The sequence below is a fragment of the uncultured Zoogloea sp. genome (assembly GCF_937894855.1).
GTDB lineage: Bacteria > Pseudomonadota > Gammaproteobacteria > Burkholderiales > Rhodocyclaceae > Zoogloea > Zoogloea oryzae.
On sequence record NZ_CALAYQ010000148.1, the window covers coordinates 1 to 43682 of the forward strand.

At 71.0% G+C, this 43682-nt stretch carries 40 protein-coding genes; 27 read left to right on the forward strand and 13 right to left on the reverse strand.

All coding sequences use genetic code 11. The annotated features are described in order from the left end of the window. Positions 1-65: 65 nt before the first annotated feature. The 3 genes from ispE to Q0672_RS16645 are packed head-to-tail and all read right to left on the reverse strand — an operon-like array spanning position 66 to position 3233. A complete protein-coding gene (ispE, locus tag Q0672_RS16635) occupies positions 66-935 on the reverse strand; it encodes a 4-(cytidine 5'-diphospho)-2-C-methyl-D-erythritol kinase (RefSeq protein ID WP_298624033.1) in 870 nt (289 codons plus the stop codon). A gap of 1 nt (position 936) precedes the next feature. Continuing rightward, positions 937-1497: a lipoprotein insertase outer membrane protein LolB gene (gene lolB / locus Q0672_RS16640; RefSeq protein WP_298624035.1), complete on the reverse strand. Its 561-nt coding sequence runs from the start codon at positions 1495-1497 to the stop codon at positions 937-939. Beyond that, positions 1494-3233, reverse strand: coding sequence for a tetratricopeptide repeat protein (locus tag Q0672_RS16645; protein ID WP_298624037.1), 1740 nt, complete (start codon positions 3231-3233; stop codon positions 1494-1496). Before Q0672_RS16645 ends, lolB begins: the two co-directional genes overlap by 4 nt. Positions 3234-3405: 172 nt before the next feature. Here Q0672_RS16645 and mutM point away from each other — a divergent pair, with 172 nt between their 5' ends. Beyond that, positions 3406-4215 (forward strand): bifunctional DNA-formamidopyrimidine glycosylase/DNA-(apurinic or apyrimidinic site) lyase, encoded by an 810-nt coding sequence (gene mutM / locus Q0672_RS16650; RefSeq protein ID WP_298624039.1) that lies wholly within the window; start codon positions 3406-3408, stop codon positions 4213-4215. A 102-nt stretch (positions 4216-4317) separates the two neighbouring features. Then, positions 4318-6270 (forward strand): dynamin family protein, encoded by a 1953-nt coding sequence (locus Q0672_RS16655; protein WP_298624108.1) that lies wholly within the window; start codon positions 4318-4320, stop codon positions 6268-6270. A 79-nt stretch (positions 6271-6349) separates the two neighbouring features. Here the strand turns inward: Q0672_RS16655 and Q0672_RS16660 are convergent, their stop codons facing one another. The 5 genes from Q0672_RS16660 to Q0672_RS16680 are packed head-to-tail and all read right to left on the reverse strand — an operon-like array spanning position 6350 to position 10436. Next, positions 6350-6601, reverse strand: coding sequence for a YfhL family 4Fe-4S dicluster ferredoxin (locus tag Q0672_RS16660; RefSeq protein WP_298624041.1), 252 nt, complete (start codon positions 6599-6601; stop codon positions 6350-6352). 21 nt (positions 6602-6622) lie between these two features. Continuing rightward, a complete protein-coding gene (coaD, locus tag Q0672_RS16665; protein ID WP_298624043.1) occupies positions 6623-7111 on the reverse strand; it encodes a pantetheine-phosphate adenylyltransferase in 489 nt (162 codons plus the stop codon). A gap of 35 nt (positions 7112-7146) precedes the next feature. Beyond that, a complete protein-coding gene (rsmD, locus tag Q0672_RS16670; protein WP_298624045.1) occupies positions 7147-7683 on the reverse strand; it encodes a 16S rRNA (guanine(966)-N(2))-methyltransferase RsmD in 537 nt (178 codons plus the stop codon). Then, positions 7680-9029: a pitrilysin family protein gene (locus tag Q0672_RS16675; protein ID WP_298624048.1), complete on the reverse strand. Its 1350-nt coding sequence runs from the start codon at positions 9027-9029 to the stop codon at positions 7680-7682. Before Q0672_RS16675 ends, rsmD begins: the two co-directional genes overlap by 4 nt. A 27-nt stretch (positions 9030-9056) precedes the next feature. Next, complete coding sequence (locus Q0672_RS16680; protein WP_298624050.1) at positions 9057-10436, reverse strand: pitrilysin family protein; 1380 nt, start codon at positions 10434-10436, stop codon at positions 9057-9059. A 191-nt stretch (positions 10437-10627) separates the two neighbouring features. Here Q0672_RS16680 and ftsY point away from each other — a divergent pair, with 191 nt between their 5' ends. The 25 genes from ftsY to Q0672_RS16805 all read left to right on the forward strand — a co-directional run bounded on the left by ftsY (position 10628) and on the right by Q0672_RS16805 (position 39586). Then, positions 10628-11716 carry a signal recognition particle-docking protein FtsY gene (gene ftsY, locus Q0672_RS16685; protein ID WP_153162102.1) on the forward strand — a complete coding sequence of 363 codons (1089 nt, stop codon included), beginning with the start codon at positions 10628-10630 and terminating at the stop codon, positions 11714-11716. 162 nt (positions 11717-11878) lie between these two features. Continuing rightward, positions 11879-14149 carry an MFS transporter gene (locus Q0672_RS16690; RefSeq protein ID WP_298624053.1) on the forward strand — a complete coding sequence of 757 codons (2271 nt, stop codon included), beginning with the start codon at positions 11879-11881 and terminating at the stop codon, positions 14147-14149. Next, entirely contained in the window at positions 14146-15168 is a 1023-nt protein-coding gene (locus tag Q0672_RS16695) for an ABC transporter substrate-binding protein (protein WP_298624055.1), read from the forward strand. The genes Q0672_RS16690 and Q0672_RS16695 overlap by 4 nt, the downstream gene beginning before the upstream one ends. After that, entirely contained in the window at positions 15168-16016 is an 849-nt protein-coding gene (locus tag Q0672_RS16700) for a formyltransferase family protein (RefSeq protein ID WP_153162099.1), read from the forward strand. Before Q0672_RS16695 ends, Q0672_RS16700 begins: the two co-directional genes overlap by 1 nt. After that, a complete protein-coding gene (locus tag Q0672_RS16705) occupies positions 16013-17500 on the forward strand; it encodes a TIR domain-containing protein (RefSeq protein ID WP_298624057.1) in 1488 nt (495 codons plus the stop codon). Before Q0672_RS16700 ends, Q0672_RS16705 begins: the two co-directional genes overlap by 4 nt. Further along, the gene (locus tag Q0672_RS16710) at positions 17497-21168 is read left to right on the forward strand and encodes a hypothetical protein (RefSeq protein WP_298624059.1); all 3672 of its coding nucleotides are present in this window, start codon (positions 17497-17499) and stop codon (positions 21166-21168) included. The genes Q0672_RS16705 and Q0672_RS16710 overlap by 4 nt, the downstream gene beginning before the upstream one ends. 132 nt (positions 21169-21300) lie before the next feature. Beyond that, positions 21301-22731, forward strand: coding sequence for a phage tail sheath subtilisin-like domain-containing protein (locus Q0672_RS16715; protein WP_298624061.1), 1431 nt, complete (start codon positions 21301-21303; stop codon positions 22729-22731). Positions 22732-22780: 49 nt separating this feature from the next. Continuing rightward, entirely contained in the window at positions 22781-23173 is a 393-nt protein-coding gene (locus Q0672_RS16720; protein WP_153162095.1) for a hypothetical protein, read from the forward strand. Positions 23174-23177: 4 nt separating this feature from the next. After that, positions 23178-23996 (forward strand): hypothetical protein, encoded by an 819-nt coding sequence (locus tag Q0672_RS16725; protein ID WP_298624063.1) that lies wholly within the window; start codon positions 23178-23180, stop codon positions 23994-23996. Beyond that, entirely contained in the window at positions 23993-25144 is a 1152-nt protein-coding gene (locus Q0672_RS16730; RefSeq protein WP_298624065.1) for a hypothetical protein, read from the forward strand. Before Q0672_RS16725 ends, Q0672_RS16730 begins: the two co-directional genes overlap by 4 nt. Next, a complete protein-coding gene (locus Q0672_RS16735) occupies positions 25141-26178 on the forward strand; it encodes a hypothetical protein (protein ID WP_298624067.1) in 1038 nt (345 codons plus the stop codon). The genes Q0672_RS16730 and Q0672_RS16735 overlap by 4 nt, the downstream gene beginning before the upstream one ends. A 96-nt stretch (positions 26179-26274) precedes the next feature. Next, positions 26275-27156, forward strand: a complete 882-nt coding sequence (locus Q0672_RS16740) for a DNA circularization N-terminal domain-containing protein (protein WP_298624069.1) — start codon at positions 26275-26277, stop codon at positions 27154-27156. Continuing rightward, positions 27153-27710, forward strand: coding sequence for a hypothetical protein (locus Q0672_RS16745; protein ID WP_298624071.1), 558 nt, complete (start codon positions 27153-27155; stop codon positions 27708-27710). Before Q0672_RS16740 ends, Q0672_RS16745 begins: the two co-directional genes overlap by 4 nt. 5 nt (positions 27711-27715) lie before the next feature. After that, positions 27716-28768 carry a peptidoglycan-binding domain-containing protein gene (locus Q0672_RS16750; protein ID WP_298624074.1) on the forward strand — a complete coding sequence of 351 codons (1053 nt, stop codon included), beginning with the start codon at positions 27716-27718 and terminating at the stop codon, positions 28766-28768. A 29-nt stretch (positions 28769-28797) separates the two neighbouring features. Continuing rightward, positions 28798-29436 (forward strand): phage baseplate assembly protein V, encoded by a 639-nt coding sequence (locus tag Q0672_RS16755; RefSeq protein ID WP_298624076.1) that lies wholly within the window; start codon positions 28798-28800, stop codon positions 29434-29436. Between the two features lie 7 nt (positions 29437-29443). After that, on the forward strand, positions 29444-30091 hold the full coding sequence (locus Q0672_RS16760) for a hypothetical protein (protein ID WP_153162087.1): 648 nt from the start codon (positions 29444-29446) through the stop codon (positions 30089-30091). 10 nt (positions 30092-30101) lie between these two features. After that, positions 30102-30515, forward strand: coding sequence for a hypothetical protein (locus Q0672_RS16765; RefSeq protein ID WP_298624079.1), 414 nt, complete (start codon positions 30102-30104; stop codon positions 30513-30515). Continuing rightward, entirely contained in the window at positions 30505-32022 is a 1518-nt protein-coding gene (locus Q0672_RS16770) for a baseplate J/gp47 family protein (RefSeq protein WP_298624081.1), read from the forward strand. The genes Q0672_RS16765 and Q0672_RS16770 overlap by 11 nt, the downstream gene beginning before the upstream one ends. Next, the gene (locus tag Q0672_RS16775; protein ID WP_298624083.1) at positions 32015-33898 is read left to right on the forward strand and encodes a hypothetical protein; all 1884 of its coding nucleotides are present in this window, start codon (positions 32015-32017) and stop codon (positions 33896-33898) included. Before Q0672_RS16770 ends, Q0672_RS16775 begins: the two co-directional genes overlap by 8 nt. Positions 33899-33945: 47 nt before the next feature. Further along, positions 33946-34422, forward strand: coding sequence for a hypothetical protein (locus Q0672_RS16780; RefSeq protein WP_298624085.1), 477 nt, complete (start codon positions 33946-33948; stop codon positions 34420-34422). Further along, positions 34422-35798 carry a tail fiber domain-containing protein gene (locus Q0672_RS16785; RefSeq protein WP_298624087.1) on the forward strand — a complete coding sequence of 459 codons (1377 nt, stop codon included), beginning with the start codon at positions 34422-34424 and terminating at the stop codon, positions 35796-35798. The genes Q0672_RS16780 and Q0672_RS16785 overlap by 1 nt, the downstream gene beginning before the upstream one ends. Positions 35799-35810: 12 nt before the next feature. After that, positions 35811-37277 carry a hypothetical protein gene (locus tag Q0672_RS16790; RefSeq protein WP_298624090.1) on the forward strand — a complete coding sequence of 489 codons (1467 nt, stop codon included), beginning with the start codon at positions 35811-35813 and terminating at the stop codon, positions 37275-37277. Positions 37278-37296: 19 nt separating this feature from the next. Beyond that, positions 37297-37512, forward strand: a complete 216-nt coding sequence (locus Q0672_RS16795; protein ID WP_298624092.1) for a hypothetical protein — start codon at positions 37297-37299, stop codon at positions 37510-37512. Between the two features lie 13 nt (positions 37513-37525). Further along, positions 37526-38827: a hypothetical protein gene (locus Q0672_RS16800; RefSeq protein ID WP_298624094.1), complete on the forward strand. Its 1302-nt coding sequence runs from the start codon at positions 37526-37528 to the stop codon at positions 38825-38827. 3 nt (positions 38828-38830) lie between these two features. Then, positions 38831-39586 (forward strand): hypothetical protein, encoded by a 756-nt coding sequence (locus Q0672_RS16805; protein WP_298624096.1) that lies wholly within the window; start codon positions 38831-38833, stop codon positions 39584-39586. Positions 39587-39776: 190 nt separating this feature from the next. On the opposite strand, the gene wecB is transcribed toward Q0672_RS16805, so the two are convergent. The 5 genes from wecB to rfbD all read right to left on the reverse strand — a co-directional run. Beyond that, a complete protein-coding gene (gene wecB / locus Q0672_RS16810; RefSeq protein ID WP_298624098.1) occupies positions 39777-40883 on the reverse strand; it encodes a non-hydrolyzing UDP-N-acetylglucosamine 2-epimerase in 1107 nt (368 codons plus the stop codon). Positions 40884-40994: 111 nt separating this feature from the next. Then, positions 40995-41549, reverse strand: coding sequence for a dTDP-4-dehydrorhamnose 3,5-epimerase (rfbC, locus tag Q0672_RS16815; RefSeq protein WP_298624100.1), 555 nt, complete (start codon positions 41547-41549; stop codon positions 40995-40997). 13 nt (positions 41550-41562) lie between these two features. Beyond that, complete coding sequence (gene rfbA, locus Q0672_RS16820) at positions 41563-42477, reverse strand: glucose-1-phosphate thymidylyltransferase RfbA (RefSeq protein ID WP_298624102.1); 915 nt, start codon at positions 42475-42477, stop codon at positions 41563-41565. Continuing rightward, positions 42474-42860, reverse strand: coding sequence for a four helix bundle protein (locus Q0672_RS16825; protein WP_298624104.1), 387 nt, complete (start codon positions 42858-42860; stop codon positions 42474-42476). The genes rfbA and Q0672_RS16825 overlap by 4 nt, the downstream gene beginning before the upstream one ends. Before the next feature lie 4 nt (positions 42861-42864). Beyond that, positions 42865-43682 (reverse strand): dTDP-4-dehydrorhamnose reductase (gene rfbD / locus Q0672_RS16830; RefSeq protein WP_298624106.1); only part of this gene is annotated, 818 nt, incomplete at its 5' end.

Sequence of the window (43682 nt, forward strand, 5' to 3'; positions counted from 1 at the left end):
CCTTCGAATGCCGGAATCAAAATCCGGTGCCTTGACCAACTTGGCGACTCCCCAAGAAATCGTTTTCACACTTGCGCGACCCAACCCTTCAGCGGGTGACTGTCAAGCCCTTTGGCAATCCAGACATCCCAACCTTCCGGGGCCTTGGCACTGACCTGCTCTGCCACATCCTTCGAATCGAAGGGAGCGAAGATGCAGGCCCCCGAACCGCTCATGATTGCTGCCCCATACTGCGACAACCACCCTAGCGCTTCAGCCACTTCGGGAAACAGCTTGCAGACCGTTGCCTGCATGTCGTTTCGCGTTTCGTGTGTTGCGAAGCCCCGCATTATTAGGGGTTTGCTATCCCGTGTCAACCCTGGCGCAGAAAAAATTTGAGCAGTGGGCACTGACACCTTCGGCGCGACCATCACATACCACGCCGGCGGCACGTCGAGCGCCTGCAGCGCCTCGCCCACGCCCTCGGCAAAGGCCGTCTCGCCGAACACGAAGAAGGGCACGTCGGCGCCAAGGGTGAGGCCGATCTCCTGCAGCCGCTGGCGCGACAGCCCGCAGCCCCAGATCCGGTTGAGGGCGATCAGCACGCTGGCCGCATCGGAGCTTCCGCCGCCGAGCCCGCCGCCCATGGGAATGCGTTTCTCCACGCCGATGTCGGCACCCCAGGGCGAACCGCTGGCGGCCTTAAGGGCCAGCGCGGCACGCACCACGAGATCGGATTCGGCCGGCACGCCGGGCACGTCGGTGGTGCGGCGAATCTGCCCGTCGTCGCGCCGCTGCAGGGTGATCTCGTCGCCCCAGTCGATCATCCGGAAAGCTGTCTGGAGCAAATGGTAGCCATCAGGGCGACGCCCGATGATGTGCAGGAACAGGTTGATCTTGGCCGGCGCGGGCACGGTCACGGGTGCGGCGGGGTCGAAGATTTCAGCGGTCGTCATCTCAGGGATTCCAGGCATCGACGATCAGGCGCAGGCGGGTGTCGCCGCGGTGGACGTCGAGCTTGCGCGGCAGGGCGTCGGGCGCCTCGCCGGTGTAGTCGGTGTAATCGATGGTCCAGCCCTGGTCCACGACGCTGCGCGGGCGGCCCTGGGTGTCGACGGTGCGCACCTGGGCGCCGGCGCCGGGCCGGGCGGTGACCCAACGCGGCAGGTTGGCGAAGGGCGCTTCCACGCCCAGGAGCGAACCGGCCAGCTCGGCGGCCGAGGCGGCCTCGAAGCGGCGCCCGTCGGAGAGCGTCATGCGGGCGCCGCTGGCGTCGGATTCGATCCGCGCCAGGCCCTGCCCCAGCGGGCCGGTGAACAGCCATTCATCCCGCGGGCCGTCGTGCTGCCAGTCGAAACCCACGGCGGCGCTGCGTTCGGCGTCGCGCACCTGAAGGCGACCTTCGACAGCGAAGCGCGTGATCTCGGCGGCAGGCGCCATTTCGGCCGGCGGTGTGCGCAGGGCCGGTGCCGCGCAGCCAACGAGGCCGAGCGCAAGCATCAGGACAGCGGGCTTCAAAGCTTGAACTTCTTGATGACGTCGGCCAGCACGGTGTTGTCCGGATGGGCCTTGGCGGCGTCGCGCCAGGTCTTCGCGGCCTCTTCCTTGCGACCGAGCATCCACAGCACCTCGCCCAGGTGGGCGGCGATCTCGGGATCGGCCCGCAGGGCGAAGGCCTTCTGCAGGGTTTCGAGGGCGTCGGTCAGCTTGCCGCGGCGGTACTGGGCCCAGCCCAGGCTGTCGATGATGAAGGGGTCGTTGGGCGCGAGGGCCAGCCCCTTGCGGATCAGCGTCTCGGCTTCGTCGAGGCGCAGGTTGCGATCCACCAGCGAGTAGCCGAGGGCGTTGTAGGCGTGGGCGTGGTCGGGCTTGAGGGCGATGAGCTTGCGCAGCCGACCTTCCATCACCTCGACCCGCCCGATCCGCTCGGCCATCAGGGCGGATTCGTAGAGGAGATCGGGATTGTCGGGAGATTGCCGGAGCGCATCGTCGAGCACCGTGAAGGCGTCGTCGTTGCGGTTGGCGTCGCGGAGCAGCTGGGATTCGAGCAGCACGTACTGCACCTGATCGGCCGGCGCGGCCTCGCGGGCAAGCGCCTGCAGGTGGGCGCGGGCATCGCCGAGCTTGCCCCGGTTGGCCAGCACCTGGGCGATGCGCCCCTGGGCCGCCACGTACTGGGCGCCCGGTTCGACGGCCTTGTACCAGGCGATCGCGTCGTCGGGACGCTTGGCTTCCTCGGCGAGCTGGCCTAGATAGACGCGCACGGTGTCGGGCTCGGGGAAGCCCAGCTCCAGCAGCCGCTTGAAATACCGCTCGGCCGCCGGCCGGTCGCCCTGTTGCATGGCGAGCAGCGCCGAGGCGTGCACCACGTCGCGGTCGTCGGGCGAGCGCTTGAGGAGTTCGTCGAACTGTTCCCGCGCCGGGCCGAACTGCTTGGCGGCCACCAGCAGGCGGGCCAGGGTGATGCGCGGCTCGCGGGCGTCGGGATGGGCGGCGACGTAAGTCCGGAGCGACTCGATGCCCTTGCCGGGTGAAGTCTCCTGGAGAAGCTGGGCCTCCAGCACCACCGCCTGCTCCCAGTCGGGACGCAGGCGCAGGGCACCTTCGAGGGCCTGGGCGGCGCCTGCGGCATCGCCGGCGGTGTAGGCCGCGTTGGCGCGGGCGAAGTGCGCCTCGGGCTGGTCGAGGTAGGGCTGGGTGAGGTCATTCACCAGCCGGCGGATCAGCGCCTTGTCGGGAATGCGGGCTAGGCCGCGGTTAAGCCCCATCAGCGCCGGGCCAACCTTGTCGCCCAGCCGGGCCAGCGCCGACGCGAGATGGGTTTCGAGCTCTTCGATGCGGGCGCTGCTGGCGGCGGCGCCGGAGGCCAGTTGCTGGGCCTGCAGCGACGTGGGATCGAGCTCCAGCCACAGGCGGGAGGCGTCGCTGGCGAGGTCGGTCTGACGGGCAAACACGGCCATCTCGGCGGCACGCCGGGCGATGCGGGCGTCGCGGGTCCGGCGGGCGAGATCGAGATACGACTGGGCAGCCATCACGCCCTGGCCGCGGGCGCCCGCGACCTCGGCGAGCATCAGCTGGTAGAGGATCTGCGGCGTGAGCTCCTGCCCCGGATAGACCGCCTTGCCCTCGGTCGCCTCGACGCCCCCGGCATCGCGCGGCTGCTGGGCGTGGGCCGCGCCGGCCAGCAGGCCACCCGCAAGAAACAGGGCGGCAAGCAGACGGGCCGGGCGCGCAAGGCGGAAAGATGGCTTCATGGAAAATGACTCGGACTGGACTGTCGGTTCAAGGCCCGACGCATCGGGCAACGGCTGCGTGAGCTTGGATCGCGCCGCTACAATAGGGTTCGCCCGATGTTAGGCGCTTTCCCGAAGGCCAGCAAGCAAGCGGCCTTCGCTCCTTTCGCCCTGCCCCGCAAAGCCCGTTGCCATGCCCGAACTCCCCGAAGTCGAGACAACCCGCCGCGGCATCGCCCCGGAACTCACCGGCCTCGTCGCCACCGGCGCGGTGATCCGCAACGGCCGACTGCGCCACCCGGTGCCCGCCGATCTGGCCGACCTCCTCGCCGGCCAGCCCCTGGTCGCCGTCGAGCGGCGCGCCAAGTATCTGCTGCTGCGTTTTTCCACCGGGAGCCTGGTGGTGCACCTGGGGATGTCCGGCAGCCTGCGCATCGTGCCGGCCGATCTGCCGCCCGAGAAGCACGACCACCTGGACATCGTCTTCGGCCCCTGCGCCCTGCGCCTGCGCGACCCGCGGCGCTTCGGCCTAGTGGTGTGGCAGCCGGGCGAGGCGCCCCACCCGCTCCTCGCCGGCCTCGGCATCGAGCCGCTCGACGACGCCTTCGACGGCCCGTGGCTAGACAAGGCCAGCCGCGCCCGGCGCACGCCGGTGAAGCTCTTCATCATGGACGGCAGCGTGGTGGTGGGGATCGGCAACATCTACGCGTCGGAGAGCCTGTTCCGCGCCGGCATCGACCCGACCACGCCGGTGGGCGAACTGGGCCCGAAGCGCTGCGCCCGGCTCGTCGCGTGCATCCGCGAGACCCTCGCCGACGCCCTGGCGGCGGGCGGCAGCACGCTGCGGGATTTCGTCGGCAGCAACGGCGCGCCGGGCTACTTCCAGCAACAGTATTTCGTCTATGGCCGCGACGGCGAGGCCTGCCGACACTGCGCCACGCCGATCCGCAAGCGGATCATGGGCCAGCGCGCCACCTTCTATTGCCCCCGCTGCCAGCGCTGAAACCATTCCGGCGCGGGGCGATCCCGTTTATGCTGTCAACTCGCAAAAATTTGCCGGTAATGCGGCGCGTGGCCAGGAATCAAGCTCGTGAAAGACGCCCAAATGCTTGCTGAACATTTCTCCGCCTACACCCAGTGGCGCGGAGACGTCGCCTCGGGGATCGGGGAGCTCCGCAAGTGGCTGCAGGAGAACGAGATCGGCGATGCCCAGTCCGATCTGCGCCTGCAGTATCTGCTCGACCGCCTGCGCGAGGACAAGCTGATCGTCGCCTTCGTGGCCGAGTTCTCCCGCGGCAAGTCCGAGCTCATCAACGCCGTGTTCTTCGCCGGCTATGGCAACCGCATCCTGCCCTCCAGCGCCGGCCGCACCACCATGTGCCCCACCGAGCTGCAATGGAAGGAAGGCGACCAGCCCGAGATCCGCCTGCTGCCCATCGAGAGCCGCAAGACCAACGCCAGCATCACCGAACTCAAGCGCTACCCTGAGGAATGGCAGATCCGCCCCCTCGACACCAGCTCGGCCGAGAGCCTCCAGCAGGCGCTGGCCCAGGTGGGCGAGACGCGCATGGCGACCGTGGCCGAAGCCGAGGCGCTGGGTTTCCCCATCGACGGCAGCGGCGACAAGGGCATCCGCCCCGACGCCCAGGGCAAGGTCGAGATTCCCCTGTGGCGCCACGCCATCATCCAGTTTCCGCACCCGCTGCTCGAACAGGGCCTGGTGATCCTCGACACGCCGGGCCTCAACGCCATCGGTGCCGAACCCGAGCTCACCCTCAACCTGCTGCCCAACGCCCACGCGGTGCTGTTCATCCTGGCCGCCGACACCGGCGTCACCCAGAGCGATCTCGCCGTGTGGCGCGAGCACGTCAATGCCGGGCGCCGCCAGCGCGGCCGCATCGTCGCCCTCAACAAGATCGACGGCCTGTGGGACGGCCCGCGCACCGACGCAGAGATCGAGCGCGAGATCGCCGGCCAGGTGGCCAGCGTCGCCAGCACCCTCGAGATCGACCCGTCGCAGGTCTTCCCGGTGTCGGCCCAGAAGGGCCTGGTCGCCAAGGTGAGCGACGACGTCGAGCTGCTCGAACGCAGCCGGCTGGTGGATCTCGAGCGGGCCCTGTCCACCGAGCTGCTGCCCACCAAGCGCGACATCGTCCGCGACAACACCCACGGCGACGTGGCCGACATCGTCAGCCGCAGCCGCGAGCTCCTCAACGCGCGCCTGACCGGCCTGCGCGAGCAGCTCCAGGAACTCACCGACCTGCGCGGCAAGAACCAGAACGTCATCGAATACATGATGCGCAAGGTGCGCTCCGAGAAGGACGAGTTCGAGGAAGGGCTGCAGAAGTACTACGCCGTGCGCAGCGTGTTCTCCAACCTCTCCAACAACCTCTTCGGCCACCTGGGCCTCGACGCCCTGCGCGACGAGACCCGCCGCACCCGCGAGGCGATGCTCGACGCCGCCTTCTCCCGCGGCCTGCGCGAGGCGATGAAGGGCTTCTTCCAGCACCTGCGCGGCAACCTCAAGAAATCCACCGACGAGATCGGCGAGATATCCAAGATGCTCGACGCCATGTACAAGCGCTTCACCGTCGAGCACGGCCTGAAGCTCGCTGCGCCCACCGCCTTCTCCACCCTGCGCTACGAGAAGGAGATCGAGCGCCTCGAAGAAGCCTTCAACAGCCAGTTCAACACGGTGCTGACCATCGTCACCACCGAGAAGCACACCCTCACCCAGAAGTTCTTCGAGACCGTCGCGGTGCAGGCCCGGCGCACCTTCGAGGTTGCCAACCGCGATGCCGAGCAGTGGCTGCGGGCGGTGATGGCACCCCTCGAAACCCAGGTGCGCGAATACCAGCTGCAGCTCAAGCGCCGCCTCGAGAGCGTCAAGCGCATCCACCAGGCCACCGACACCCTCGAAGACCGGGTGCGCGAACTCCAGCAGGCCGAGGAAACCCTGGTCACCCAGCTCGGCGAGCTCGGAAAGCTGGCCGACCGGATCGAGCAGGCCCTCGGCATGCCTGTGGCGCCCGGAGCGCCTTCCGCCCTGGCGGCCTGACCCTCCCCGGCCGTAAAAACACAAAAGCCGGCGCACCCGAAGGTGCCGCCGGCTTTTTTCCGTTCTGGCGCGCGACTGCTTACTTGTCGGCGGTCAGGCGGAGGAACTTCTCCATCAGGTCTTCCTTGCTTTCCGGGTGCTCCGGATTGAAGGGGATGCAATCCACCGGGCAGACCTGCTGGCACTGGGGCTCGTCGAAGTGGCCGACGCACTCGGTGCACTTGTTCGGGTCGATCACGTAGATTTCATCACCCTGGGAGATGGCGCCATTGGGGCACTCCGGCTCGCAGACGTCGCAGTTGATGCACTCGTCGGTAATCATCAAGGCCATTTTGCTTGTTTCCTTCGTTACTTACTGTTTGTTGATCTTGGTGAGCAGCCGCGCGTTGACGCTCGGCTGCACGAATTTGCTGACATCACCACCGAGCCGCGCGATCTCGCGCACCATGGTGGCGGAGATGAACATGTACTCGTCGGCCGGCGTCAGGAATACCGTCTCGACGTCCGGGTAAAGCTTGCGGTTCATGCCGGCCATCTGGAATTCGTACTCGAAATCCGACACCGCCCTGAGCCCGCGCAGGATGACCCGCGCGTTGTTCCGGTGCAGGAAATCCATCAGCAGGCAAGAAAACCCCTGCACCTCGACGTTCGGATAAGGCGCCAGGACTTCCCTGGCGATCTCCACGCGCTCATCGAGGGAGAAGATCGGCCCTTTGCCGCCGCTCGCCGCCACCCCGATGATGAGCTTCTCGAACAGACGGGAGGCCCGGCGAACCAGATCCTCGTGTCCGCGGGTGAATGGATCGAAGGTGCCCGGATAAACCGCGATACCGTCCCTCATGCAATGCCCCTCCCGGCCGGCGAGATCGACGTCGATCAGTCGGCGCGGGCGAAGAGGTGGTAATACACCTGTCCGGCCGAGCCGTGCTTGATTCGCGTCAATCGGTCGATGTTGTCGATTTTGTATTCCGCTTCCACATAGACCAGCCCCTCATCGCTGAGGAGTTTCGGCAGGAGCGGCGCAATGCGATCGATCCAGCCGGCCCGGTAGGGCGGGTCGACGAACACGACGTCAAAGGGCTGGGCCGTGGAACGGGCGAAGTTTAGCGCATCGCCCCGCACAACCTGTACACGCGTCGCCTGTAGGGTTTTCGCGTTGGCCTGCAGCGCGGCCAGCGCGACCGGGTCCTGCTCGATCATCGTGACGCTCGCCGCGCCCCGCGAGGCCGCCTCGAAACCCAGCGCACCGCTGCCGGCGAAGAGGTCGAGACAGCGCAGGCCGTCCATCTCCTGGCCGAGCCAGTTGAAGAGCGTCTCGCGCACCCGGTCGGGCGTCGGGCGCAGCCCCTTCACGGTGCGCACGTCGATCAGGCGCGAGCGCCACTCGCCGCCGATGATGCGGATGCGACTCAACGGGCGGCTCCGTTTTTCGGCGCCGCGGTCTTGTCGCCATCGCCGCCCACCACCACCGTCACCAGATTGTCCTGGGACACGTGGCGACGGAAGGCGTCGCGGATCTGCTGGGCGGTGACCGCGCGCACCTTGTCGCGCCAGGTGTCGAGGTAGTCCAGCGGCAGGCCGAAGCTGCCGATGGCCGCCACCTGTTCGAGCATCTTGCGGTTGGAATCCAGGCGCAGCGCAAAGCCGTTGATGAGGTTGTCCTTGGCGGCCTTGAGTTCGGCGTCGGTCGGGCCCTTGGCGAGGAACTCGTCGAGGGTCGTGCCAACCACCTTCAGCGCGTCGTCGGTCTGGCTGCCCTTGGTCTGCAGGCCGATCTGGAACGGGCCGACGTCACGCTGGGGCGCGAAGTAGCTATACACGCTGTAGGCGTAGCCGCGCTTCTCGCGCACTTCGCCAGTGAGCCGCGACACGAAGCCGCCGCCGCCCAGGATGTAGTTGCCCACGAACAGCGGGAAGAAATCCGGATCGCCCCGGCGGATGCCCGGCTGGCCGACGGCGATGTGGGCCTGGGCCGAGGGGTGCGGCACGCGGATCACCTGGCGCACCGGCACCGTGGTGTTGACCGTCGCGGCCGGCGCCTCGCCCACGGGGAGCCCCGCCACCAGCCGGTTGGCGATGGCCTCGGCCTCGGCGCGGGAGACATCGCCGACGATGCTCACCGTGGCCCGGGCAGACGTGTAGTTGCGGCGATGGAAATCCGCCAGATCGTCGCGGCTGATGGTCGTCACGGTGTCGACGGTGGGCGTGCGGCCGTAGGGGTGATCCGGGAAGATCGCCGCGGCGAAACGCCGGGAGAGGATCGAATCCGGCTGGGTTTCGGCCTCCTTCAGGCCGGCGATGAGGCGGGACTTCTCGCGCTCGACGGCGGCGGCCGGGAAGGTCGGCTTGCCGATCAGGGTGGCGAGCAGATCCACCGCGCCGTCGCGCTCGGTGGCGGAACTGAGGGTGCGCAGCGACAGCGATGCGCGATCCATGTCTGCGCCGCCGCCGATCTGGGCGCCGAGATCGGCGACGCGGTTGGCGATGGCGTCTTCGTCGAGGTTGCCGGCGCCGGCATCCAGCAGGCCGCGGGTCAGCCCGGCGAGCCCGGCCTTGCCGGCGGGAACTTCAGTACCGGCGGCGCGGAAATCCACCTGCACGTCGACGATGGGCAGGGCCCGGCTCTCGACGAAGAACACGCGGGTGCCGCCGGGAGTGGTCCAGTTCTGGATGGCCAGCCCGGCGCGGGCGGGGGACGAAATCAGGGTGGCGACGGTCAGGGCGAGGGCCAGACCGAAGCGTTGGCGAGGAGAGATCATCAGTCGATTCACCAGGAAAGCGGGGCGTCAGTGGTGATGGCCGCCGGCTGCCTGCGCCTTGGCGCGGGCCTGCGGGTCCACCGGCAGGGGATCAAGCTGGGCGACGGTGAGGTGGTCGTCGCTGAAATACTTGCGGGCCACGGCCTGAACCTCGGCCGGCGTCACCGCGCGGATGCGCGCCAGCATCTCGGCGTCGTTCTTCCACGACAGACCGACCATCTCGGCCATGCCGATTTCCATGGCCTGGCCCATCAGGGAATCACGCTTGTAGACCTGGCCGGACACCGCCTGGGCCTTCACCCGGCGCAGCTCGTCGTCCGAGACGCCGTCGGTCTGGATGCGGGCGAGCTCGGCGCGCAGGGCGGCCTCCACGTCGGCGACGGTCTTGCCGGCGGCGGGGGCGCCATCCAGCACGAAGAGGGACTCACCGCGGGCGGTGCCGTCGTAACCGGCGCCGGCGGTCACCGCCACACGGCTGCCGCGCACGATGTTCTTGGCCAGGCGGGCGCCGTCGTAGCCGTCGAGCACCGCGGCGAGCACCTGCAGGGCGTAGTAGTCGCCATCCTTGTGGATGTCGCGCAGGGTGGGCACGCGCCAGGCGAGGGCCACGTAGGGCAGCTCGGCCGGGGCCTTCACCACGGTGCGGCGGGGGCCGGCCTGCTCGGGCTCGGACAGCGGCTTGCGCACCGGCAGGGCGCGGGCCTTGGCGTGGCCGTAGGTGCGCTCGGCTTCCTTGAAGACCGCGGCGTGATCCACGTCGCCCACCACCACCAGGGTGGCGTTGTTGGGCACGTACCAGCGCTGGTGCCAGTCGCGGGCGTCCTGGGCGGTCATGTTGTCCAGGTCGGACATCCAGCCGATGATCGGGCGACGGTAGGGATGGGCCTGAAAGGCGGTGGCCATCAGCTGCTCGATGACCAGCGAGCGGGGCTTGTCGTCGGTGCGCAGGCGGCGCTCTTCCTTGACCACCTCGATCTCCTTGCGGAAACCCTCCTCGGTGATCTGCAGGTTGCTCATCCGGTCGGCCTCGAGCGTCATCATCTTGCCGAGGGCTTCCTTTGGCACCTGCTGGAAGTAGGCCGTGTAGTCGTAGCTGGTGAAGGCGTTATCGCGCCCACCGGCGGCGGCCACCTGCTTGTTGAACTCGCCGGGGCCGACCTTCTTCGTGCCCTTGAACATCATGTGCTCGAGCAGATGGGCCACGCCCGAGGTGCCATCCACCTCGTCCATCGCGCCCACCTTGTACCAGACCATGTGCACCACCGACGGGGCCCGCCGGTCTTCCTTGACGATCAGCTTCATTCCGTTGGGAAGGGTGTGCTCGAAGGGATTGGCCCAGGCCGGCATGGCGAAGGCCACCGCCAGGGCGCCGGCAACGATGCCGGAGCGCAAACTGCGATTCATCATAGGCTTTTGAAGCATCTGGTAAAATTTGAAGATGCAGGCTGTCGGAAGCTTTTCTGCCAACTCATTGCCCGCTGCGCCCCACGTGTTCGCGCGGCATCATAGCGGCATCCGACACCCCGGCCAACCGGCTTTGGCACGCGGCTTCGCGCGCTGACCGCCAAGATTCGACCCACACTCAGACCCGGCTCCTCATGTTTGGTTTCCTGAAGAAAACCCTCAAGGGCGGCGATACGCCTCCCGAAACGCCAACGCCGGAAACGGCTGCGGCCCCTGCCCAGGCACCGGCTTCCACACCCGCCGCCGCGCCGGCGCCTGCCCCCGAACCCGAGAAGAAGCGTTCGTGGATGGACCGTCTGCGCTCCGGCCTGTCCCGCACCCGCGAGCAGATCGGCGGCGGCCTCGGCGGCATCACCAGCCTGTTCTCCCGACGCAAGATCGACGAGGAGTTCCTCGAAGAGCTGGAGACCACCCTGCTGATGGCCGACTGCGGCGTCGAGGCCACCCAGCACCTCCTAAAAGAGCTGCGCCTGCGCTGGAAGCGCGACAAGCTCGAAACCGCCGACCAGCTCCAGGGCGCGCTGCAGGAAGGCCTGCTGTCCATCCTCCAGCCGCTCGAGCAACCCCTCGAGATCAGCAGCCACAAGCCCTACATCATCATGATCGCGGGCGTTAACGGCTCGGGCAAGACGACCTCCATCGGCAAGCTCGCCAAGCACTTCCAGAACCAGGGCAAGAGCGTGCTGCTGGCCGCCGGCGACACCTTCCGCGCCGCCGCCCGCGAACAGCTGATGACCTGGGGCGAGCGCAACGGCGTGGCCGTCATCGCCCAGGAATCCGGCGATCCGGCCGCGGTGGTGTTCGACGCGATCAGCGCCGCCCGCGCCCGCAACATCGACATCGTGCTGGCCGACACCGCCGGCCGCCTGCCCACCCAGCTGCACCTGATGGAAGAGATCGCCAAGGTGCGCCGGGTGATCCAGAAGGCCGAGCCCTCCGGCCCCCACGAAGTCCTGCTGGTGCTCGACGCCAACATCGGCCAGAACGCCCTGCAGCAGGTCAAGGCCTTCGACGCCGCCATCGGCGTCACCGGCCTCGTGCTCACCAAGCTCGACGGCACCGCCAAGGGCGGCGTGGTGGCCGCCATCGCCCGCCAGAGCCCCAAGCCCCTGCGCTTCATCGGCGTGGGCGAGCAGATCGACGACCTCCAGGCCTTCCGCGCCAAGGAGTTCGTCGACGCCCTGTTCACCCCGGTCGGCGGCAGCGCCGACAGCCAGGGCTGATCCACCCGCCATCCTCCGCGGGGCGCCCGCCCCGCGGATGAAGCACCCAGCCTTTCGCTGCACGTCATTCCGGCGTGCGCCGCCGCGCCCCTTGGCCTATGCTGGTCAAATGAAGGGGCGGCAATCTTCCCGGCATCCCGCCCCCGCCCAGGAGTGCCGCGGATGTCCCCCTCAGCCAGCCAGCCCCCGCTTCCGGCGGCAGCCCCCAGACTCACCCTCGCCCGCTGGCTGCGCATCGGGCTCCTGCTGTTCATCGCCCAGGCCCTCGCCCTCGGCCTGCAGGCCCTGCTGCTGATCCACAAGGAGGGCGAGCTCCTCACCGGCCTCACCGCGTCCCGCATCGGCATTGCCGCCGACGAGATCCGCGCCACCTTCACCCGCAGCGCCGCCAACGGCCTGACCCTCGCCGAATCCCGCGGCGTCGCGCGGCTCCTGCCCCGGCTCGTCGCCGACGACGCCGACATCACCGCCATCCACGTCTTTGACAGCCACCGGCAGCTGCGCTTCGCCCTAGGCCCGGGCGAGCCGTCCGCCAGCGCCGCCGACGCCGTCCTCCACCGCACCAGCCTGTGGTCCCACTGCACGCCGGGCGAGCCGCTACTCGTCGGCCAGTCGCTGCGCGATGCCGAGGATCAGCTCGCCGGCGGAGTGCTCTTCACGGTACGCAGCGACTCGCTGGAAGCCCGTCGGCAGGCCGGCCGCGACGCCACCTTCAAGCGACTCGGCCTGACCCTCGCCGGTGTCGCCCTCGCCCTGCCCCTGCTGCTGGCCGCCGCGGCCCACCTTGGCCGGCGGATCGCCCTGCGCGTGCGGCTGCTGGCCGCCGCCCTGCTGCTCGCCTGCGCCGCCAGCTTCACCCTCAGCCTGCAGGCGCTGCCGGGGTTCTCGGAGCAGCTCGCCCCGGCCCTCGACGCCAAGGCCGCGGCGCTGGGCCGGCTGCTGGCCGGACGCATCGACAACGCCGTCGATCTGGGCATCCCGTTCGAGCATCTTGCCGGCGTCGGCGACTACTTCGACGACACCCTCGCCCGCCACCCGGAGATCCTCGCCTTCCACCTGGAAGGCCCCGGCCGGAGCGACACCGCCCGCCGCCCCGGCGAGGCTGGCAGCGAAGTCGTCACGCCCCTCGGCGCCCAGCCCGGCGCGCAGGTGCGGGTGGTCACCGACGGCGACGTGGTGGCCCGGGAGCTGCGCAGCCTGACCCTCGACCTCGCCATCGTCTTCGTGGTGGCCGTGGTGCTGTTCAACGAAGCCCTCGGTGCGATCCTCGCCGGCGACGAACTCGCCCCTGCCGCCAGCCGCGCCCGCCTGGGCCTGGCCCGGCTTTCGGTGTTCCTGCTGATCCTGTCGGAAGAGCTCACCCGCGCCTTCCTGCCGCTCCACATCGCCAGCCTCGCCCCGGCCGACGGCGCCGCCATCGGGCTGCCGATCTCGGCCTACATGCTCAGTTTTGCGCTGTTCACCCCGTTTGCCGGGCGCTGGGCCGAACGCTACGGCGTGGCCCGCACCTTCGCCGCCGGCGCGCTGCTGTCGGCGGCCGGCTTCGGCTGGGCGATGGCCGGCGGCGGCTACTGGGCCTTCGTGGCAGCCCGCTGCCTGTGCGCCGCCGGCTACGCGGTGGGCACGATGGCCATGCAGCAGCACTTCCTGAACGCCGCCGCGGCCGGCGAACGCACCCGCGCCCTGGCGCTTTACGTGGGCGCGCTGCAGACCGCGGCGATCTGCGGCTCGGCCATCGGCGGCCTGATCGCCGAGCGCTTCGGCGCGGCCGTGGTGTTTGCCGGCGCCGCGGGCCTGGGGATGCTGGCACTGGTCGTCCAGCGGGCCGACGTGAGCCCGGGCCCGGCGGCAACGCCCCGCCCGTCGGCGCCGCTGCTACCGGTGCTGGGCCGCCCGCGGGTGTGGCTGCCGCTGCTCACCGCGGCCCTGCCCGCCAAGCTGGCTCTGGCCGGCTTCCTGTTCTATCTGGTGCCGCTGGCCCTGCGCCAGGAGGGCTACGGCAGCGGCGCCACCGGGCGGGCGCTGATGCTGTATTTCCTCCTCGCCGCGCTCGCCAACCCCCTCGGCTCGTGGCTCTCCGACCGCTACGGCTGGAACCGCCGGCTGGTGGTGGTCGGCGGGCTCATCATCGGCGCTGGCGGGCTGGCCGGGCTGATGCCGGGGCCCGGCGCGCTGGTGGTGGGGATCGCCACCCTCGGCATCGGCACCGGGCTGGGCGCCGCCGCGCTGCAGTCGATGATCGGCCGCGACGGCCCGGCGGCCCTGGTGCTGCTGCGCACCGGCGAACGCCTTGGCGCGGTGGCCGGCCCCCTCTTTGCCGGCAGCCTGTTCGGGCTTCTGGCATATGGCGGTACGATGGCGGCAATCGGTGCCGTGGTCCTCACGGCGATCCTGGTTTTCGCCCTGTCGAACGGGAAGGAACCCGCTCCATGAAACGCCTGACCGATCGCCTGCTTCCGCTGCTGCTAGCCGCCACCAGCCTGCTGCCGACGCCCGCCGCTGCCGAAGCCACGCCCTATCGGGTGGCGATGCTGCTCTTCCGGGGCTGCGAGGAAGCCTGCCGGGGCTTTCAGGGCTACTTCCGCCAGCACGGCATCGCCGCCGAGTTCATCCTGCGCGACGCGGCCCAGGACAAGCGGCGCATCCCGACGATGGTGGACGAGATCCGCCGCCTGAAGCCCGACCTGGTGGTCACCTGGGGCTCGACGGTGACGCTGGAAACCGTCGGCCCGTGGAAGGGCGCCGATCCGCGCCGCCACATCACCGAGCTGCCGGTGGTCTTCATGATCGTCTCCGACCCCGTGGCGCTGGGCGTCATCGAGGCGCCGGACAAGCCCCGCAGCAACGTCACCGGCACGCTCTACCTGCTCCCCATGGAAACCCAGATCAAGGCCGCCCGCAGCTATCTGGATTTCAAGCGGGTCGGCTACATCGTGAACGAAACCGAGAACAACTCGATCACCGCCCGGGACGACCTGCGGGCCCTGGCCAAGACCCACGGTTTCACGCTGGTGGAGCGCAGCCTGCCGGTGTCGCCCGCCGGCGCGCCGGACGCCCGGGCGATCCCCGCCATCCTCGACGCCTTCCGGCAGGAGAAGGTGGATCTCATCTACCAGGGCCCCGACACCTTCCTCAACAGCCGCCGCGAGCAGCTCACCGACGGCGCGCTGGCCCTCGGCATCCCCGTCTTCGCCGCCGCCGAGAACCCGGTGCAGAACGCCCGCGCCCTGCTGGGCGTGGTGAACAAATACGAGGACGTCGGCCGCTTCACCGCCACCCAGGCCCTGCGCATCCTGCGCGACCACACCCCGCCGGCGCGCATCCCGGTAGAGCTGCCGCGCAACTTTTCCTACCTCATCAACCTGCCGGTGGCCCTGCAGCTGGGCCGCTACCCGCCCCTCAAGCTGCTCGACGTGGCCGAGATCGTCGGCATCCAGGCGGAGGACCGCTGATGCGCATCCTGGTGTGCACCAAGCTCGATCTGCACGGCGCCCACTTCGCCAACCGCCTGCTGCCGGCCCTCGCCGGGCACGAGATCGTCAGCCTGTGGCTGGCCGACAAGAACCGCCCGGCCGAAGACCACGTGCCCGAGCTCGCCCAGCTGCGCTTTCTTGAACGCCTGCTTCCCATCGACCTGCTCTTCCCGCTGATCGACGCCCTGCCCTTTGACCAGGCCGACCGCGCCCCGGACGCCACCTTCGCCACCCTCGGCCGGCGCCACGCCACACCGGTGGAAGTCATCACTGCCCTCGACGCCGCCACTCGCGCCCGCTTCGCCACCCTTGCGCCCGATCTCGTCATCGTCGCCCGCTTCAGCCACCTCTTCGACGCCGCCAGCATCGCCATCCCGCGCCACGGCATCCTCAACGTCCATCCCGGCCGCCTGCCCGGCTACGCAGGGCTGCACGCGCCGCTCCGGGCCGTCACCGACGGCGCCGGGGCCTTCGGCTGCAGCGTGCACTGGATCACCCCGGGCATCGACGACGGCCCGCTGCTCAACGTCATCGACCAGCCCATCGACCTGGCCGGCAACCTCCTCGACCAAACCGCCGCCCTCTACCCGCTGGCCATCCCCACCCTGCTCGCCGCCATCGAGGCCTGCGCCGCCGGCCACCGCCCCGCCGGCACGCCCCAGGATCTGCGCCTGCGCCGCTACCACTCGATGCCCGACGCGGCGCCATTCGCCGCCCTCGCCCGCCTCGGCATGAAGCTGTGGCACCCGGACGCCCTCGCCGCCTGGCTCGGCCGCTACCTGCCCCCCGGCGTCGCCCTGCCGCCCCTGCCCGGAGCCTTACGATGAAGTTCGCCCGGCAGATCTTCATCAGCTACGCCCACCTGGACAACCAGCCCCTCAGCGCGGATCAGTCCGGCTGGGTGAGCCTGTTCCATTCAACCCTGCAGACGCTCCTCAGTCAGCGCCTCGGCGCCCCCGCCGACATCTGGCGCGACGACAAGCTCCACGGCAACGACGACTTCTCCGACGAGATCCTCGACCAGCTCGCCGGCACCGCGGTGTTCGTCTCCATCCTCACCCCGCGCTACCTCAAGTCCGACTGGTGCAAGAAGGAAATCCGCAGCTTCTGCCAGCGCGCCGAGGCCGACAACAGCCTGGTGCTGGACAACAAGGCCCGGGTCATCAAGGTGCTCAAGCTGCCGGTCGATGCCGGCGACCAGCTCCCGCCGGTGCTCGGGCGCCTCCTGGGCTACGACTTCTATGAGATCGACGAGGAGCACGTCCCCCACGAGCTCGACCCCGCCTACGGCGACAAGCCGCGCCAGGCCTTCCTGCGCAAGGCCAACAAGCTCGCCTGGGATCTCGCCGCCCAGCTCACCGAACTCCAGCGCCGCCCGCAGGTCACCGAAGACGCCGCCAACGACCCCGGCCCGAAACCCGCGGTGTACCTCGCCGAATGCAGCCGCGACCGGCGCGAGGCCCGCGACTGCATCGCCAGCGAGCTCGCCTGCTGCGGCTTCACCGTGCTGCCCGACGAACGCCTGCCCGACGACGAGGACGAATACCTCGCCGCGGTGGATGCACTCCTCGAACGCTGCGTGCTGTCGGTGCATCTGGTGGGCACGGGCTACGGCCGCGTCCCGGACGGCGACCGCCAGCAGTCGGTGGTGGTGCTCCAGAACGAGCTCGCCGCCGCCCGCAGCCGCAGCCACGGCCTGCGCCGGGTGATCTGGCTGCCCGCTGGCGTCACCTCGCCCCAGCCCGCCCAGCAGGCCTTCATCGACGCCCTGCAGACCGACGCCGCGCTGCAGTTCGGCGCCGACCTGGTGAGCGGCGACCTGGAGACGACCAAGGCCGCCGTCCACGCCGCCCTCAAGCCCCCCGAACCGCCGCCGGCGGTGCCGGTGGCCGGCGCCGCCCGGGTGCATCTGGTGTGCGACGCCGCCGACCGCAAGGCCGTGGTGCCCCTCATCAAGCTGCTGCGCGCCCGCGGACTGGAGGTGAGCCTGCCGGCCTTCGTGGGCGACGCCGCCCAGGTGCGCGAGACCAACCGCCAGCTCGCCCTCGACTGCGACGCCATCGTGCTCTACTACGGCGCCGGCGACGAAGCGTGGAAGTTCCACCAGCAGAACGACCTGCGCAAGCTCCTGGGCAGCGCCCGCGAGCGCCCCCTCAAGGCCAGCCTGACGCTCCTCGCCGAGCCCCCCAGCGACGACAAGGAAGTCCTCCAGGCCCTCGCCGAACCCGGCGTGCTCGACGGCCTCGGCGGCATCGACGAAGCCACCCTCGCCCCGCTCCTCACCGCACTTGGCGTGGAGGAAGCGCCGTGAGCGCGCCCGCCCGGCCGCCCGAAGGGCGCGCTCACCCCTCCCTCGGGGAGGATGCCGCGCAGCGGCAGGTGGGCCGTCCAGCCACGCCCTACCCCGGCATCCGCCCCTTCCGCGAGGACGAGGAATACCTCTTCTTCGGCCGCGAATCCCAGGTGGACGCGATGGTCGACACCCTCGCCCGCGGGCGCTTCCTGGCGGTGATCGGCAGCTCGGGCTGCGGCAAGTCGTCGCTGGTCAACTGCGGCCTGCGCCCGGCCCTGCACCGGGGCCTCCTCACCCGCGCCGGCAGCGCCTGGCGGATGGCCAGCTGCCGCCCGGGCGGGCACCCGCTGCGGGCGCTGGCCCAGGCCCTGGCCGCCCCCGGTGCGCTGCACCGGGAGATGGACGCCGGCCCCTTCAGCCTCGCCGAATTCATCGAGACCACCCTCGCCATGAGCCGCCGCGGGCTGGTCGAGGCGTGGCAGCAGGCGCGCCTGCCCGAAGGCAGCAACCTGCTGGTGATCGTGGACCAGTTCGAGGAGCTGTTCCGCTACCGCCAGCTGGGCGACGCCGGACCCGCCGACGAAGACCCGGCCACCGCCTTCGTCAACCTGCTGCTCCAGGCCCGCGCCGAGGACGTGCCGATCCACGTCGTGCTCACCATGCGCTCGGATTTCCTCGGCGACTGCGCCCGCTTCGCCGGCCTGCCCGAGGCCATCAACGGCGGGCAGTACCTGGTGCCGCGGATGAGCCGCGACGACCGCCGCGCCGCCATCCTCGGCCCGGCGCGGGTGTGCGGCGCCGACATCGAGCCCACGCTCCTCACCCGCCTCGTCAACGATGTGGGCGACGACCCGGATCAGCTCTCCCTGCTCCAGCACGCGCTGGCCCGCTGCTGGGCCCACTGGCAGGCGAGCGGCGAGCCCAGCCCCGTCGAGGCCCGCCACTACGACGCGGTGGGCACCCTCGCCCACGCCCTCAACCAGCACGCCGAGGAGATCTTCGCCACCCTGCCGGCGGCTCATCAGCTGCGCTGCGCGGCGGCCTTCCGGGCCCTCACCGACACCAGCACCGACACCCGCGGCATCCGCCGCCCCACGCGCTTCGCGGTGCTCGAAGCCATCACCGCCGGCAATGCCGAGGCCGCCGCCGCGCCGCTGGCCGAGGTGCTCGCCCCCTTCCGCGCCCCCGGCGCCGCCTTCCTGATGCCGCCGACCGGCGAGCCGCTGGAAGCCGACACGGTGATCGACCTCGCCCACGAGAGCCTCATGCGCATCTGGGATCGCCTGCGCGAATGGGGCGAGCGCGAGGCCGACGCCGCCCGCATGCTGCGCCGGCTGGCCGACGCGGCCGAGCTCCACGCCGCCGGCGAGGCCAGCCTGTGGCGCGACCCGGAGCTCCAGTTCGCCCTCGACTGGCGCACCCGCAACCACCCCACCGAGGCCTGGGCACGCCAGTACGGCCGCGCCCTCGCCCCGGCGCTGGCCTTCCTCGACGCCAGCCGCGAGGCCCGCGACGCCGCCGTCGCCGCCGAAGCCGCCCGGCTCGAATCCGAGCAGAAGGCCGACGCCGAACGCCGCCGCAACCGCCGGGTGTGGCGCGCCACCCTCGGCGCCATCGTCGCCGCCACGCTGGTGGCCGGCGTCACCGGCGTGCTGTGGCAGCGGGCCGAGCGAGCGTCGGAAGTCGCCGTGTCGCGCCAGCTGGCCGCCCAGTCGGCGGCCGAGCTCACCGGCGGCAACCTCGCCCGGGCACTGGAACTCGCCGCCGCCGGCTACGCCCACGAACCCAGCTTCGAGGCCCGCGACAGCCTCCTCGCGGCGTTGGCCGACGCGCCCCTCGACTGGCGCCACGCCGGCCAGCAGGGCGTGCAGGCCCTCGCCCGCAGCCCCGACGGCACCCTCGCCAGCGGCGGGCGCGACGGCAGCATCCGCTTCTTCCCGGATCGCGGCCCGCCCCTCGCCGCCCATCAGGAGCAGGTGCTCGCCCTCGCCTTCAGCCCGGATGGCAAGCTGCTCGCCTCCGCCGGCATCGACCACCGGGTCATCCTGTGGCGGATGGCCGATCGCCAACCCGTCGCCACGCTTGAGGACCACGACGGCCCGGTGCTGGCCCTGGCCTTCAGCCCCGACGGCCGGCTGCTTGCGAGCGCCGGCGCCGACCGCCGCATCGTGCTGCGCGACGGCGCCACCGGCGCGCCCGTCGGCCCGGCCATCACCGACCACGCCGACACCGTCACCGGCCTCGCCTTCAGCCCCGATGGCAAGACGCTCGCCTCCACCGGCTACGACGGCAACCTCATCCTTCACCCACTGGGCGACAACCCGGCCCCCCGCCGCAGCGCCAGCCACCCGGCCGTACTCCACGGCCTCGCCTGGTCGCCGGACGGCCGACAGATCGCCACCGCCAGCGCCGACGGCCATGCCGTGCTGTGGCAGGCCGACCGCCTCGTGCCCATCGGCGAGCCCCTCCCCGGCCGCGACGCCGCGCTGCGCAAGGTGGGCTTCAGCGACGACGGTCGACGGCTGGTGGCCGTGGGCGAAGACGGCCAGGTGCGCATCCACGACCTCGCCCGCCCCGGCAACCGGCCGGTCGAACATGCGGTGCACCGGGGCAACGTGCTGGCGCTGGTCTTCCAGCCCGACGGCAGCTTCGTCACCGCCGGCAGCGACGATCTGCTGGTCACCCACGGCCGCAGCGGCCACGGTCCCCTCACCACGCCCCTGCCCGGCGCCGACGACACCGCATGGGCCCTGGCCTGGCGGCCGGACGGCCGGGTGATCGCCAGCGCCGCCGGCGCCCGCATCGAGCTGCGCGATGGCGTCACCGGCAAGCCCGTCGCCCCGCCGCTGGCCGGCCACGACGCCATCGTCGCCAGCCTCGCCTGGAGCCCGGACGGGCGTCTGCTGGCCGGTGCCGGGCAGGACGGCCGGCTGCTGGTGTGGAACACCGCGGCCCCGGCCAACCCGCCCCTGCGCCTTGTCGATGGCGGCCCGCCCCTGCGCCGGGTCGCCATCCGCGGCGACGGCCAGCAGCTTGCGGCGGCGGGGCTCGACGGACGCATCCGCCTGTGGCGCCTGCCCGACGGCGCGCCGCTCGCCACCAGCGCCGACCACGGCGGCCCGGTGTCGGATCTCGCCTGGCGACGCGACGGCAGCCTGCTCGCCAGCAGCGGGCTCGACGGCCACCTGCGCCTGTGGCGCGGCAGCGACCTGCAACCCGCCGGCGACTTCGCCCTGCCGGACGCCGGCGCCCTCTACCGCCTTGCCTGGACGGCCGGCGACACCGACGTCGCCCTCGCCACCCAGCGCCACGGGCTGATCCTGTGGCCGGTGGGCGGCGGCCCGGCCCGCCCGCTGGGGCGCGAGGCCGCGCCGCTCCTCGACCTGGCCCTCTCCCCCGACGGGCAGACCCTCGCCAGCACCGACCGGGATGGCCGCGTCTTCCTGTGGGACATGGGCAGCGGCCAGCCCCTCCACGCGCCGCTGCTGCACCATGCCGGGCCCGGGCTGGCCCTGGCCTGGGCGCCGGACGGCACCCGGCTCGCCAGCGCCGGATGGGGCCAGGGCGTGCTCGTCTCCCGCACCGCCGCCGACACCTGGGCGGAACACGCCTGCGGGCTCGTCCGGCTCAATCCGCCCGAGGGTGCCGACACACCTGCATGCCCGCCATCGCCAGAGCGGCCTTGACATCGGCACACCGCGATCTAGCCTGAGTAGGCAGGCCGCGTTTCCCGAACGGGTAGCCGGCCGAACGTCATAAACCCTTCGCATTCGCGGAGCGGCCGTCGTCATCGTTCGAAGACAGATCGGGAGGCCCCAATGACCCTCATCATCCCCGGCGTCGAAGTCACCGTCGTCAAGGAAGTCCTGGCACCCCAGCTGGCCCCGTCGGGCGTGCTGGGCCTGGTGGGCATCGTCGAGAACGCCGACGAGGGCGTGGGCCGTGCCGCCAGCTGGCGCAGCTTCCTCAACGCCTACGGCGGCGCCAGCACCTTCAGCCTGCCCGAAGCCGCCCAGGCGCTGGCCAACGGCGTGTTCGAGCTGGTGGTGTGCCCGGTAGCCTGCGATAGCCGCGCCAGCATCAAGATCCCGCCCGCCACCGGCAGCGGCGCGGCCTTCACGCTGTCGGCCCGGGCACCGGGGCCGTGGGGCAATGCCATCACCGCCAGCATCGCCAGCCGCCAGGTGCCCACCGGCAAGAAGACGGCCGAAGGCGCCGATGAGACCCGCGCGGTGTTCGACCTCACCCTGCGCTACATGGGTACCGCCTACACCGAGGTGCACCGCAACCTGTCGGTGGATACCGGCGACCAGATCCGCAACGCCCGCGACGTGCTGGCGGCGCAATCCCAGCTGGTGCGCATCGACGAGGCCCGCGACAAGCTCAAGCAACCCAAGGACAGCCCCGACACCACCGCCGCGGGCGGTGCGGCCTACGCCCTGGCCGGCGCCACCGATGCGACGCCCGATGCCTATCGCGCCGCCATTGCCCTGCTCGAAAACGAAGCCGACGTGGACATGGTGCTCGTCTCGGTGCAGGACACCACCGACACCACCCGCGTCGGCCGCATCTACGCCGACGTGATCAGCCACTGCGACCGGATGAGCGCCCTCAGCCAGGGCCGCATCGGCTTCGGCGAGGTGCCGGGCGCCACGGCCAAGGAGATCGCCACCGCCGCCGACAAGCTCACCGGCACGCTGGTGTCCGATCGCTTCGTGCTCGTCGCCCCCGCCGGCGTGGTGGGCGCGGTGGCCGGGATGACCGGCAGCCTCGACTACTTCCAGTCGCCCACCTTCAAGCGCCTGTCGGGCCTGGGCGAGCCCGCCCCCGCGCTGGGCGTCGAGGCCCAGCAGGAACTGCTGCGCAAGAACGTCGTGCCCATCGTTGCCCAGCGCGGCCGCGGCGTGATCGTGGTGCGCGGGCTCACCACCGACAACGACCAGATCAGCGTGCGCCGGGTGGCCGACCACGCGGTGCGCGGCGTCAAGACCATCGGCGAGCTGTTCATCGGCCGGCTCAACAACGAGGAAGGCCGCGGCGCCCTCAAGCAGAAGCTGGTGGAGTTTCTCGTGCAGATGCAGAAGGAAGGCGCCATCGTGCCCTCCACCGACGGCACCGACCCGGCCTTCAAGGTGAGCGTGTATTCCAGCCAGCAGGATTTCGCCCAGGGCATCGTGCGGGTCGATCTGGCGGTGCGCCCGGTGCGCGCCATCGACTACATCTACGCCACGGTGCTGGTCCAGGTGTAAGCCCCGGCCGACCGCCTCCTCCCACCCCTGACTCACCGGAGAACCCGCCATGCCGACCGTCTTTTCCGCCAACCGCTCCAGCGTGCTGGTCGATGGCGAAGCCATCGAAGGGCTGCAATCGCTGGCCTTCCGGGTCGTCACCGAGCGCGAGGACATCCGCGCCGTGGGCAGCGACGAACGGGTCGCCGTGAGCTTCGGCCTGCGCACCGTGCAGGGCGAACTCACCGTGCGCTCGGCCAACTTCAAGCTCGACGGCCACCTGGACAAGCAGGCCAAGTTCCAGCTCGTCGCCAACCTCAAGAAGGACGACGCCGCCGACTCGCCTAAGCGCACCCTGTCCTTCGACGACTGCTACATCGAGGACAAGTCGTTCAGCCTCGGCGCCGGTGGCACGGTGGTGACCGCCTACAGTTTCAGCGCCACCCGCGTGCGCGAGGAGTAAGGCCATGAGCAGGCTGGCGCTGGACCTCTCCGGCACGCCCTGCCTGCTCGATTTCGAGGGCTTTCACCGCCCGCTGGGCGTCACCGCCGGCACCACCGCCTTCGCCCTGGCGCCCTGGACCTACCGCCGCCACATGGACACCCTGCGCGCCAGCACCCGCGCCGCCGGCGCCGACCTGCGCCTCGACACCCGTCGCCTTGGCGCCGCCGTGCTGGCCGGCCTCGACCTGCCCGACCCCGTCGCCCGCGCCCTCGAACCCCTCGCCCTGTGGTGGGCCGCCGGCGGCGACGACGCCCTGCCCGCCCCGCCGCTCGAGGGCGAGTGGCTCGACCTGGGCCCCGCCGGCCGCGCCCGCCTGCGCCCCTGGAGCGAACGCCAGCGCTTCGCCGCCCTCTCGGCCGCCCTATCCGGCGAAGGCGATGACACCTGGTTCGACCCGGTGAGCTACCTCGACGCGATGGTCCGCGCCAGCCTGCTGGTGCTCGACGGCCCCGCCCCGCTGGATGATCTAGACGCCCGCGCCACCGCCGTGCTGCTCCACGCCACCGTCGCCCTCAACCTGGCCGGCGACGAGGAGGAAGCCCTGCTCGAAGGTGGCCCCGCCGCCCGCGAATGGGCCGCCCGCACCCTGCGCCTGTGCCAGGCCCTCGGCTGGACACCCGCCCGCGTATGGGCCACCCCCGCCGCCGAGATCGACCGCCTGCTGCGCCTGCTCGACATGGTCCGCCCTGCTCCGCGCCAGGCCCGCGCCCCACGCCTCGCCGACCACCCGGACGCCACGGTGATCCGCATCGAGGACGATCCCCCGAGGGCAGCGCGATGATCTCCGCCCACACCACCCCGGCCGATCTCGTCGCCCGCATCCTCCAGCCCCTCGCCCGCAGCCTGGAAGAAGCCCGGCAACACCTCGCGCTGGAAGACGTGGACGACACCCCGGCCGACGAGGAGAGCCCCCCGGCGCCCGACACCGCCCCGGTGCTCCGGCTCACGCCCCACGGTTCCGCTTCCCACCTCCAGCCGCCCCCCTCCAGCGGGCTCCCCACCACACCCGCGGCCAGGATCGACCGCTCCGGGCCGCAAGCGACACCAGCGCTCCGCCCTCGGGCGCCGGTAACACCGGCCAGCGCGGCAGCCGTCACACCCGGCGCTGCGCCGAGCGTCCAGCCCTCGTTTTCAACAGCGGGCAATCCGTCGTCGGCTTCCGTCGCCCCGCCTGCCGCAGATACCGCCCGCCACACAGCGCCCTCCACTCCGGCCACCTCGAGCCCAACCGCCACGGTCCCGACACCTGGCCCGTTCCCAACGGGCGCAGCCCCGCAACCCGCCAGCCCACCCGCCGCCCCGGGCGACCCTGCCCCCCCCGCGCCGTCGCCGGCCGCGATCCGCCTCGTCCGCGCCGACGCCCTCGCCGACCAGCCTCCCGCGCCGTCCGTCGCCGAAGACGCCAGCCCACCGACCACGCCCGCCGCATTCAAGACCAGCCCTCCGTCCGGCACGCCCCCCCTGCCCGCAGCCCATCCCGACGCCCCCACGCGGACCATCGCCCAACCCGCCCACACCCCGTCGGCACCCACACCCCGCCACTGGCGCCTGCGCCCCGCCGCGTCCATCGAAGCTCCACCGCCCTTCGCCGACGACACCCTGGGCGCCGATGCCGCCGAGGCCCCGGCGCCAGCCCGCCCTGCCACCGCGCCCAGCCTGCTCCCCCGCAACCCGGCCCTGACCCGCGTCATGCAGGCGATGGACCCGGTGCTCGACAAGGCCTGGCAGCTCACCGACGCGTCCCGGCCCGCCGGCCGGGACGCGCCCTCCGACATGGCAGCCGAAGCTCCGCGGGTCACCAACCAGTTCAACGTGACCGTCGCCCTCGGCGAGGCCACCGACACCGCCGGCCGCGACCCGCGCCAGCTGGAGGACGCCCTCGTGGCGCTGCTCCGCGACGCCGCCCGGCGCCAGGGGCTGGACGTATGAAATCCGCCACCCCGCGCACCGCGTTCCGCATCCAGGTGGGCGGCGCCACCGCCAGCAGCACGGCCAGCGAATCCACCCGCCAGCTGCTGCAGCTGCGCGTCGAGCTGGACATGGACGGTCCGGCCGCCCACTGCTTCATCGAACTGGCCGACGGCCTGCCGCCGGCATCGGGCGATCCGGTGGAGGTCAAGCTGGACGTGGGCAGCGGCATGGTGGCGGTGTTCACCGGCACCGTGGCCGCCGTGGAGGCCGGCACCACCGGCCAGCGCATCGTCGCCCACGGCGCCTTCACCCGCCTGGGCCAGACCGAGGTGGAAGGCAGCTACGAGAGCGTTTCGGCCGACTTCATCATCAAGGACCTGATCGGCAAGGCCGGCGCCACCGCCGGCACCATCGCCAAAGGGCCAGAGCTTTCCGCCTGGGCGCTGCACCGGGGCCCCACCGCCCTGGGCCACCTGCGCGGGCTGGCCACGCTGTGCGGTGCCGGGCTGTTTGCCGACGGCGGCGGCAAGATCCACTGCGCCACGCCCAAGTCGGGCAGCGCCGATCATCAATTCACCTTCGGCGAGACGGTCACCCAGCTGGCCCTCCAGCAGGTGCCGGCGGCCTTCGACAGCGTGGAGGTGTGGGGCGAAGGCGCGGCCAGCGCCAAGGGTGCCGACAAGGCCCACTGGCTCAGCACCGATCTGTCCGGCGTCAGCGCCAAGGCCTGCATCACGCCCGACGGGCAGGTGCAGACCGGCAAGCTGGGCGAACGCCCCCTGCGCCTGCGCGAAGGCGCGCTGCGCTCGGGCGAGGCGGTCGAAGCCGTCGCCAAGGCCTGGGCCGCCGGGCTGGCCGCGCGCCTGCTGCGGGGCAGCGTCGAAGTCTTCGCTGCGCCAACGGTGCTGCCCGGCGACCTGGTGGAGATCGCCGGCCTGCCCGACGGCCACCCCGCCGCCGGGCTCCTCGGCCAGGGCCGGCTGCTCCACGTGCGCGCGGTGCGCCACGTGCTCGACCGCCAGCGGGGCGCTTTGACCCGCTTGGGATTCTGACGGGAGGCCGGCCATGAGCGACACCGCCCGGCCGCCCGAAGGGGGCGCTCATCCTCCCGCGGGGAGGTGGTCACGCAGTGACCGGAGGGTCGTCCAATGACGGTACGCATCGGCAAGATCGAACTCACCGGCGTGCAGGATCTGCACACCGAAGAGGCGCGCACCCTCGTCGAGCAGCGGGTGCCCGAGCAGCAGGGCAGCGTGTTCCAGGATCTGGGCCGCGAGCCGGTGACGATCCTGATCGACGGCCTGCTGTTCGGTGACGAATCCCTGTCGGCCCTCGAGACCCTGCGCCAGGCCCACGCCAAGGCCGAGCCCCAGTCCTTCGCCGCCGATCTGGTGGTGGGCACCGACCTTACCGAAGTCATCATCGAGGACTTCCGGGTGCGTCAGGTGGCCGGCTACAAGGATCGCTACCGCTTCAGCCTGCGCCTGCGCGAGCACATCGAGCCGCCCCAGGCCAGCGACGCCGCCATCGCCGACGTGAATGCCGGGGTGGCCGCCGACGGCGCGGCGTGGGGCGACACCAGCCTCGCCGCCGCCGGCGTGCTGCAGGATCCGGCCTCGCTGCCCGCGGCGCTGGCCGCCAACCCGGCCCTGCTCGAAAACCTCGACATGGACGCCCTGGGCGATGCCGTCGCCAACAACCTCGACAACCTCGACACCGGCCAGCTCAACGGCGTGCTCGACACCCTCGCCGCGGCCGACCCCACCAAGGCCGGCGGCTTCTTCGAGGCCCTGGGCAAGGCCGGCGCGCTGGGCAGCATGCTCGCCAAGTACGCCCAGGAGGGCGCCGCCTTCCTCAAGCAGCTCGACCCATCCAAGCTCAGCTCCCTGATGAAGGCCTTCTCCGGCGGGCTGGATTTCCTCAAGCAGCTCAAGGAGGTGGCCGACAGCGCCACCCGCCTCGCCGGCTCCATCAAGGATCTCAAGCTGCCGCCCGAGCTGGACCGCATCATCAAGGGAGGGCTGAAGTGAGCACGCCCGCCGACGTGGTCCGCGATCTGGCCGGGCTGGTGAAAAGCCTGGCCGCGCTGCTGGAAACCCAGACCGCCAAGGAAATCCCCAACATCGCCCGCGACCTGGGCGCCCAGCCCCAGCTGGCCCAGGGAGTGGACGCCCTCGGCCGGGTGCTCTCCGAGATCCGCGGCGGCGCCGTGCCCCTGCGCCGCGCGGCCATCGACGCCGACGCCCTGGTGGCGCTGCTCGGCTGCGTGCCGGGCTTCGTGGCCGGGGTGGGCGACGCGGCCGATGCCGGCGGCGGCTGGCTGGCCGAGATGGGCATCGGCCTCGCCGACGCGGCCCAGTCGGCCCGCACGGTGTCCGACCCGCTGCGTCAGGTTTCCGGCGTGCTCGACATGGGCGTCGACGCAGCCGAAGGCGCCGTGGCGATGCTCGCCCCAGCCCAGTGGCGCGGCCTCATCGCCGCCCTCGATCGCCTTTCCGCTTCACTGCTGGCCCTCAAGACGCCAGCCAACCACACCACCCCGGCCGCGTCCTCGCCCCCCGGCGCGGCCTCTTCAGGAGGATGAACACCATGGCCGACAACCTTCCCGCCACCACCGACGACGGTCGTGCCGACAACCCCTTCCGCACCGTCGCCATCCTGCTCGACGGCGTGCGCGTGGCCCTCGAGAGCAGCAAGCGCCAGGACCAGGCCCCCCGCTGGGTGCGCGTGGTGCGGGTGCGCGAGTTCCGCGACGACGCCATCGCCAAGGGCGTGATGAAGGCGATGGACGTGCTCACCCTGGCCGTCGCCTACCTGCAGCGCTTCACCCTCGACGCCAACGACCTGCTGATCCAGGGCGACGCCGCCAAGGCGCTGGTCGAGGTATCGGCCGAGTTCGTGAAGACGGCCACCAGCAAGCAGTTCATCAACGCACTGGAAGTGGCCGTGGGCCAGGACCCGAGCCCCGATTCGCCGATCCCCGACGTGGGCAACATCATGGACAAGATCGTCCAGATCGCCGACAAGGTGCCCGAGCCCGACGACCTGAAGGTGATCGGCGCAGCCCTCTACAAGCTCCTCGGCATCGAGCAGGCGCCGCTGGACGAAGCCAAGCTGGGCGCCGCCACCGAGAGCCACATCGTGGTGGAGCGCACCGGCAAGCTGCGCCTGGTGCAGTACGCCTTCGACCAGAACTTCCGGCTGCAGAACTTCGGCAAGGGCGCCAGCCAGTCGTCGCTGGACGTGAACCGGCTCGGCGCACGCCGCCTGTGGGAAGCCACCGACGACAAGCTGCCCGCCAAGTCGGTGGGCAAGTTTGGCGAGGCGCCGGACGTGGAGACCATCTGGGAGCTGGATTTCTCCACCGACAAGAAGGGCATCGACGCGCAGGAGCTCAACAGCGTCCTCGAAGCCCTGGGCTACACCGAACCCGCCGTGGACGACCGCAAGAAGTTCAGCCCCGCGCTCACCGGGCGGCTGCGCACCTTCCAGCAGCTCAACGAGCTTCCGCTCACCGGCGCACTCGACAACGCCACCCTCAACCGGCTGTTCCACCTGGATTTCGACGCCAAGAACCTCAAGCGCGCCAAGCGCTACAAGGCCGACGCGCTGCCCAAGGGCTTCGACCCGATGAAGAAGTGAGCCCGCCCCCCGGCCGGTAGCGACACGCCATGAGCGACCCGATCGACATCATCCGCGCGGTGGTCCGCGACGAGCTGCGCAGCCTGCGCCTGGGCGAGCTCGCGGTGGTGACCAGCGTCTTCCCCCACACCGGGGCGGACGACGGCAACAACCTCGAGTGCACCGTGCAGCTGCGCGAAGGCGGGCTGGAGCTGCGCAAGGTGCCCATCGCCACGCCCCACGTGGGCATGGCGAGCGCGCCCCAGGTGGGCGATCTGGTGCTGCTCAACTACGTGGGCGGCGACCCGAACCGGGCGGTGGTGATCGGCCGGCTGTACTCCGAGAAGATCAACCCGCCGCTCCACAAGGAGAAGGAGTGGCACGTGTTTGCCACTGCCGACGGGGTGAGCAGCTTCGCCATCGACGCGGACGAATCCTGCATCGTCACCGCCGGCAAGACGGTGGTCACGGTGAAGAAGGACGGCAACGTGGAAGTGCTGGGCGAGGCGGACCTCTCCATCGAGGCCAAGGGCAAGGTGACGATCAAATGCACCGACTTCACGCTGGATGCCTCGGGCAACGTGGATCTGGGCAAGGACGGCGCCGGCGTGATCACCGAGAAATCCCACAAGTGCTACTTCACCGGCAAGGCGCTGGTGCCCTCCGGCACCGTCAAGGCGAAAGGCTAGGCTAACGATGCCCGCTCCGAGTCCATCCCAGATCGAATCACCGACCAAAGGTTTTCTCAACGCCGCCGGCCTGCAGGGCGAAGACGTGCCGGGCCTCGCCGCGGCCATTGCCAACACCACCGGGCAGGCGCTCACGATGTTCCTGTCCCAGGCCATGACGATGCCCGGCATCCCCGTGGCGGCCGACCCGATCAGTGGCAGCGGCGCCAGCGCCGGCCCCGGCAAGCTGATGCCGCCGCCGGCGGGCGGCCCCGGCGCATCGCAGCTCGAAGGCCTCGCCAGCGGCCAGTGCCAGGCCCAGGGCCTGCGCGGCGAAGACGCCGACGGGCTCGCCAAGGCCATCGCCGGCACCGTCGCCCAGGGCATCGCGCTGTTCTGCGCCCAGAGCATGGTGATGCCCGGCATCCCGGTGGCCGGCTTCGTGAGCAGCGGGCCGGGCATGCTCCAGCCGGTGCCGCTGGCGTCGACGCTGGAGGGCATCGCCAATGGCCTGCTCAGCCAGAACGGCATCCGCGGTGAGGCGGCGCCCGATCTGGCCAAGGCCCTCGCCCAGGGCGTCGATCTGGGCCTGACGATGTTCGCCGGGCAGGTGATGGTGTCGCCGGGCATCCCCTGCCCGCCGGGCGCCAGCGCCGGCCCCGGCCGGCTGATGTGAGGACGCGCTGATGGCCATCGATCCCTTCGGCACCGATCTGCGCCTCGTCTTTGCCCGCGGCAGCGAGGGGGCCGATCTTGCCGTCGGCCTGCAGGATCTCGAAACCGTGAGCGGCGTGGAGAACCTCGTCCAGGCCCTCACCCTGCGCCTGCTGGTGGACCGGGGCGAGCTCGACGGCCTCGGCCACCCGCGCTACGGCAGCCGCATCCGCGACCTGATCGGCGAGCCCCTCGACCGGGCCAACCTTGAACTGCTGCGCCGCTACGTGCGCCAGGAGCTTCAGCGCGACCCGCGGGTGGAGGAAGTCCTGCAGGTGCGCGTCACCCCCCACGAGCCCACCCGCGACGGGGTGGACGTGGAGGCCCGGGTGCGCGCCGTGAGCGGCCTGGAAACCAGCCTGGAGGTACGCATCGATGCCACTTGAGCGGGTCTATCTCAAAAAGGGTTTTGCCGACCTGGCCGAAGCCCTCATCCGCGACATCCGCTCCGGGCTGGGCGGCCGGCCGGCTCTCACCGACGTCAACGAGGGCAGCGTGGTGCGCACCCTCGCCGAAGCCTTCGCCCGCGAACTGGCGGTGTGCTACGAGCAGCTCGACAGCGTGTATCGCAACGCCTATCTCGATTCGGCCAGCGGCCCGGCCCTCGACAACGTGGTGGCGCTGCTGGGTCTCGAACGCCAGCGGGGCGGCCATCTGGAAGGCACCGCCGTGTTCAGCCGCGGCCAGCCGGCGCCGGAGGACATCCACATTCCGCTGGGCACACTGGTGGCCGGGCGCGACGTGCCGCTCTTCGCCACCACCGCCAACGCGGTGCTCGACAAGGGCGAACGGCTGGTGGTGGTGGGCGTGCGGGCGGTGGAACCGGGCGGGACGACGGTCAAGGCCGGCGCGCTGGCCAGCCTGCCGCGCCCCATCGCCGGCATTGACCAGGTGAGCAACCCGGGCGATCTGGTGCTGCGCCAGCGGGAGGAAACCGACGACGAGCTGCGCGCCCGCGCCCGCCGGCTGGTGCTGTCGTCCAACACCGGCACCGTCGCCGCACTCGAAGAGGCCGCCCGCAGCCTGGGCATCCGCGAAGTGCAGGTGATCGAGAACCCCGGCGGCCGCCCCGGCGAAGTCGAGGTGGTGCTGGGCGACCGGGACATCGGCAGCGAACTGCTCGAAGAGGTGAGGAACCGCCTCGAGAACGTCCGCCCCGCCGGCATCGTGCTGCGCTGCGGGCCGGCCACCCCGGTGTTCGTGCAGATCACCGCCACCCTCACCCTCAACGCGGTCTTCTCCGAGCGCGAGCAGGCCGACATCCTGAAACGCCTCCGCGCCGTGCTCACCGACTACTTCGGCGCCCTCAAGGTGGGCGAGGCGGTGCGCGACGCCAAGATCCGCGCCCTGCTGCTGGGTCACGAGGCGGTGGTAGGCTGCGAGCGCACAGGCCAGCGCCCGCTCCTCGAGCCCTTCGTATGCAAGGACGGCAGCGGGCTCGAATCCGTCGCCTACGCGCAGATGGGAAACGGCGACGTGATGGCCGGCCCCAGCGAGCGCATCGGCCTCCACCCCGAAGCCCTACCCCTGCGCCTGAGCCTGGAGCCGCCTAAGCCCAACCTGTGGGTGGACACCACCCTCAGCGTGGCCGCCGGCACCCCCACCGGCGGCCTGCTGGCGCGCATCACCGGCGCCATCAAGGACGCCTTCGACAAGGCCGCCGGCAAGGCCAGCGCCGAAGCCCCCGCCAGCCTGGGCTACACCGCCCTGCGCGAGGCGGTGACCAACATCGTGCCGCCAGCCGCCGTGGTGCGCCTGCGGGTCACCGTCACCCACGAGCGCGACGGGCTGGTGGAAGAACTCGACGACGACAGCGACCTCGCCACCGTCGGCGCCCGCGAACAGCCCATGCCGCGCAAGCTCACCCTGCGGGTGGAGGGCAGCGATGACTGACCCGCGGGTGCGCCGCGAGCGCCTCCTTGCCCTCCTGCCGCGCATCTTCACCGCCCAGCCTTCGTCGAGCGCGGTGGGCGCGCTCATCGACGGCATGGCGGCCAGCCTCGCGCGGGTGGACGACACCCTCACCCACATCCAGTACGACCGCTGGGTCGGCCTCGCCAGCCCTCAGCGGCCCGCGCCCGACGAAGCCAGCGCCCTCGAAGGCCTGGGCCGCCTGCTCCAGGTGTCGCGCCTGCCGCCGCGGGTGCGCTATCTGAAATACCAGTCGTTCCCGGAGAAGATCGAGGTGGACTTCAACTCGGCGGCCCCCCGCGCCGACGCCCTCGACGAGCTGGTGGGCAGCGGCTGGCGCCGCGGGCAGGACGGCCGCCCCGCCGACGACCCGGCAACCCTCCTCGCCGCCCGCTTCGACGGCCTGCGTTTTGTGCTCGCCGGCGACGGCCAGAGCCTCACCGCCGAGCCCGATCCCGCCGCCCCGCCCGAAACCGCCCCCGCCGCCCTCGCCCGCTTCCAGGCGGTGCTCGACCCCGAACCCGGCGAGACCTTCCGCCAGCGCCTGCTGATCACCGCCCGGGTACGCACCGGCGGCCTCACCACGCCCCGCGCCCTGCTCTCCCTCGCCATCGCCGACCTGGGCGCCGAGCCCTGCCCGCGCCTCGAACGCCGCCAGGACGCCACCCTCGCCTTCGGCATGCCGCCGGGCACCCGCAAGCGCTGCGCCGGCTGCGCCAGCGGCGACCGCACCCAGCCCTGCCCCAGCCGCGCCCAGGCGGTGGTGGAAGCGTGGATCACCGAGAACCCGACCCTCGCCGCCCGCCACGTCGAGCCCGCGCCGCGCCTGCGCCGGGTGTTCACCGTAACCAGCGCCAGCCTGCACCCGGATCGCCCGGTGGTCACCCTCGGCGTACGCGACCAGCCCGCCCCCTACCCGGCCCTGCGCAGCGTGGACAGCGGCGAGATCACCCTCTACGCCGGCACCCTTCAGCCCGGCGACACCCTCGTCCTGTACCCCGCCGTCACAGCTGCCGAGACGGCTCCCTTCGACGGTTTCGACGCCCCCGGCCACCACGCCTGGGCCGCCAACCACCCGGCCGGCCGGGCGGTGCTCATCAACCGCGAGGGCCACGAGCGCGACGTGAGCAACTCGATCTTCTACCTGTGGGGCAACCGCCTCGACGACCGCGGCGCCGCCTTCGGCAGCATGCGCTGCGGGGTGCTGGAGCAGCGCGTGCTCACCCCGCGCCTCGCCCCCGGCGCCAACGGCTGGATGCTGCTCACCTTCGCCCAGCCCGACGCCGCCTTCGCCGGCCCCGACGACACCGTGCACGCCTCCCGCTTCGCCGGCCACGACGACCTGGACGGCACGCGCTTCGCGCTGCTGGACGGCACCATCGGCGAGGGCGACGCCCGCTACGCCTCGGTGCTGCTCGAATCCTTCAACAAGACCGACACCGGCGGCACCACCGAGACCGACACCGCCCACACCCCACGCCTCAGCCTGCGCCTCGACTGGATGACCCGCCCACCGGCCAGCATCCGGCTGCGCATCCCGCGCAACGAATGGGTTGCCGCCGCCGCCGCCCGGGGCGCGCTGCCGCTCCTGCGGGACGACATCGCCCGGGCCACCGCCGCCGGCGTGCGCGCCAGCATCGACTTCCCAGAACCCACCCGCCGCGACGCCCACGACGGCGCCGAGCGCCTGGGCCTCGCCACCGGCCAGCGCTGGACCGAAGACGCCGCCCCCGCCGACGGCCCCCTGCGCTTCACCCTCGCCACCACCCTGCGGGATGTGCACGACAGCGCCGACGGCCAGTTCTCCGCTGGCGGCGTGTTCGACACCACCCGCCTCGACTGGAGCCACAGCCGATGAGCCCTCGCCGCCCGCCCTCCAGCCCGCCCCATCGAAGGAGTGACCCCATGCCGATGCACGAATCCCACGGTCTCGCCGGACGCCTATCCATCGAACTGCGCGACCCCAGCGGCCGGCTCGTGGACGCCCGCCGGGTGAACAACCTCATCACCGACGCCGGCAGAACCCTGCTCGCCCGCCTGTTCACCGGCACCGCCCAGAGCCCTGACCTGCAGATCGCGGTGGGCCGCTCGGGCACCCGCGCCGAAATCGCCGACACCAAACTGGGCGACTTCGTGGTGGCCGCACCGGCCACCGTGCCCAGCGTCGCCCCCGGCGACTACGAAGGCCAGCAGCGCATCGTCGCCCGGGTGGTGGCCACCCTGCCGCCCACCGGCAACGCCGACCCGCAGCCGCTCCAGGAGGCGGGCATCCTGGTCGGCGTCACCGGCGCCGAACCCGTGCTCTACAACCGCGTCACCTTTCCGGTGGTCAACCGCGCCGGCAACCTGGAGATGACGCTCAGCTGGGAGGTGATCTTCTGATGGCCGACACCCCGACCCCCTACATCCGCAAGGAACCCGGCGACATCATGCTCGCCGCCGACTGGAACGCGATCCAGGTGCGCGCCCGCACCGAGCTGCGCAGCCACGACCACACCGGCGACGGCACCCGCATCCCCCGCAACGGCATCGCCGACAAGGCCATCGACGGCAGCAAGGTCGACCCGGAAAGCCGGCTCACCCTCAAGGGCCTCGCGGTGGGCGGCCCCCTCAAGGTCAGCGGCACCGCCCAGCTCGCCGACATCCAGGCCACCCTCGCCAGTCTCAGCGGCGATCTCGCGGTGGGCACCGACGCCCCCGAGAACGGCGAAGGCTGGAGCCGCGTGGTGGACATCCTGGGCGGCGCCCACGCCAAGCTGTCGATCCGCGCCGGCGGCGTGGACGGCCGGGTGATGGCCCACGGCGCCGGCATCTACGGCGCCGACGCGGGCCTGATCGTCGGCACCCGCAGCGCCCACCCGCTCAGCCTGATCGTCGGCGGCGAGATGCGCCTGCGCCTGGGCATCAAGCAGGACCCGGGCCTTCCGATCCTCGACCTGTTTCCCAGCCAGAGCCTCCTGCGCATCTCCGCGTCGGGACGCACGGGCACGACGACCGCCCCCGCCCTGGGCCCCGGCGAAGCCGAGATCCGCAACGACACCGACAAGTACCAGACCCTGATGCTCATGGGCAACCGCAGCGCCGGCCTGGGGCGGCGTGTTTCCGTCTGGGACCGCCTGGAGGTCAATGGCGCGCTCGTGCTCGACTACACCGTCGACGCCCCCCCGGCAGGCACGCCCAAGTTCGCCATCTGGAACAAGCGCGACGAACCCAGCGCCCCCGAGAAAGGCTATCTGAGCGTCACCCACAGCCTCAACATCGTCAACGCGCGCACCGGCGACACGCGCTTCCAGCTCAACGTGAACGACGGCGTGCTCCAGACCGACGTGCTGCGCCTGGGCAAGAAATGGCGCATGTCGGCCGTCGGCGACGCCCACGGCAACGACGGCTGGCTGCGCCTGTTCAACGTGGACAACACCGGCTACTACGGCGGCTTCGCGGCCGGCGAAATGTGGTGCACCAAAGGCGGCTTCACGGGCTCCGACCTGCGCCTGAAGGACAACGTCCGCGTCCTCGAAAACGCCACCGCCGCCCTCTGCAAGCTGCGCGGCGTGCGCTTCGACTGGCGCAGCGGCGGCCGCTCCGTCGGTCTGATCGCCCAGGAACTCGAGGCCGTACTCCCCGACGCCGTCGCCGAAGGCCCCGACGGCTGGAAAGGCATCAACCCGGCGGCGGTCATCGGCCTGCTCGTCCAGGCCGTGAAAGAGCAACAGGCCATGATCGACGAACTGCGCGCCGCGCTGCCGGCCCACCCCTGAGGAAGACCCACCATGGCCGACCGCCCCACCCCCTACGTCAAACGCACCGCCGGCGACATCATCCGCGCCGACGAATGGAACGAAGTCCAGATCCGCGCCCAGGAAGACATCGCCGCCCATAACCACACCGGCGGCTTCGGCGCCCCGCTGCCCCGGGACGCCATCCAGAACAAGGCCATCGACGCCAGCAAGCTCGACCCGGACAGCAGGTACGCCATGAAGGAGCTGACCGTCGGCGGCCCCCTCAAGGTCACCGGCACCGCCCAGCTCGCCGAAATCCGCGCCGCGCTGGCCAGCTTCTCCGGCGCGAAGCTCACCACCAGCGGCGACGTGGGCGTCGGCACCGCCACCCCCACCGCCCGGCTCGAGGTAAGCACCCAGAACGACCGCGGCTGGGACGGCAACAAATCGAGCCTGCGCATCGTCTCGCCCGACACCCGCTACTTCCTCGACGTGAAATCCTTCGTCGTCGCCAGCGGCAACGTGGGCTACCAGTTCTCGCCCACCGGCGAAACCGGCACCGCCACCGGGCTCAGCCTCGACACCAACGGCAACCTGGGCATCGGCATCGCCCGGCCGGGCGCCCGGCTCGACGTGGAAGGCGGCGCCCTGCTGGGCTACGCCAGCTCCCTCAACGCCACCGGCCTGCCGGGAGATTTCGGCATGCCGCTCAAGTCCGGTTTCTACCAGAACGGCGGCGCCGAGCTCACCGGCGACGTGCCCGACAGCACGCACCCGTGGACCCACCTGATCGTCTGCCGACACAGCAACACCGCCAACAACCACCAGCTGCAGATCGGCGCCAGCTACACCGAGAACGACCGGCTGTTCTTCCGCAAGATGGCCTCGGGCAGCCTCACTGCCGCGCAGAACTCCGCCTGGAACGAGCTCGCCACCCGCGGCGCCAACACCTTCGCCGGCAACCAGGTCATCACCGGCGACGTGACCATCTCGGGTAACCTGGGCACCCGCGGCTATTCGCCCAAAGCCCGCCAGGCCGGCTGGGGCGGCGGCATCCACACTTGGGACATCGAGGCCGAAGCCACCATCTGGGCACGCAATGCCATCCAGACCGGCGCCCGCGATCTGGCCGAAAACTTCGCCACCCTCGAAGCCATCGAACCGGGCGACGTGGTGAGCCTTGCCGCCGACGGCAGCGGCGTCGAGCGCTGCCGCCAGCCCCACGACCCGCTGGTGCTGGGCGTCGTGTCCACCGAGCCCGGCATGCTGCTGGGCGCCGACGCCCTCCAGCACGAGCGGATCGCCGGCGAGCAGCCCATCGCCCTGGCCGGCCGCGTGCCGTGCAAGGTGTGCGCCGAGAACGGCCCGATCCGCAAGGGCAACCTGCTGGTGCCGGCATCGCTCCCCGGCCACGCCATGCGCGCCGGCGACAACCCCACCGGCTGCACCATCGGCAAGGCCCTGGCCGATTTCGATGGCGACACCGGCCTCATCGACGTCTTCGTCTTCCTCCGCTGACCCCAATCGGAAAACCGCCATGAAAGAACAGATCGAAGCCCGCCTTGCCGAACTGCGCAGCGAATACGACGCCGGCCTCGGCGTGATGGCCGACCTCCAGAAGAAGGAGGAGGACCTGCGCACCACCCTCATGCGCATCAGCGGCGCCATCCAGGTGCTGGAGGAGATCCTCGCCGCCGAGACCCCGCCAGCCGAAACCGGCGAAGCCGCCGGCCCGCGCCTCGTCGCCCGCTAGACCGCCCACCGCCGTGGCCGACACCGCCACCCTCCTCGCCCCCGACGGCAAGCCCGCCACCGGGCGGGATTTCAACGCCGCCGCCGGGCTGGCCTGCCGCATCGTGCTGCCCGCCGGGCGCCGGCTGGCCAGTGCGCAGCTGGTGCTCGCCGCCGCCGACAGCGGCGAGCTGGCCTTGGAGTATCCGGCCCTCACCGCCGACTCCGGCCCGATGGCCGGCAAGGCCGACGCCCCGTGGCTGTGGGCCAGCGCCGACTGGGGCGAAACCCGCGCCCTGGTGGGCATCCACCTCGACGCCTCGCCGCCCGCCGCCGGCGCGCTCACCCCGCCGCGCAAGACCGGCGCCCGCCTGCGGGTGTTCAGCCGCGGCACCTGGCTGCCGCTCCAGCCCCTCGACACCCTGCCCGCCGGGCCGGAGCAACGCTTTCCCGCCCAGTGCGCGTCGCGCCTGATGGCCGAGATGCTCATCGAGGGCGACGCCGCCGAAAAACGCACCGGCGTGCTCATCCCCGGCAGCCTCACCGGCCGGCGCGTCGGCGTGCGCTTCACAAAACAGCCCTGCCTCGTCAGCGTGGCGGTAGGCGACGATCCGCCGTTCTTCAGCCCGGATGGCCCGGTGCCCGGCGTCGGGCTCGCGGTCGATGGCCTCGTGCGGGCGATCAACCGCTACCTGGCCGACCACCCCGCAGCGACCGCCGTGCCGCTCACCATCGCCACCGCCAACGCCCAGCCCCTGCGCGTCAGCTTCATCGCCGAGCTCGAAGCCCCGCCCAAGCCCACCACGCCGCCGGCGCCCCAGCCCGAACCGCCCGACAAGCCCCGCCCCGGCGAGCGCGACCTGCTGGCGCCCGCCGCCGGCACCCCCCGCGTCGCCCGCCTGTGCGACGCGGACCACGCCGCCGGGCAGCGTTTCGCGGCGCTGCCCAAGGGCGTGCAGCTTTCCAGCGTGAGCCTGCACCTGCGCCCCCCCGGCGACGCGGCGAGCGGCGAGCTGAGCCTGCATGCCGACAGCCACGGCAGCCCGGCGGAGGCACCCATCGTCCGCTGGCCTTTTGCCGTGGCGGCCGACGACGAAGCCGAACCCCGCTGGGCCACCAGCCGCCTGCCGGCGCCCCAGCTGCTGACCGGCCAAGCCTGGTGGCTGGTGTGCCGCATCGACCACGGCAGCCTGCTGTGGTACGCCGACGACCACCGCCCCGCCGGTGTCGACGGCGCCTTCCATCGCCGCGCAAACGGCCCCTGGCTACCTCTCGACGCCCCCGCACCCGCCCCGTGGCTGCAAGTCCAGGCCGGCGTGCTCGACCCGGAACCCTGACCCATGCTTGGCCCCCTCGAACAGCTGCTGCACCCAGCCCTCACCGCCGCCCTGCCGCCGGGGCAGGACATTCAGACCGGCCCCGCCAGCGCGCCCAATGGCGCCGCCAGCCGCGTCGCCCTCCTCGCCCTGCGCCTCGAATTCGACCCGCCTGCAGCACCGGACGACACGCCGATCCGCGACCCGGCCTTCCTCGGCTGGCAGGGCACGCTCACCGCCACGCCCGGCCACCCACTGGATTTCACCCTGCCCGACGACGCCCCCGGCGAGGTGGCCGAGGTGCATTGCCCGCCGGGCCGCATCGTGGCGGGCGGCGACGCGTATCTGCTGGATGGCCGCACCCTGCGCTTCTTCCGCGAACCGCCCGGCCCGGTGCAGGCGCGCACCCGCGGCGCCCCCAGCGCAGGCTACCGGGAGCGCCGCAGCGGCTGGATCGATCTGGAACTGCGCGCCTGGGCGAGGGACATCGCCACCGCCGACGCGCTCCTCGCCACCAGCCTCGCGGCGGTGCTGGCAGCATTCGCGGAGATCAACGTGATCGAGCTCGAAGGCGCCCCGCCACGCCTCGCCCTGCGTCTCGCCAAGCCGCAGGTGAACCTCGCCGGCATCTCCCGCGGCCTCGATCCGGCGGCCCCCGGCTGGCAACTGGGCGTGGCCCGCTGCGTGGTGCGGGGCGAGCTGGAGCTGGGCCTCACCCTCGGCGCGCCGGAACCCGAAGGGCGCATCGGCGAGGTGGACGTGCGGCTGCACAAGGCGTGAGGAGCGCCGGCGGCCCTGTAGGTCGGACTTCAGTCCGACAAAACGGTGCCTGACGGGACGCGCGCTGTCGGACTGAAGTCCGACCTACAGGATCGCGCTCGTTTGAATCGCCTGAACGTATAAACGGCGGACGTTGCACTCGCAACATCCGCCGTTTCAAATACAACACCCCTGAACGGGGCTGGCAACCTCAGGGCAGCAGGCGATCCAGATCGGCGACGATCCGCTCGGCGGCCTTGCCGTCCCAAAGCAGCGGGCGGCAGCCGTGCTTGCCCTGGCCGGCCAGCACCTTGGCGGCTTCTTCGAGGATGCGCGCCGGATCGGTGCCCACCAGCACGTTGCTGCCTTCGTCGATGGTCACCGGGCGCTCGGTGTTCTCGCGCAGGGTGAGGCAGGGGATGCCGAGGGCGGTGGTTTCTTCCTGCAGGCCGCCGCTGTCGGTCATGATCAGCGCGGCGTCCTTCCACAGGTTGAGGAATTCCATGTACGACTGGGGCTTGGTGAGCACCACGTTGGGGCCCAGGTCCAGCCCGAACTTTTCGAGGTTGCCCCGGGTGCGCGGATGCACCGGGAAGATCAGCGGCAGGTCGGCGGCGATCTGACGCAGGGCGCCGGCGATGCCGCGCAGGTTGGCTTCGTCGTCCACGTTGGACGGGCGATGCAGCGTCACCACGCCGTACCTGGGGTATTTGGCCTTGATGGCCTCGGTTTCCATGCCGGACTTGTCGGATGCGTCGAGCTTGTCGCGCTGGAAGAGCAGGTTGTCGACCATCACGTGGCCCACGTGGAAGACCACGTCCTGGGCCTTGCCTTCCTTCAGCAGGTTATCCACGCCAGCGGGTTCGGTGCAGAAGAACCAGTCGGAGATGCTGTCGGTGACGAGGCGGTTGATCTCCTCGGGCATGCGCATGTCGCCACTGCGCAGGCCGGCCTCCACGTGGGCCACCGGAATGTCGAGCTTCTTGGCGTCGATGGAGCAGGCCAGCGTGGAGTTCACATCGCCCACCACCAGCACGCAGTCGGGGCGGGCCTTCTGGCAGATGTCCTCGAAGGCCACCATGATCTTGGCCGTCTGCGTGGCGTGGCTGCCGCCGCCGGCCTCAAGGTGGTAATCCGGCTTGGGGATGCCCAGTTCGTCGAAGAAGACGTCGCTCATCTCCCGGTCGTAGTGCTGGCCGGTGTGGATGATCTTGAACTCGAAGCGGTCGGCCCGGGCTTGCAGGGCGCGAACGATCGGGGCGATCTTCATGAAATTGGGACGCGCGCCGGCAACGAGGTAGATCAGCGAACGGGACATGCGGGGCTCCACGGGCAGAATGACAGGCGCGCATTATCGCGCGCCCGGCCTGGGCAAGACGAAGAAATAATTGTCAGATTGGCGCAGGCGGCCCCGAAAGCCAGGGCCGGATCAGGCGAAGGTCTCGCACTCGGCGAGCGGCTTGCCGGCCACGTCCTTGGCCGACAGTAGCGGCGCGCCGTCCAGCAGGTGCAGCGGCCACTCTACGCCCACGGTCGGGTCGTTCCAGGCCAGGCTGCGCTCGAACTGCGGCGCGTAGTAGTCGGTGGTCTTGTAGAGGAAATCCGCCGAGTCGCTGGTAACCAGGAAACCGTGAGCAAAGCCCGGCGGAATCCAGCACTGGCGGTTGTTCTCTTCAGAGAGCTCGACGCCAACCCACTGGCCGAAGGTGGGCGACGACTTGCGCAGATCCACCGCCACGTCGAACACGCTGCCGCGGGTGACGCGCACGAGCTTTCCCTGGGCTTGCTCGATCTGGTAGTGCAGGCCGCGCAGCACGCCCTTGGCCGAGCGGGAGTGGTTGTCCTGCACGAAGGCCACGTCGAACCCGGTGGCGGCCTGGAAGGCCTTGGCGTTGAAGCTCTCCATGAAGAAGCCGCGGGCGTCGCCGAAGACCTTGGGTTCGAGGATCAGCAGGTCGGGGATGGCCGTTTGGATGACGTTCATCGGAACACCTTGGTCAGAAGACTTTTTCGTCGAGGATGCGCAGCAGGTACTGGCCGTAGCCGTTCTTGGCCAGCGGCGCGGCGAGCTTCTGGAGCTGCTCGGCGCCAATCCAGCCGGCGCGCCAGGCGATCTCTTCCGGACACGCGATCTTGAGGCCCTGGCGCTTCTCGATGGTCTGGATGAAGAGGCTGGCTTCAAGCAGGCTTTCGTGGGTGCCGGTGTCGAGCCAGGCGTGGCCGCGGCCCATCACCTGCACATCCAGCGCGCCCCACTCGAGGTACTGGCGGTTCACGTCGGTGATCTCCAACTCGCCGCGGTCGCTGGGCTTGATGTTGCGGGCCACGTCGACGACGCGGTTGTCGTAGAAGTACAGCCCGGTGACGGCGTAGCGGCTCTTGGGGACCTTGGGCTTCTCTTCGAGGCTGATGGCCTGGCCCTTATCGTCGAACTCGACCACGCCGTAGCGCTCCGGGTCATGCACCGGGTAGGCGAAGACGGTGGCGCCGTCGGCGCGGGCGCTGGCCGCGCGCAGCCCGCTGGCGAAGTCATGGCCGTAGAAGAGGTTGTCGCCGAGCACCAGGGCGCTGGGATTGTTACCCACGAAGTCGGCGCCGATGATGAAGGCCTGGGCGAGGCCGTCCGGGCTGGGCTGGACGGCGTAGCTGAGATTGAGGCCCCACTGGGCACCATCGCCCAGCAGCTGCTCGAAGCGCGGCGTGTCTTGCGGCGTGGAGATGATGAGGATGTCGCGGATCCCCGCCAGCATCAGGGTGCTGAGGGGGTAGTAGATCATCGGCTTGTCGTAGACCGGGATCAACTGCTTGGAGACGGCCAGCGTGGCCGGGTGCAGCCGGGTGCCGGAGCCACCGGCGAGGATGATGCCCTTTCGGGTAAGGGACGAGTGGGAAGTGGGAAGTAGGGGGCTCATTGGGCGCTCCATTTTCGGTAGAGACCCGTCAGCAGACGGCCGACGTGGTCGGTAAGGTTCAGGATTTCGGTGGTGTCGTCCAGATAGCCAAGCATCCTGGCGATCTGGATCTGCGTGGTCAGTTCGGCAAGCGAGCCACGGGCAACGGAGATGAAGTGGGCGTATTCCTTTGCGCCACTGCGCGCAGCGCCTTCGGCGATGTTGCTGGGGATGGAAACGGCGGCGCGGCGCATCTGCTGGGTCAGCCCGAAACGTTCATCACCGGGGAAGCGGGCGGAAACGTCATAGACGGCCTTCACGAGCAGCATGCCCTGCCGCCACGCATCCAGCCGTTCGTGCGGTCTCCCGCCCACTTCCCATTCCCCCCATTTCCCATCGCCCATTGCCTCAGATGATCTCGGTGAGCATCCGCTCGACCCCGCTTTGCCACGCCGGCAGCACGAGGCCGAAGGCCTGCTGGAGCTTGCGGGTGTCGAGGCGGGAGTTGGCCGGGCGCTTGGCGGGCGTGGGGAAGGCGCTGGTGGGCACCGGGCGGATGGCGTCCGGGGCAACCTTGATCGCCACGCCGTGGGCGCGGGCGAACTCGATCACATGCCGGGCGTAGCCGTGCCAGGTGGTCTCGCCGCCGGCGGCGAGGTGGTAGGTGCCGGCGAGCGCCGGGTTCGCGAGGGTCATCCGGGCGGCGTGGGCGGTGACGTCCGCCAGCAGCTCGGCGCCGGTGGGGGCACCGTGCTGGTCGTCGATGATGGTGAGCGCGTCGCGATCCGCGGCGAGCTTGAGCATCGTCTTGGCGAAGTTGCCGCCGCGGGCGGCGTACACCCAGCTGGTGCGGAAGATCAAGTGGTGGCAGCCGCTGTCGAGGATCAGCTGTTCGCCCTCCAGCTTGGTGGCGCCGTACACCGACAGCGGGCCAGTGGGCGCGTCTTCCGTCCAGGGCGCGCTGCCGCTGCCGTCGAAGACGTAGTCGGTGGAGTAATGCACCAGCAGCGCGCCGAGGGCCGCGGCTTCGCGGGCGAGCACGCCGGGGGCCAGCGCGTTGATGGCGCGGGCGAGTTCGGGTTCGCTCTCGGCCTTGTCCACTGCCGTGTGGGCGGCGGCGTTGACGATGAGGTCGGGGGCCACATCGCGCACGGTGGCGGCGAGGCTTTCGGGGTGGGCGAAGTCGCCGGAGAGGCCGGGGGCGCCGTCGTGGTCGAGGGCGATGA

Excerpts from the sequence above, each read along its gene's own strand:
- Q0672_RS16720 (WP_153162095.1), top strand. The coding sequence starts at position 22,781 with ATGCCGACCGTCTTTTCCGCCAACCGCTCCAGCGTGCTGGTCGATGGC.
- Q0672_RS16755 (WP_298624076.1), top strand. The coding sequence starts at position 28,798 with ATGAGCGACCCGATCGACATCATCCGCGCGGTGGTCCGCGACGAGCTG.
- Q0672_RS16780 (WP_298624085.1), top strand. The coding sequence starts at position 33,946 with ATGCCGATGCACGAATCCCACGGTCTCGCCGGACGCCTATCCATCGAA.
- Q0672_RS16765 (WP_298624079.1), top strand. The coding sequence starts at position 30,102 with ATGGCCATCGATCCCTTCGGCACCGATCTGCGCCTCGTCTTTGCCCGC.
- Q0672_RS16785 (WP_298624087.1), top strand. The coding sequence starts at position 34,422 with ATGGCCGACACCCCGACCCCCTACATCCGCAAGGAACCCGGCGACATC.
- Q0672_RS16730 (WP_298624065.1), top strand. The coding sequence starts at position 23,993 with ATGATCTCCGCCCACACCACCCCGGCCGATCTCGTCGCCCGCATCCTC.
- Q0672_RS16770 (WP_298624081.1), top strand. The coding sequence starts at position 30,505 with ATGCCACTTGAGCGGGTCTATCTCAAAAAGGGTTTTGCCGACCTGGCC.
- Q0672_RS16805 (WP_298624096.1), top strand. The coding sequence starts at position 38,831 with ATGCTTGGCCCCCTCGAACAGCTGCTGCACCCAGCCCTCACCGCCGCC.
- Q0672_RS16680 (WP_298624050.1), bottom strand. The coding sequence starts at position 10,436 with ATGATGAATCGCAGTTTGCGCTCCGGCATCGTTGCCGGCGCCCTGGCG.
- Q0672_RS16700 (WP_153162099.1), top strand. The coding sequence starts at position 15,168 with ATGCGCATCCTGGTGTGCACCAAGCTCGATCTGCACGGCGCCCACTTC.
- ispE (WP_298624033.1), bottom strand. The coding sequence starts at position 935 with ATGACGACCGCTGAAATCTTCGACCCCGCCGCACCCGTGACCGTGCCC.
- Q0672_RS16740 (WP_298624069.1), top strand. The coding sequence starts at position 26,275 with ATGACGGTACGCATCGGCAAGATCGAACTCACCGGCGTGCAGGATCTG.
- wecB (WP_298624098.1), bottom strand. The coding sequence starts at position 40,883 with ATGTCCCGTTCGCTGATCTACCTCGTTGCCGGCGCGCGTCCCAATTTC.
- Q0672_RS16675 (WP_298624048.1), bottom strand. The coding sequence starts at position 9,029 with ATGATCTCTCCTCGCCAACGCTTCGGTCTGGCCCTCGCCCTGACCGTC.
- Q0672_RS16775 (WP_298624083.1), top strand. The coding sequence starts at position 32,015 with ATGACTGACCCGCGGGTGCGCCGCGAGCGCCTCCTTGCCCTCCTGCCG.
- coaD (WP_298624043.1), bottom strand. The coding sequence starts at position 7,111 with ATGAGGGACGGTATCGCGGTTTATCCGGGCACCTTCGATCCATTCACC.
- mutM (WP_298624039.1), top strand. The coding sequence starts at position 3,406 with ATGCCCGAACTCCCCGAAGTCGAGACAACCCGCCGCGGCATCGCCCCG.
- rfbC (WP_298624100.1), bottom strand. The coding sequence starts at position 41,549 with ATGAACGTCATCCAAACGGCCATCCCCGACCTGCTGATCCTCGAACCC.
- Q0672_RS16750 (WP_298624074.1), top strand. The coding sequence starts at position 27,716 with ATGGCCGACAACCTTCCCGCCACCACCGACGACGGTCGTGCCGACAAC.
- Q0672_RS16725 (WP_298624063.1), top strand. The coding sequence starts at position 23,178 with ATGAGCAGGCTGGCGCTGGACCTCTCCGGCACGCCCTGCCTGCTCGAT.
- ftsY (WP_153162102.1), top strand. The coding sequence starts at position 10,628 with ATGTTTGGTTTCCTGAAGAAAACCCTCAAGGGCGGCGATACGCCTCCC.
- Q0672_RS16660 (WP_298624041.1), bottom strand. The coding sequence starts at position 6,601 with ATGGCCTTGATGATTACCGACGAGTGCATCAACTGCGACGTCTGCGAG.
- Q0672_RS16695 (WP_298624055.1), top strand. The coding sequence starts at position 14,146 with ATGAAACGCCTGACCGATCGCCTGCTTCCGCTGCTGCTAGCCGCCACC.
- Q0672_RS16795 (WP_298624092.1), top strand. The coding sequence starts at position 37,297 with ATGAAAGAACAGATCGAAGCCCGCCTTGCCGAACTGCGCAGCGAATAC.
- Q0672_RS16645 (WP_298624037.1), bottom strand. The coding sequence starts at position 3,233 with ATGAAGCCATCTTTCCGCCTTGCGCGCCCGGCCCGTCTGCTTGCCGCC.
- rfbA (WP_298624102.1), bottom strand. The coding sequence starts at position 42,477 with ATGAGCCCCCTACTTCCCACTTCCCACTCGTCCCTTACCCGAAAGGGC.
- Q0672_RS16825 (WP_298624104.1), bottom strand. The coding sequence starts at position 42,860 with ATGGGCGATGGGAAATGGGGGGAATGGGAAGTGGGCGGGAGACCGCAC.
- Q0672_RS16790 (WP_298624090.1), top strand. The coding sequence starts at position 35,811 with ATGGCCGACCGCCCCACCCCCTACGTCAAACGCACCGCCGGCGACATC.
- Q0672_RS16655 (WP_298624108.1), top strand. The coding sequence starts at position 4,318 with ATGCTTGCTGAACATTTCTCCGCCTACACCCAGTGGCGCGGAGACGTC.
- Q0672_RS16705 (WP_298624057.1), top strand. The coding sequence starts at position 16,013 with ATGAAGTTCGCCCGGCAGATCTTCATCAGCTACGCCCACCTGGACAAC.
- Q0672_RS16715 (WP_298624061.1), top strand. The coding sequence starts at position 21,301 with ATGACCCTCATCATCCCCGGCGTCGAAGTCACCGTCGTCAAGGAAGTC.
- Q0672_RS16690 (WP_298624053.1), top strand. The coding sequence starts at position 11,879 with ATGTCCCCCTCAGCCAGCCAGCCCCCGCTTCCGGCGGCAGCCCCCAGA.
- Q0672_RS16735 (WP_298624067.1), top strand. The coding sequence starts at position 25,141 with ATGAAATCCGCCACCCCGCGCACCGCGTTCCGCATCCAGGTGGGCGGC.
- Q0672_RS16760 (WP_153162087.1), top strand. The coding sequence starts at position 29,444 with ATGCCCGCTCCGAGTCCATCCCAGATCGAATCACCGACCAAAGGTTTT.